Origin of the sequence: Micrococcus sp. KRD026, assembly GCF_017168445.1 — a bacterium.
GTDB classification, from domain to species: domain Bacteria; phylum Actinomycetota; class Actinomycetes; order Actinomycetales; family Micrococcaceae; genus Micrococcus; species Micrococcus luteus.
Window position 1 is genome coordinate 1 of the sequence record NZ_JABFBA010000005.1, and the last position, 46,752, is coordinate 46,752.

The window sequence follows — 46,752 nt, forward strand, 5'->3', positions numbered from 1 at the left end:
CGCCGTACTGGTTCCGCCACCGGTAGTACGTCTGCTCGGACACCCCGAGCTCCCGGCACACCGCCGCGACGTCCTGACCATCGGCGAGCATCCTGTCGGCCTGCCCGAGCTTACGGACGACCTGCTCGGGGGTGTGACGCTTCCTGCTGTTCGTCATGATCTGACCAGTCTCCCTGCCCGCGACCGCGGGCAACAGGACGACTCTCATAACGACTGGACCTACGAAACGGGGTCAGCCCAGTTGGGCGACAAATTGTCAGGGCGCGAATCCATGCGGGTATCTGCACCCCCGCCCACGATCCCTTCCAGGGCTTCGGGATGCAGCTGGTACCGCGATCCGGTCCGCCCCTCGCGTCCCGAACCGCCGTAGACGGCCTTGACCGAGATCAGCCCCAGCTGCTCGAGCTGGTCGATCTGGCGCTGGACCGACCGCACCGACTGTGCCGTCCCACGGGCCAGCAGCTCCTGGCTCGGGAAGCACGACCATGACTCGTCCGCATGGTCGCCCAAGAGCATCAGCACGAACGCCTGCCCCGTCTTCAGTACACCGGTCTCCGTGACCCGCCGCGCCCAGATGATTGCCTCGATGGTCATGCCTGCTTCTCCTCGGTTCCGAACGCCTCGGCGTGCGTCTCACGGGCATCGGCCAAGCGTCGGCGCCCGGTGCGCTCTGAGCACCCGAACTTCTCTGCGACCTCCGCTGCCGAGGGCGCCCGGCCCTCCTGCGCGCGGGCCACGATCCATGCAGTGATGTCCGCACCCGATGCCTTCTCCACCGTCTTCGTCTCTGCGGCGACCGGCTCTGACGACGCCACGGCCTCGACGACCTCGACCCCCTGGGCGACCTGCGGTTCCTCGACCACGGCCTGCTGAACCTCACGGTCCTCGCGCTCGGCCTGACGCTCCATCCGCTCCAGTTCCTGCCGGTGCCGAGCCTCGGCCACTTCGGCCTCCCGCTCGGCCTCGCGCCGCTGGGCCTCGATCTGCCGGCGGCTCGCCGCGAGTTCGGCCTCCAGCTCCGCGCGCTGACGATCCAGCTCCGCCTGAGCCTTCAGCTGCTCTGCCTCCTCCGACACCTGCGATGCGCGCTCGGCCCGCCGCGAGTCCGGGTTCTCCACCGCGACCCGCGCCAGCTGATCCGTGGCCACGAACACCGCCACCGGGACCATCACTGCGATGAGCGCACCCACCACGGACTGCCACACGCTCGCGTTCTCAGCACTCCACGCATGCGCCCCGTTGGCGATCATCGACAGCCCCGTGAACGCCCCCAGCGCCCACCACGACGCCCGCGCGGACTCCCCTCGGGACTCGTGCACCAGTACGGAGCCCGCGTAGACGAGGATCGCCAGGTCGATGAAGACCGGCACCGCCCAATGCATGAACGGCGGCAGGCCCAGCCACGCCGCGACCTCGTAGAGCGCCGCGAACGAGATGGAGAACGCCACCAGCCCGGCCACAGCGGTCCCGGCCACCACGGCCCTGATGAACCGACCGTCGTTCGGGTTCACCCGGCGCGGAAGCGACCGAATCCCACTGCCCGTGGGCCGCGCCCCGGTGCTATCCTTCGAGTGCTCGACCAGCGTGTTCTTTGGAATGTGCACCGTCTCGGATTGAGCGTTTTCGGAAGCCCCGACAGCCTGGCCGCTGCTCGGGGCTTCCGCCCTTTTCGGCCCAGACGTTCGGGCCTCCCACATCTGCTGCGCGCTCATCGCGTGCCCTCCTCGATCTTCTTCAGCACCTCGTCCAGGTCGTCCACCGCATCCCGCAGCGTCGACCGGATCTCCGCCTGGGACTCGCCGTCCACATGGCCCACGGACCGGATCACGTGCGCCAGCGTCCGCACGCACCGCACCGAGTCCCACACGACCCCGTGAAGGTCCTCGTCCTCGACCAGCGCCTTGCCCGTCGCGGGCGACACCAGCGAGGCCACCGGGGTAGCCGCCTTGATCAGCGCTGGCACCGCGGCCGCACCCGACCCGTTGAACGCAGTCAGCACCCGGCGTGCCCGGCCCTTCTGTTCCTCGTCGCGCCGGACCAAGTCCAGCGGCTCGATCCCGAACTCCTCGGCCGGCATGTCCAGCACCGAGTCCAGGCCCATCTGGCCCTCGAGCACCGCCTCTGGCCCTTCGGACGACGTCGCGGCTCGCTCGCGCACCGGCTGATAGGTCTTCCCGTCCGTGCCAGTCACCCGCCGAGCGTTTCCAGGTGTCCCATTTGGGACATCTCGACCCGCCGTCGCGTCGAGTTCCCGGTGCACGGTGCTCTTAGACAACTGAGTGGCGGTTGCGATGGCGCGTGCGCTCATGCCGGCCTCACGAAGTGAGAGGACCACGTCCTGCCGATATTCCAAGGGCGGACGGAGGTGGAGGTGTCCGAACTCACGGGTCACGTAGTCGTCCCAGCTGCGGTAGCCAAGAACGGCCCAGGCCCGTCCTCGATATGCCGAACGGATGAGGTGGTAGACCGACTCCATGCCAGTCTTAATCTGGTCCGTGAGGTCACGCGCTGCCGCAGCAGTCATGGACGCGCCGTGGTCAGGGTCAACCACTGTCGCCGTCACGGCTTCCCCTCCTCGGCCTCGAACACGAAGAGGTCTCGCATCGACAACCCAAGAAAGTCAGCGACGGTCTCGAGTTCCGTGAAGGTGAAATCGCGGTGCCCGTTCATACGTGCTGACACCGATGCGCGGCTTAGACCGAGGGCTTCGCCCAGGTCCCCCATGCTTTTGTCGGCCAGGGCCAACCTGGAGCGGATTTGCAGAGTTAACTGCTTCTGTCTCGTCATGGCCACCAGTGTTGTGCTACCCGCAACACTGGTCAAGCCGTATGTTGCTTATGTAGCAATTTTTTTTCGTATCCCATGACGACTGGCCTGCCCTTCGCTACGCTGGACACATGGATGAGTCAGAAATCAAGACCGCGCTCCTCGCGGAGATCCGCGCCTGGATGGGCCGCCGGCAGGTCAACCAGTCCGACATGGCCCGGCACATGGGCCTGACACGCAGCGCGGTCAGCCGGCGGATGAGCGGACAGCAGGACTTCACGTTCCCCGAACTGGCCTCGATCGCGGGGTGGCTCGACATCACGCTCGCTGAACTGTTCGGCCCGGTCGTCCTCCAGGCACGAAAAAGCCCCCACACCGACATGGTCGGTGCAGGGGCCTCTGCTCGGCTCCCCCGGTTGGATTCGAACCAACAACCCTTCGATTAACAGTCGAATGCTCTGCCGTTGAGCTACGGGGGAATGTGCCGCGAACCGCCGGAGCCGTTCGGACAACGGATGGAACTCTACCAGAGCCCCCGCCCGCGTGCCACCCGGCCGCGGGGCGCCGTCGTCGCCCTGCCCGCCCCCGGGGACCGGCGGCCCTTGCCAGGCACGGCTCCGGCAGGCCTACCGTGCGAGGACATCCCCAGAATCATCAGGAACGGACCCGAAGGAGAGACGTGTCCATGACCATCACGACCCTCACGCGTAAGACCGCCCTGACCGGCACGGGCGTGCTGGCCGCGCTCGCCCTCGCGGCTTGCGGCACCACGGCCGACAACGGCGACGACGGCTCCGTCTCGCCGGAGGTCGACGCCTCCTCGGCAGTGGCGAGCACCCCCGCCACGGACGACGCCTCGACCACGTCGGCCTCGGCGTCGTCGTCGGCCTCGTCGACGTCGGCGTCGTCGACGGCCGCCGCGGCCAGCAGCGGCTCGGGCACCGGCCAGGCCGACGACCCCGCCTACGCGGTGATCGACGCGGTCCTGGAGAAGCACGGCGACGGCATCATCGTCGAGGTGGACGCCAACGATGACGACACGACCTGGGAGGTCGACGTCGTGGTGGGCGAGGAGGTGAAGGAGCTGGACGTCACCGCCGACGGCGACATCACCGAGACCGACCGCGAGTCGGATCTCGAGGACGTCCAGAAGGCGAAGGACGCCGAGGTCACCGCCCAGCAGGCACTCGACACCGCCCGGGAGGGCCGTGACGGGGTGACCCTGGACGAGATGGACCTGGAGGACGACAACGGCACCCTCCAGTGGGAGGTCGGGTTCGATCGCGAGGACGGCTCCGACGGCCCCGAGGTCGAGATCGACGCCACGTCCGGCGAGGTGCTCACGGTCGACGAGCGCTGACGCCGCGCGGCCGACGGGCCGCCGTTTCCCGAACGAAAACGCGCCTGGAGCCGCCGTTTCCCGAACGAAAACGGGTGGGGGTCAGTCGTCGGCTCGGAGGGCCCGGCGGCGCGCCTCCAGTTCCATGAGCTCGCTGTTGAGGCGGGTGAACTCGGCGGGGTCGCCCTCGGGGCCGAGCCGCTGCAGGCGCCCGAGCAGCTCCTCCTTGCGGTGCACGATCTGCAGGGCGAACAGGCGGTTCATGATGTCCCGGCAGTACCGGTCCACATCCTCGGGAGTGCGGGCGGGCAGGTCGCGGACGGCCAGCTCGGAGACGACGCCGGCCACCTCCTGGGGCACGGCGTCCCGCACGGCGTCCACCCAGCGCTGCGGCGTCGCCCCCGCCGACCCGGCCATCTTCACGCCCTGGTGGACGGCGGCGTACTGCGGGACCGTGAAGCGGGCGGCGTACAGCGCGGTCCACTGCTCTGCGGAGAGCAGGGTCGGATGCTGCAGCACCACCTCGAGGGACTCCCGCTCCCGACGGGCGACGGGGTCGCGCGGATCCACCGGCACCACGATCCGCGGCGCCGGGGCGGCGGCCTCCCCGTGGCGGCCCGTGGGCCCGATCGCCTGCCCGTCGTCCGCCGGGGCCGGCCGTGCCTCGGGCTCGGGCCCCCGCCGCGGCGCGCGCCCGGCCGCGGCCACGGCGCGGTGCACGGCGTTCGGGTCCAGGCCGAGCCAGCCGGCCAGCTCCCGCTCGTAGCCGGGACGCAGGACGGCGTCCTTGATGCCCGCCACGATCGGCGCGGCGTGGCGCAGGGCGCCGGCGCGGCCCTCGACGGTGTTCAGGTCGTAGTCCTTCAGCCCCGCCCGGATCGCGAATTCGAAGAGCGGCCGCCGCGAGGCGATGAGCGCGCGCACGGCCTCGTCGCCCTTCTGCATGCGCAGGTCGCACGGGTCCATGCCGCTGGGCTCCACGGCCACGAACGTCTTGGCGAGGAAGCGGTGGTCCTCGTCGAACGCCTTGAGGGCGGCCTTCTGCCCGGCCTCGTCGCCGTCGAAGGTGAAGATCACCTCGCCGCCCGTGCCGTCGTCGGAGATCAGGCGGCGGGCCACCTTGATGTGGTCCGCGCCGAACGCGGTGCCGCACGTGGCCACGGCCGTGCCGACGCCGGCCAGGTGGGCCGCCATCACGTCCGTGTAGCCCTCGACGAGCACCAGCTGGCGTTCCTTGGCGATCGTGCGCTTGGCCAGGTCGATGCCGTAGAGCACCTGGGACTTCTTGTAGAGCGGCGTCTCGGGGGTGTTCAGGTACTTGGGGCCGGGATCGTCGTCGTAGAGCTTGCGGGCGCCGAAGCCGATGGTCGCGCCGGTCATGTCCCGGATGGGCCAGAGCAGGCGGCCGCGGAACCGGTCGTACAGGCCGCGCTGTCCCTCGGACACCAGCCCGGAGGCGCGCAGCTCCTCGTCCCGGAAGCCGCGCTGCCGGAGGTGGTCCAGCAGATGCGACCACCCCTGCGGGGCGTACCCGAGGCCGAACTGCACCGCGTGCTCCTGCGTGAACCCGCGCTGGGTGAGGAAGTCGCGGGCGGCCTGGGCCTCGGGCGAGCCGAGGGCCCGACGGAAGAACTCGTCCGCCACCTTGTTCGCCTCGAACAGGCGACGACGGCGCCCCGTCTCCGCCTTGTCCGGGCCGGTGCCGCCGTCGTCGTAGTGCAGCTCCACCCCCACGCGGGACGCCAGCCGCTCCACGGTCTCCGTGAACGTGGTGTGCTCGAGTTCCATGAGGAAGCTGATGACGTCCCCGTGCGCGCCGCAGCCGAAGCAGTGGTAGGTGCCCACGCCGGGGCGCACGTGGAACGACGGCGTCCGCTCGTCGTGGAACGGGCACAGCCCCTTGAATGAGCCCACGCCTGCCGAGCGCAGGGTGACGAACTCCTCCACGACGGCCTTCAGATCCGTGCGCTCGCGGACGAGGTCGATGTCCTTGCGCACGATCAGTCCAGCCATGCGGACCATTCTAGGGAGGGGGCGGAGCGGTCAGCCCCGAGCGGAACCGGCCTGCGTGGATGGCTCGGTCTCCGCTGCGGCCTGTGCAGGACCGGTCCCTGCCGCGCGGGACGCTTCGGTCCGCGCCGCGTCCACTCCCTCGGACGCGGGGCGCCCGGTGGCGGGGTCGATGACGGGCAGTGCGCCGGTGGCCGCCTCGACCAGCGGATGGAACAGCGCGGCCGACGCCAGGCCGCCGTGACGGCGGCGCGCCGAGGACACGAACGAGAGGCTCATGTCGCCCACCATAGCCACCCGGGACCGTGATTCCGGTCACGGTAAGGCAACATTCTGGGCGGTCAGGTCACGGTTCGACCCGCGCCCGCCCCCGCGGACTGCCCGTGCAGCGGCAGCAGCCGGGGCACCAGCCGGACGAGGCTCACCATCGCCCCGAGCTCCACGAGCGTCTGCGTCACCACCACGAGCGGGGCCGGGTCCAGGCTCGCCGGCAGGGCCAACGCCAGCGGCAGCACGACCAGGGAGTTCCGCGTCACGCCCGAGAACACGAGCGCCCGTCCTGCGGGCACGTCGAGACGCGCCCACCGCGCAGCCACCACGCCGAGGGCCACCATCACGGCGGCGAACGCCGCGAACAGGGGCACGACGGCGGCCAGTGCGGGCAACCGCTCCCCCACCCCGCGGATCTGGGAGGCGACCACCGTGAACAGCGTGACGACCATGAGCGGGACCATCGCCGCCGTGCACCCGCGCACCACCCCGGCTGCCGTGCGGCGCACCCCGCCGCGGCCGCGCGCCGTGCCCCACTGGAGCAGCGCCGCGAGCGCGAGCGGCGCCAGGATCAGCAGGACCAGCGCACGGACGAAGGGCCCGACGTCGACCGCGGCCACGGCAGCCTCGCCGGCGACGACGCGCAGCAGCACGGGCAGCACGACCAGCTGGACGAGCATGAGCAGCGGAGCCGCCGCCAGCAGCCGCTCGGCCGCCCCGCCCGCGAGCGCGGTGAACGCGATGACGTAGTCCACGCACGGGGCCAGCAGCACGAGGAGCACGCCCACGAGCAGCGCGGCGACCAGGGCGCGGCGGGGCGGGGAGGACGGCATGCCGCCAGCGTACGGAGCGATCCGGGCGGGGGCTGACCCCTACGCTGGGGGCCATGCCCACCGCCCCCGCACCGTCCGTGGCCGCTGCCACCCCGTTGCACGTGGCCGTGCGCACGCTCGACGCCGCGGCGCTCGCGGCGGCCGGACACACGGCGGCGACCGCCGTGGCGGCGGTCTACGCGCACGCCGTCGTGCGCGGGGCGGCGTCGTTCTGGCTGGACTCGGCCCTGCCGGACCCGGCCGAGGCCCGCTGGTCCGTGGCCGGAGACGGCCTGGACGTGCTCGGCGAGGAGCAGGGCCGCACGCCCTCCCCCGGCCCGCGGCTGGTCCGGCACGACGACCCTGCCGATCCGGACCGCGCGTGGGCCGACCTCGCGGCCGCGGCCGCGCCCCGGCCGGTGGTCGGCGGCGAGGGGCTGCCGCTGCGCGGCGGCCTGGTCGGCTGGCTCGGCTACGAGCTCGGCCTGGCGGATCTGGGGGTGACACCGCCCTCACCCCGACCCGGGGACCCCGCATCCCTGCCCGCGCAGTTCTGGGTGCGCCCGTCCCGCTACGTGGTGGCGGACCACGCGGCCGGGGTGCTGCACTGCTGCGTCGTCTCCCTCGCTCCGACCGCCGCGGAGACCGGGGCCGACCGCTGGGCGGCGGACGTGCGCCGCGCCCTCGCCGCGGCCCGCCGCGCTCTCGAGACGGCGTCGGGCGACGTCGTCGTGCCCCCGCCGCGGGACGCCGGCCCGGGACCACAGGCCGACGAGGAGGCGCCGGGCACGTGGCGCGAGGACCGGGCGGCGTACGCCGAACAGATCGCCCGCTGCCGCGCCGCGCTGCACGCCGGCGACTCCTACGAGCTGTGCCTGACCACCCGCTTCGACGCCGATCCCGGGCTGCGCGTGGACCCGCTGGTCCTCTTTCACGAGCTCGCCGCGCACCAGCCGGCCCCGTATGCGGCGCTGCTGGAGCACGGCACGGGCGCCCGCCGGTGGGCCGTGGTCTCGGCCTCACCGGAGCGGTTCCTCGCCGGGCGCGCGGGCCGGTACAGCACCAAGCCGATCAAGGGCACCGCCGCCCGCCTGGCCGACCCGGTCGCGGACGCCGAGGCCGCCCGCGCGCTCGCCGCCGACCCCAAGACGCGCGCCGAGAACCTCATGATCGTGGACCTGCTGCGCAACGACCTCTCGCGGGTGTGCGAGCCCGGCTCTGTCGAAGTCCCCTCCCTCATGGCGGTGGAGAGCTACGCGAGCGTCCACCAGCTCGTCTCCACGGTCACGGGCACGGCACGGGCCGGCGTCGAACCCGTGGATGTGGTGCGGTCGCTGTTCCCGGGCGGGTCGATGACGGGCGCGCCGAAGCGACGCAGCGTCGAGCTGCTGGCCGCGTGGGAGGCCTCCCCGCGCGGGGTCTACTCCGGGGCGCTGGGGATGTTGAGCGCGGACGGGACGACGTCGTTGTCCGTCGTGATCCGCACGGCCGTGCTTGCCGGGGGCCGCTGGTCCGTGGGGGCCGGCGGGGCGATCGTCGCGGACTCGGACCCGGCCGCCGAGCACGACGAGGTCCTCCTCAAGGCCCGCGGCCTGCGCCGGGCCCTCGCCCGCGCCGCCGGCACGGGCCTGCCGACGACGTCGCCCGACCTCACCTGACCCCACTCACGGGTTCGGGGGCGATATTCGGCGGTATTCCGACGGAATAACGCCGCAAACCGCCCCCAAACGAAGGGGGGCGACCACCCGTGCCGCCTGCCTAGGCTGGGGACATGGCCGATCCGCACCCCGTCCTCGCCGCCTCCGCCCCCGACCTCGACCCTGACGTGCTGGACGCCGTCCGCGCGCTCGTGGCCGCCGCCGAGCGTCCCGTGGTGCTCTCCGGGGCGGGGATGAGCGCCGAGTCCGGCATCCCCACGTTCCGCGACGCCCAGACCGGCCTGTGGGAGCGGTTCTCCGCGGAGGAGCTCGCCACGGAGGAGGCATTCCTCGCGGATCCCGCGCTCGTGTGGTCCTGGTACCGGTGGCGTGCCCGGATGGTGCGGGCCCGCCAACCGAATCCGGGGCACGACGCCGTCGCCGTCTGGCAGCGCCGCACGCCCGGCCTGGAGGTGGTCACCCAGAACGTGGACGACCTGCACGAGCGCGCCGGCGCCCGGGTCCTCGCGCACCTGCACGGGTCCCTGTTCGAGCACCGCTGCGCCGACTGCGGGGCCCCCGCCGACGTCGATCCGGGCGCGCCCGCGGACGAGGCGACGGCCGGCTCCGAGGCCGACCTCGAGGCGATGCTCCGCGAGGCACCGCCGGCCTGCACCGTGTGCGGGGACGGGCTGATCCGCCCGGGGATCGTGTGGTTCGGGGAGATGCTGCCGGCCGAGCCCTGGGACCGCGCCTTCGCCGCGCTCGAGGACTGCGACCTGTGCCTGGTGGTCGGCACCTCGGGCATCGTCCAGCCGGCGGCGTCCCTGCCGTTCGTGGCGCTGGGGGCCGGGGCCGCCGTCGTGGAGATCAACCCGGTGGAGACCGAGCTGAGCGGCGCGGTCACGCACGTCCTGCGGGGTCCCGCCGGCGCGGTGCTTCCCGCGCTGCTGGACCCGCCGGTCAGAGCCAGACGCGACGGAACTCCGCGCCCTGCACCAGGGTGTGATGCCACTCGACGGCGGTCGAATCGGTGAGCGAGGCGATCTGGTCGATCACCACGCGCCGCCGGGCGGCGTCGTCGGGGGCCTGCGCCCAGTCGAACGCGAACATCGGCTCGAGGTACCGGTCCCCCGTGGCCTCCAGCAGCGCCACGAGCTCCGCGAGCACCTCGCGCTGCCGCGCGTAGAGCGGCTGGCGCTGCTCGGCGGTCATCACGTAGGCCGCCGCGATGCCCTTCATCACGGCGATCTCGGTCTCCGTCTCCTCGGGCACCACGACGTCGGCCCCGTGGCGGGTGAGCGGCTCGTTGCCGAACACCTGGCGCGTGGCGTCGAAGGCGGCGCTGCAGAACCGGCCGATCAGCTGGCTCGTCATGTCCTTCATCGCCGCGAGCGCCCGCCGGGAGCCGTCCATCTCGGAGACCCACACGTTGGTGGCCTCGAGGCGGGCCAGGGCCGCGTCGACCTCGGCCGGGTCCGTGTGCGGCAGGTACCACTGGCGGGTGGTCTCCACGACGCGCTCCCGGTGCTCCGGGATGGCCAGCCACTTGAGCTGGAACACGGCGTTGACCACGCCGTCCTCGACGTCGTGCACGGAGTAGGAGATGTCGTCCGCGAGGTCCATGACCTGCGCCTCCATGGACGTGCGCGTGCCGGGCACCCCGGCGCGGAACCAGCGGAACACGGGCAGGTCGTCCTCGTAGACGCCGAACTTGCGCGAACGCGTGCCGTCGGGGCGCAGCGGGGCGTCCTCACGGGTCCACGGGTACTTGCACGCGGCGTCGAGGGCGGCGCGCGTGAGGTTCAGGCCCGCGGAGGAGCCGTCCGCGAAGAGCTTCTTCTGCTCGAGGCGGGCCAGCAGGCGCAGGGTCTGGGCGTTGCCCTCGAAGCCGCCGACGTCCTCGCTGAGCGCGTCGAGCGCCTTCTCCCCGTTGTGCCCGAAGGGCGGGTGGCCGAGGTCGTGGGACAGGCAGGCGGTGTCCACGAGGTCGGGGTCGCAGCCCAGCGACCGGCCGAGCTCACGCCCCACCTGGGCCACCTCGAGCGAGTGCGTCAGGCGGGTGCGGGCGAAGTCGTCCGCGTCCGGGGCGACCACCTGGGTCTTGGCCCCCAGCCGGCGCAGGCCCGCGGAGTGCAGCACGCGGGCACGGTCCCGCTCGAAGTCCGAACGGTAGGAGGACTTGGGCGGCTCGGGCAGCCACCGCTCCCGGTCCCACGGCGTGTAGCCGGGGGTCTGCACAGCGCGGCCGGCATACGGGGGCCGGCCCTCGGGGCCGAACAGCACCGGCTGGTGGGCGGCGCCGGTCCAGGGCGACGACGGCGCGGCGGGCGCTCCGGCGGCGGGCTCCGGCGTCGTGGGCTCAGCCACCGGAGACGTCCAGCTCGGCGGCCTGGATCATGGCCTGCTGCTCGGCATTGAGCTCGCGGGAGTCGAGCCAGCCGTCCGGCAGGTGCGGGCGCTTGGGGGCGCCGGCCCGGCCGCGCGGGCCCTCGGCGGCCTCGCCCGGATAGGGCTGGTCCCGGTCCACGCGGGCGAGGATCTCGCGCATCGTGGCGAGGTCCGGGACGGTGGACAGCGCGGTGCGGATCTCCGAGCCCACGGGGTAGCCCTTGAAGTACCAGGCCACGTGCTTGCGGATGTCCCGCAGCGCCTTGAGCTCGTCGCCGCCGAAGGTGTCCACGAGCAGCTCGGCGTGGCGGTACAGCGTGTCCGCGACCATGCCCAGGGTCGGGCGGAACCGGTCCTGGCGGCCCTCGAAGGCGGCCTGCAGGTCCCCGAACAGCCAGGGCCTTCCCTGGCAGCCGCGGCCGATCACGACGCCGTCCACGCCCGTGCGCTCGACCATCGCGATGGCGTCCTCCGCGGACCAGATGTCGCCGTTGCCGAGCACGGGGATGTCCGGCAGGGCCTCGCGCAGCCGGGCGATGTCGTCCCACACGGCGGTGCCCGAGTAGAACTGGCGCGTGGTGCGGCCGTGGAGGGCGACGGCGGCGACGCCGAGGTCGCGGGCCGTGCGGCCGGCGTCGAGGAAGGTCAGGTGGTCCTCGTCGATGCCGCGGCGCATCTTCACGGTCACCGGGATGTCCTTCTTCGAGGCCTCGGTGACGGCGGCCTTGACGATCGAGGCGAACAGCTCCGACTTCCATGGCAGGGCCGAGCCGCCGCCGCGCCGGGTCACCTTCGGCACGGGGCAGCCGAAGTTCATGTCGATGTGGTCGCAGCGGCCCTCCTCGACCAGCATCCGCACCGCCGCGCCGGTGGTGACCGGGTCCACGGAGTAGAGCTGCACGGAGCGGGGCACCTCGTCCGGGTCGTGCTGGATGATCCGCATCGACTCGGGCTTGCGCTCGACGAGCGCGCGGGCTGTGACCATCTCGTTGACGTAGAGGCCGCCGCCGTACTCGCGGCACAGGCGGCGGAACGCGGTGTTCGTGATGCCGGCCATCGGGGCGAGCACCACGGGGACGTCGATGGTCAGCGGCCCCAGCCGCAGCGGGGGCAGGGTCAGGCGGTCCGTCGTCGGGGCGGGGTGGCGGGCCTCGTGGAGCTGATCGTCGTCGGTGATGCGTCGACCCGCGCCGGCGGACTTGGCGTAGTGCGCGGCGTGGAGGTCGGCGACGTCGTCGGCGTCGGTCACCGCCGCGGCGGGGAGGGTGTGGGAAGAAGTCATGTCGGACCCCATTCTTCCATTCCGCCCGGCACCCACGTCACCGTGCCCCACGACGAGGCCCGCTGGGAGGCGATCGCCGAGGCGCCCCGCCGGGACGGGCAGACCGTCCTCCCGGCGGGTCAGGCCTCCGACGACGGCGCCGCGTCCCCGCCGTCGAGCACGGCCAGCAGGTCAGCACCGGCGAACATCTGAGCGGTCTGCCGGGCCGACGGCGTGCCCGCGTCCGGGTCCGCACCGGCGGCCAGGAGGTGGCGCATCGAGACGACATCCCGCTTGAACGTGGCGCAGGTCAGGGCGCGCTGGCCGCGATCGTTGGCGTGCTCGATCTCGGCGCCGGCCTCGATCAGCATCGCCACGGTGTCCGGGTGCTCGTGGTAGGCGGCGAGGGTGAGGAAGGAGTCGCCCGCGTGGTTGCGCAGGCGCGTGCTCACCCCGGCGTCCAGGTATGCCTTCAGCTGGGCCGTGTCCCCGTCCCGCGCCATGTCGAAGAGCCGGTTCGCCAGCTCGATGTCCTTCTCGCTCCACTGCTCGCTCATGCCCGCCAGTATGGCGGACGCCGCGGCGATCGACCGCTCCGCAGCGACATCTCCGCGGGTCTGCCCGCAGGTGATGTCGCCGGCCGGCGGTCAGACGAGCACCGGGAACAGCCCCGCCCGCCCCGCGGTTGCACCCGGCATGACCCGCAAGCACCTCGGCTTCCTCAACTTCGGCCACTGGATCCACCGGCCCGGCACCGCCCCGGACGCGCGGCAGGCCCTCGACGACGTCGTCGCGATGGCCGTGGCCGCCGAGGACGCCGGACTCGACGGCGCCTGGCTCCGCGCCCACCACTTCCAGCGGATGTTCTCCTCACCGTTCCCGATCCTCGCCGCGATGGCCGCCCGCACCGAGCGGATCAGCCTCGGCACCGGCGTGATCGACCTGCGGTAGCACATGTCGGGGTTGCAACACTCGTCCACGTAAGCTTGGTTGCATGGTCGAACTGGTAGCGCTGAGGAAGACGAACGAGGTGGCGGCCTACGTCCGCGCCTCCATGGACCGCAAAGGCGACCGCTGGACGGTCGATACACAACTGAGGAAGATCAGGGCATTGGCCGAGGCCAAGGACTGGAACGTGGTCGAGGTCTACGAGGACAACGCGGTGTCGGCGACGAAGAAGCGTCGAGCTGGCACCCGCTGGGCCGAGATGTTGGACGACGCCCGAGCAGGTCGATTCTCGATGGTCGTCGCCGTGGACATGGACCGACTGCTGCGGAGCACGAAGGACCTCAACACGCTGATCGACCTCGGCCTGCGCGTCGTCACAGTGGACGGCGAGATCGACCTCTCGACGGCCGACGGAGAGTTCCGAGCGACGATGCTCGCCGCTCTCGCCCGGTTCGAGGCTCGACGCAAGGCGGAGCGGCAGATCAGGTCGAACGAGCGCCGCCGCGCCGAAGGCATCCCGGCGTCCACCTGGAAGGCGTTCGGTTGGACGAGGGAGGGCGAGCTGATCGAGGAGGAGGCCGCCGCAGTTCGGCGGGCCTTCGATGCGTTCCTCGGTGAGCCGTCGCTGTCGATCCGTCGCATCCGGGAGGACTTGAACAGCGCTGGCCACCTCACCGCCCGCGGGTCGGAGTTCTCCGTCGATGCTGTGCGGTATCTGCTGGCGAACTCGCTCTACGCTGGCTTCATCCGCCACTACAAGACCGGCGAGCTGTACCCGGTGCAGGGCGAGGCGTTCCCGCCCATCGTCGGCGAGCAGACGTGGCGGGCCGCGGTGGCGAAGCTGGAGGACAACGTGCGGAGGTCGGCGAGGCAGGGCAATCAGCCGAAGTACCTCCTGTCCACGATCGGCCTCTGTGGGAAGTGCGGCGCGACGCTCGTCTCGGGGACGAACAGCCGCAAGCAGCCGACGTACCGTTGTGGCGAGCAGTTCCATCTCACCCGCCAGCGCGAGCCCGTCGATGCGATGGTCACCGAGGCGGTGCTCACGCGCCTGTCGTCCGTGGACGTGCACGACCTCGTGATGCCGCAGGAAGCCGCCGGGCCGGATCGCGAGGAACTGCTGACCGAACGGAACGCCCTGGTCGAGCGGGTGAAGGAGCTGAGCCCGCTGCTGCGCGACATCCATCAGCCGGTCCTGGAGATCACGGCGGCGATCAACGACGTGAAGGCTCGCATCGACGAGATCGACGCGGAGCTGCTCGACCGCTCGGTGTCGGTGGCGGCGAAGCTGCTGGCGGAGGTCGACGAGCCGGTCGGCACCGCGGAGCGCCGCGAGGTTGTCGAGTCGAAGTGGAAGGCGTTGGACATGGACCGTCGCCGGATGCTCGTGGACGAGCTGGTGACGGTGACCATCGAGCCCATCATGCCGGGTCACGTGAAGTTCGACCCCGATCTCGTGCGGATCGAGCCGAGACGCGACTGACTCATGACTCGACTCGTCATTGCACTGGTGAGTCGAGTCATGGAAGAATGGTTGCAGACAAGAAGATCCCACCGGGGCCGCGACTTAGAAGCGCGGGGTTCTGCTCCCGGATGAGTAGCCGGTCAAACAGCCCAATTACCGTGGCGGGGAACCGGAAGATACTCATGTCTGAGGACTTCCGATGTCTGTCGTTATCGACGTTCCCCGCGCATCCGCGCTCGTCCGCCCTGGCCTCGATCAGGGCTCCGCTCCTTCTCCGCAGGCAGACGGCCACGATCCCGTCATCGCCGCCGCCCGCGCCGCTGGCCGCCGAGCCGGTGAGCGCCTGGCACTCACTCCGCTGACCCCGCGCCAGCGCGCCGCCGTTGCCTCTGTGATGGGCGGTGGTCGCTGATGAGCGCGAACTCCGCCGCCTTCGATCACTTGACCGGCTTCCGCTGGCGTCAGGGCGACCCGTCCCTCGCCGACGCCGAGGCCCAGCTCTACGACCTCGGCGTGCTCCGCTCTGTGCTGGAGGAGGCCGTCGAGATCGCCGTCGCCGACGCCCGAGCCGATGGGGTGACCTGGGCCAGGATCGGCGACGCCCTCGGCGTCACGCATCAGGCTGTCATCAAGCGCTACGGCCGGGGCGGTGGTCGCTGATGTACGCCGACGCACGCAACCTCAGCACCGATCCCACCAACCTGACCCCGCCCGGAGGGCCTGGCCTGGCACCCGCCGAAGGCGGGCTGCCCGTCGTCGTGATGGCTGCCCGTAGCCGTGCTTCGCACTCCAAGAGTTACGAGACCCTCATTCGTTCCTACGGGCGCGGCAAGGGCTTGTCGATTGCCGCGCCTTGCAACAACATGCCTGGTCAGCGGCCTGTTCCGCCCTCGCTCCGTCGCGTGGTCCCGCGGGATCATTTGGGGTCTCATTTGGGGGTCAATAGGGGGTCATTTAGGCGCCGCACTCCCTCTGAGGCCCTCCGCGCCGCCCGCGGCGGGGGTGGTCGCCGTGGCTAAGCAGGAGAACAACCCGACGAGCATCGGGCTCACGCAGTACCTCGATCCGTCGTACTGGGCCTGGGCTGCCGAGGACCCGAACGGGGCCGCGCTGCTCCAGCAGGGTGCCGAGGCGATCCTCGCCTACGTGGTGCAGCGGCTCGAGGCCACCGGCTGCCAGGTCGTCGAGGCCTACGGCATCGTGCACGACAGGGACGAGCGCGAGGTCTGGAGTGACACGGAGAAGGCCCTGGTGGTCGAACCGAAGCCCGAGCACCTGCACGCCGTGATCAAGTTCGCCAGCCGTGCGAAGAGTGCGCCGCTGGATCGGCTCGCGTTCGGCATCGGCGTCGAGCCCCAGTACGTCGAGAAGCCTGGCCGCGGGCGGTACGCCTTCGACAACATGCTGTCGTATCTGACGCACGTGAAGTACGCGGACAAGCACCAGTACGCGCCTTCGGAGGTCGCCACGGTGCGTGGGCCTGACTACCTCGGGATCGACGCCCAGCGCCGGGAGACGTGGCTGAAGGGCCGCGCCCACGTGAAGAAGAAGATCGTCGCCGAGAACTTCGAGGACATGCGGGAGCGCGTTCTCCAAGGTGAGATCACGCGGGATCAGATCATGCTCACGGACGAGCTGTTCGATATCTACTCGCGGCATCAGCGGGAGATCGACGACGCGCTGTCGGCCTACGGCCAGCGTCGCGCATACCGGGCGGCGGCGAAGCTGCGCGCCGGTGAGTTCTCGACGCACGTGGTGTTCGTCCATGGGGATGCCGGGATCGGCAAGACCCGGTTCGCCACGGACTTCATTACCGAGGCGATCAACGCGGCGAACGCGCACGGCGAGCGGTGGCAGGTCTACCGGGCCGCGACGGGGAACCCGCTTGATGACTGGCGGGGCGAGGAAGTGCTGCTGCTGGACGATCTGCGGGCCTCGGCGATGGATGCGAACGACTGGCTGCTGCTGCTCGATCCGTACAACGCCTCGCCTGCGAAGGCCCGCTACAAGAACAAGGGCGAGGTCGCCCCGCGCCTCATCGTCATCACGGCGACGATCGAGCCCGTCGAGTTCTTCTACTACGCCCGCCAGAAGGGCAACGTGGACGAGGCGCTGGACCAGTTCATCCGCCGGCTGGCCTCGGTCGTGAAGGTCTATCGTGCCGACGACATCAATCGTTACCTCGTGCAGCACATCGGGAAGATCGAGCCCTACGAGTGGCACCAGTGCAGCGTTCCGACCGCCGCGCACACGCCCGGTATGTACGGCAACGCGTACCACCAGAACGTCGGGTCGCGGGAACTGACCTACGGCCCGGAGACCTCGGCCGAACATGATGCGGAGGGCGCGGTTGCTGAGCTGCTGGGTGGGCTCGCGGTGCGGAGCCCTGACGTGCCGCTGGCGCTGATCGGAGGTGCCGCATGAGCACCGAACGCGATGCGCTCTTCCAGGGGGTCGAGGGGGCCGGAGGCCCCTCGCAAGCAGCCGGGGAGGACATGAGCGCCAGCGAAACGTCCGACACGGCTACTGCTTGCCACTCTGGCGTACAGGTGGAGCAGCAGACCGACTCCCAGGTGAACACCGGTCGGGCTGATGCGGAGGCTGTGCGCCAGAGTCACGGCGGCGCGAAGCGTCGTCGTGGGGGCGGCGGGAGGCTCGACACCCGCTTCGATGACGCCACGCTCGCGGCGCTTCGCACTCGTGCGAAGCGGCTCGGGCTGGCTCCGAGCACGTGGGTGCGGACCGTCGTGCGCGATGCCCTGCACGCCTCTCGGAGCGAGGAGCTGGATGCCGCCGTGGCCGCGCAGCTGCTCGGGGTCGAGGAGCGCGTGCAGGCGTCTGCTGATGCTCGGGAGCTGGCCGCCCAGGTGCGCCCGCTCGCGATCAACGTCAACGACCTGGACCGCCGTGCTCGCGCGGGTGAGCCGGTGGCGCTGTCGGCGGAGGTGCCCGAGCTGATCGAGCTGCTGCACGAGGTCCGCGCGCTGCTCGGGGATCGGGCGGCCTCATGAGCACGACGCATTACAGTCCGAGCGCCAACGCCGCCGACACCGAGCGCTACATCCGGGGCAAGGAGGACGAGCGCGGCGTCGCGATCACGGGCGACGTGCCGGGAGGCCCCGGCGCGTTCTCGGCGCGCGCCCGCGCGCTCACCCAGAACACGAAGCGTGACGTCGAGGCGCTGCACTACAGGCAGTCGTTCAGCGACGACGAGTTCGACCCAAAGAATCCTGAGGACGTGCAGCGGGTGAACGATCTGGGTTACCAGCTCGCGAAGAAGATGCACCCCAACGCGGACTGCCTCGTGGTGAGCCATGTGGACGGACGCGGGAAGAAGCCGCACAACCACATCTTGGTCATCAACCACAGCAATCGGACGGGGAAGGCGCTCTCGGACTATCGCACGTTCCACGACCGCAAGGCCGGGAACCAGCGGGGCGTTCAGTCAGCGAACGACGAGCTCATGCGCGAGCACGGTCTCTCGGTCGTGAAGCGTCTGGAGCACGCGCCGAAGGACTGGGAGCTGCGCCGCGAGGACTTCGCCGAGGGCGGGCTCGACCGCGAGATGGGCGACCGGATGAGCGCCGCCCTGGCTGATCCCCGTGCGGTGGACAAGGCCGGTCTCGAAGCGGTGATCGAGGAGCAGAACCAGCAGCTCGGCGATGACGGGGAGCGGGTGCCGCGGATGCGGTTGCACAGCCCCGTCAGCAAGAAGGGCAAGCGCGCCGGGCAGGAGACCTGGACGCTCTACATCGAGGACCGCCGCGGCGAGTCCGGACGCGCCGAGCGCCGCAAGCGCGCGAGCGCACTCTCGGCGGACTTCACCCCGGAGGGCGCGCAGGCGTTCTTCGACTATCACCAGCAGCAGGAGGAGCAGGAACATGAGCGCAGCGCTCGACAGGCTGAAGCAGCAGAACGCGCAGAGCGGATCGCAGCAGCAGCTCGACAGTCCGGAGACGATGGAGGCGTTGACCTCGATCCTCGCCGCCGTCGAGGCGCAGAACGCGAGGCTCGACCGGCTGGCCGAGCAGCAGAAGAAGCTCGCAGGGTTCGTGAAGGTCATGGACGAGGAGACGACGAGGCGGCTGGAGCGGATCACGGCCTCGGCGTCGACCTCCTCGCCCTCCAGCGACGCGTCCGCGAGGATCGCGAGTATCGAGAGCAGGCTGAACGAGATCGCGAGCACGCTCGGCGAGTTCGCGCAGAGTCTCAACGGCGAGAGCTTGAACGCCGCGTCGCAGAGCTTGGTCGCGGAGGCGCAGAGGAATCACGCGGCTACGGCATCGGCGATTGAGGGGCTCAAGGCGCAGGCCGCGGCGAACCAGAAGCTCGTCAGCCAGGTCGGCGGCGCGGTGCAGCGGATCGAAAAGCGCACCGAGGAGCGAGTCGTGAAGGCCGTCGAACAGGTCGCCGGGGAGGCGTCTGCCACGATCGCGGCAAACCTCGACGCATCGAACGAGCGCGCCGAGCGGATCATCGCTGCCACGGCGAAGCTGGAGGCCCGTCAGCTCTGGTCGGCCGCCGCCGCGATGTGCCTCGCACTCCTGCCGGTGGTGGTGGTCGTCGCCGGGCTCTGGATGGGCATCGCTGGGCTCATCACAGGCGCTCAGTGGGCGCTGGACGTGGACGGTAGCGTGTGGCTCGGGATCGGGCGCTGGCTCGTGATCGCCGCGGGCCTCGCGGCGGCCGGCTACGGGGTCTTCGCGTCCGTCCGCTGGGTTGCTGGCCTCGTGGAGACCTGGAAGGGTCGCGGGATGCCGACGTGGCCGAACTGGCGACGATGACTGGAGCCACTCGAACTACTGACCCCGGTCAGTAGTCGAACGATTGCCGCAGCAGCCGGTCGAGCGACGTCGGTGCCGCCGCAGTCGCCGGAGGACGATCGCCGCTGTGACGGCCACCCCGACTGCGATCCCGGCACCGATGAGCCAAGGGTTGCCGAGGAAACCTCCGATACCTGCGAGGGCTCCGCCCGCGGCGAGGAGAGGCAGGCCGCAGCAGATCAGCAGCGGAAGCGCGCAGCATGCCAACAGGAGCAAGCCCGTCCCAGCACCGACAAGCACGCCCGCGCGATGCGAGTCGTGGTCCTCATCGCCGCTCATCGTCTGTTCCTCTCCCAGCTGAGCGTTCCCCCCGATTGTCTGCGTGCGCGTTCACGCGCAGCACGACAGGAGCGACGGATCGGTGGTGAAGGCCTTGGCGGCGATCCGGATGCCCTCGGCCATGGTCAGGTAGGGGGCCCAGGCGTCGGCGACCTCGGCGACCGTCTTGCCGAGCACGTGGACCCCGGCGGCGGCGAGCTCGCCGGCGTCCTTGGCGACGGCGGTGATGCCGAGAATCTTCCCGGTGTCGGCGTCCACGACGATCTTGACGAAGCCGCGGGTGTCGCGGTTGACCAGTGCGCGGGGCACGTGGTGCAGCGGCAGGACGCGGCAGTCGCAGCGGATCCCGGCGGCGACGACGTCCTTCTCGGTCATCCCGACCGCGCCGATCGCCGGGCCGGTGAACGTCACCCTCGGCAGTCGGGCGTAGTCCACGGCCCGGTCGGCGTCGGCGAACGCGTTCTCGGCGACGAGGGTGCCGTGGTGGGCGGCGACGTAGACGAACTCGGGGTGGCCGGTCACGTCGCCCGCGGCCCAGATCCGCGGGTGGGAGGACTGCATCCGGTCGGAGACGACCACCTCGCCGAGGTCCCCGGTCTCGACCCCGACCCTGTCGAGGCCGAGCCCGTCGGTGACCGGTCGTCGTCCGAGGGCGACGAGCACCTGGTCGGCGCGGAACTCCTCCCGCCCCCCGGCGACGTCCGCGGTGACGACGGCCTGCCCGGTCGCGGCGTCGCGGGACACCCGCGTCGGCAGCGCGCGGCGGACCACCCGGATGCCCTCGTCGGCGAACACCTCCTCCAGCGTCCTGGACACCTCCGGCTCCTCCTTCGACGCGAGCCGGGACCGGACCAGCACGGTGACCTGGGAGCCGAGCCGGGCGAACAGCTGCGCCTGCTCCAGGGCGACGTAGCCGCCGCCGAGCACGAGCAGGGACTCAGGGAGTTCGGTCAGCTCCATCGCCGTGGTCGAGGTCAGGTACCCGGTCTCGTCCAGGCCGTCGATCGGCGGGGCCCACGGCCGAGAGCCGGTCGCCACCAGGAAGTGCCCGGCCTCGATCGTCTCGGTGCTGCCGTCGTCCCCGGCGACCTGGAGGACCGGAGCGTCGGGGGTGCCGGCGAACGCGGCGTCGCCGCGGCGGACGGCCCACCCGTAGCAGTCGGCGACGTCGGCGTACTTCTCGCCCCGCAGCGACTCGACCAGCGCCTGCTTCCCGGCGATCAGGGCGGGCATGTCCACCGGCCCCGCCGTCGTCGCGATCCCCGGGAACCGGTCGGCGGCGTCGGCCGCGGAGTGCCGTGCGTCGGCCGCGGCGATCAGGGCCTTCGACGGCACGCAGCCGGTGTTCACGCAGGTGCCGCCCAGCGTCCCGCGCTCGATCATCACCACCGACTTGCCGAGCGTGGTCGCGCGGATCGCGGCGGCGAACGCACCACCGCCCGATCCGATGATGGCGAGGTCGTACTTCGTGGGCATCGCAGCTCCTGTCAACACTTGGTCTTCCGGTCTGTCTCAGCCATACTGGACCTTCCAGTGCAGGGGAAGGTCAAGAGGACTTCTGCCGAAAGAAGAGGGGGCCTGCGATGCGCATCGGGGAACTCGCCGAGCGGGCGGGAACGACGGCGAAGACGCTGCGGTTCTACGAGGAGCAGGGCCTGCTGCCGCCGGCCGAGCGCACGCCGTCCGGATACCGCGACTACGCGCCCGAGACGGCCGCCCGGATCGACTTCGTCCACCGCGGCCAGGCCGCGGGCCTCACCCTCGCCCAGATCCGCCAGATCCTCGACATCCGCGACGACGGCGCTGCTCCCTGCGAGCACGTGCGCGACCTCCTCGACGCACGCCTCGCCGAGATCGAGCAGCAGATCGCCCAGCTCGCCGCGCTGCGCGACACCATCACCGAGCTCAGACGCGACGCCGCGCAGCCCGACCCCGACTCGTGCAGCGCGGACCAGGTCTGCCGGTACCTGTAAACGGCAGAGCCGGTCGCACCAACGCCACAAGCCCGACATGCGGTATGAGAACCCCCTGTACATGGCCGAGGCCGCGGCCACCACGGACCTCATCTCCGGCGGCCGGCTCGAGCTCGGCGTCTCCCGCGGCTCACCCGAGGCCGCCCTCGACGGCCAGGCGCAGTTCGGCTACGCCCTCGACGAGGGGCAGACCTGGGCCGACGTGACCCGAGAGCGCGGACGCCGGTTCCTCTCGGCCGTGCGCGGCGAGGGCATCGCGACGCCGGACCTCACCTCCGGCTGGGCGCACAGCTCGCAGCCGCTGCGGATCGAGCCGCACTCCCCCGGGCTCGCGGACCGCATCTGGTGGGGGTCCGGCTCCGTGGGCTCGGTGGCCGGCGCCGCCACGGACGGCTACAACATGCTCTCCTCCACCCTGCTCCTGCAGGACGACGGCCGCCCCTTCCACGTCCAGCAGGCCGACCAGATCGCGCGCTACCGGGAGGCCTTCGCCGCGGCCGGCCACGCCGGTCCGGGCCGCACGGCGGTCACGCGCTCCGCGTTCGTCATCCAGGACCGGGAGGACGAGCTGTACTTCGGCCGGGAGCGGGCCTCGCGCGACTCCTCCGGCATGCTCGAGGGCGGCGCCGCCCGCTCCGGCCCGACCTATGCCGGGTCCGCCGAGGAGGTCGCGGAGAAGCTCGCCGCCGACGACGCCGTCGCCGCCGCCGACTGGGTCCTGTTCGCCAACCCCAACCAGCTCGGGGTCGAGTACAACGCGAAGATCTTCGCCGGCTGGGCGGAGGTCTGGCGCCTGCTCGGCTGGGATGCATGAGCGAGGCCCCGCCTCACCTCCCGGCCGCCGACGACGGCGTCGCCCGAGCCCGTCGCGCGCGCTGGGCCGTCACCGCCGCCTTCGCGACGAACGGCGCCCTGCTCGGCGCGCTCATCCCGCACTACCCGGAGGCCAAGGCCGCGTTCGGCCTGGACCCGGCCGCGTTCGGCCTGCTCGTCATCGCGCTCGCCGTGGGCGGCACGCTCGCCGGGCCCCTGCCCGCGCCGATCCTGCGCCGGTTCGGCGCCCGCCGCGTCATGCTCGCCGGCAGCGTGGCCATCGCCCTGCTCACGACGGCGGCCGGTCTCGTCCTCGACGTCGCCGGGGCGGGCGCGGGGGCCGGGCACGGTGCGGGCACGGCCGCGGCCTGGCTGCTGTGGGTCTTCGCGGGCCTCGTCCTGGCCTCGGGGGTGCTCGACGCCGTCGTGGACACCGCCCAGAACGCGCAGGGCCTGCAGGTGCAGACCCGGCTGGCCCGGCCCGTGCTCACGACCATGCACGCCGGCTGGAGTCTCGGGGCGGCGGCCGGTGCCGGGCTCGGTGCGGTGGTCATCACCGTGGGCGGCCCCGCGGCCCTGCACCTGGGGCTCAACGGCGGCGCGTGCGTCGCGGTGCTGCTGGGGGTCCGGCGCATGTTCCTGGCGGAGGCGCCCGCGGACTCGGCGTCCGCCCGCGGCGCCGCGGAGAAGTCACCCGCGCCGTCGGAGACGTCCACGCCGCCTGCACCGCCCGCACCGGCCCTGCCCCGCCGCGCCGCCGTGGCCGCGCTCCTCCCCGCCGTGGTGATCGGGATGGCCGGCTTCGGCGTGGAGGAGTTCGGCAACGCGTGGGCCACCCTGTTCCTGATCACCGAGCGCGGCCTGGACCCCGCCGCGGCGGTGCTCGGCGCGTCGACGCTGCTGGGTGCGCAGTTCGTCGGACGCCTCGCGGGCGACCGCACCCTCGCCGCCCTGGGACGCCGCGGGGCGCTGACGGCGGGGCTGGGCGCCGTCGTCGTGGGGCTGGGGCTGGCCCTGGCGCCGCTGCCCGAGCCGGTGGCCGTGCCCGCCGCGTTCGCGGGGCTGATGCTGGCGGGGCTCGGCTGCGCCGTGGTGGTGCCCGTGGCCTATGCGCTCGGCGACGAGGCGCCCGGGCTCCGGCCGCAGACCGGGCTGGCGGTGACGAGCTGGTGCATGCGGCTGGCCGGGGTCGGGCTCAGCCCGGCGGTCGGGGCACTGGCCGGCGCCGTCGGTCTGGCACCGGCGCTGACGGTGTTCCTGGGCCTGGCCGCCGTCGGGGCGGTGCTCGCCGCCCGGCTGCCCGCCGCCCCGTAGGAACCGCTCAGTCGTCGTCGACCTCGCCGGCGAGGGCCTGGGCCGCCAGGTGCTCCTCGGTCGCAGCCTCCCAGATCTCCTTGGCGGCGGAGCCGTTGAGCAGCACGAGAAGCACGCCCACGATGATGTCCGCCCAGCCCGACGCCGTCAGCACCGTGATCCCGGACAGGGCGATCAGCACGACGCCGGCCACGAGGTCGTTGCGCGCCGCGAGCCACGCCGCCCGGGTGAGGGAGCCGCCGTCGGTGCGGACGCGGGCCAGCAGGGCCACGCACACGAGGTTCACGAGGATCGAGCCGACGGCCACCCCGAGCAGCACGCCCGCGGCGGGCGGCTCGGGGTCGCCGACCTTCGTGGCCGCCATGACGAGCGCCGCCACGGCCGGTAGCACGATGATCCCGGCCATGACCTTGCCGATGACCGCCTGCCGGGCCGCCGTCCACCCGAGCGCCACGAAGATCAGCAGGTTGACGGCGAAGTCCTCGAAGAAGTCGACGGAGTCCGCCACGAGGGCCACCGAGCCGATCCCCACCGCCAGGATGATCTCGACCACCAGGTAGGCGCCGTTGAGCAGGGCCACCGCCAGGACGGTGCCCCGCAGGGTGCGGGTGCGCCGGCGGTCCGCTACGGCCGCCCGGTTCACGCGCCCGGCGCGTCGTCCACGAACACGTACGTGTCCACCAGGGTCCGCGCGGCGTTGCCGCCGATGAGCCCGTCCACGATCCGCTCCAGCGGGGCCATGGCCTCGTCCACCTCGATCTGCACGGGGTACTGGGCCACGAGCAGGGCGAGCAGGTCGGCCACGGCCTGCAGCGCGTCCGTCTCCCCCAGCTCCGGATCCCAGCCCACGAGCACGTCGGCCGGCGCGTCCTGACGCTCCGGGGTGTAGGACACCGCGAACGCGCGGATGCGCCCGCCCTCGGTCTTCGGCGCGTCGCGGAGCACGGCGGCGCCCGCGGCCCCGGTGGCCGGGCCCAGCAGCAGCTGCTGGGCGGCCCCGACGCTCAGGGTCGACGGGTCCCAGGCGTGCACGGCGTCGTAGAACGCGGTGACCGCCTGCGTCAGCTCGACGGAGCCGGTCGAGGCTTCCTCGAGGACCACGCCGTCCGGGTGCTCCTCGCCGCGCACGTCCGGCAGGCCGATGGCCCCCGGGGCGATCGCGACGCGGCGGGAGCGCTGCACGGGGGTGAAGCCCTCGGCCACGAGGAACGCCTCGGTGCCGGCGGCCAGTGCGGCGGTCTGGGAGCGCACGGCGTCCGTGTCCACGGGCGGGCGGCCGGTCGCACCGTCGGCCTCGGTCTGCGGGTCGGCGCCGGTCACGCCGGGCACCAGGGCGTCCTTGGCGAACCGGGCCTTCAGGGCCGTCGTCGGGATGGCGCCGGCGGCGTGCGCCTCCGCGGCGAGCCCCCGCAGGGCCGCCACGAGCGCCCGGCCGATGCCCCGGCGCCGCTCGGCGGCCGCGGTCTCGACGTACAGCCACAGCCGCCGCGGGTGCACGGACGAGGCATAGACGACGCCGGCCGCCACCGGCACGCCGGCGTCCTCGGCCACGAGCGCGCGGCGCCAGGGCCGTTCCGCGTCCTCGGCGAGCATCGCCCGGTCCTGGTGCTGCTGCGCGTTGGCCGGGTCACCCCACACCTCGAGCAGGGCCAGGTCGTCCCCGGGCCGCCAGGGACGCAGCACGATCTCCCCGCCGACGACCGCGGCGGAGTCGAACAGCGCGCCGCCGTCGTCGTGCCCCGCGGCCCCGGCCGCTCCCGTCACGTCCCCGCTCACTTGACCAGGCGCTCCAGCAGGTAGGACTTCACCTGGGACAGCGCCACGCGCTCCTGGGCCATGGTGTCCCGCTCGCGGATGGTCACGGCCTGGTCCTCGAGGGTGTCGAAGTCCACGGTGATGCAGAACGGGGTGCCGATCTCGTCCTGGCGGCGGTAGCGACGGCCGATCGCGCCGGAGTCGTCCGTCTCGATGTTCCAGAGGGTCCGCAGCTCCGCCGCGAGGGACTGGGTGGCCGGCTGCAGCTCGGGCTTCTTCGACAGCGGGAGCACGGCGGCCTTGACCGGGGCCAGGCGCGGGTCCAGCTTGAGCACGGTGCGCACGTCCACCCCGCCCTTGGCGTTCGGGGCCTCGTCCTCGGCATAGGCGTCCACGAGGAACGCCATCATGGCGCGGGTCAGGCCGAAGGACGGCTCGATCACGTACGGGGTGTAGTGCTCGTTGTTGGCCTGGTCGAAGTACTGCATCTTGGTGCCCGAGTGCTCGGTGTGCCGGCCCAGGTCGTAGTCGGTGCGGTTCGCGATGCCCATCAGCTCGCCCCAGCCGTCGCCGCCGGTGAAGCCGAAGTCGTACTCGAGGTCGATCGTGGCGTCCGAGTAGTGCGCCCGCTCGTCCGCGGGGACGTCGAACTTGCGCAGGTGCGCGGGATCGATGCCGAGGTCGATGAACCAGTCCCAGCAGTCCTCGACCCAGCGGTCGAAGTGCTGGCCCGCCTCGGCCGGCGGCACGAAGTACTCGATCTCCATCTGCTCGAACTCACGGGTGCGGAAGATGAAGTTGCCCGGGGTGATCTCGTTGCGGAACGCCTTGCCGATCTGGCCGATGCCGAACGGCGGCTTCTTTCGGGCCGCGCCCAGCACGTTGAGGAAGTTCACGAAGATGCCCTGCGCCGTCTCCGGGCGCATGTAGTGCAGGCCCTCCTCGTTGTCCACGGGGCCGAGGTAGGTCTTGACCAGGCCCGAGAACAGCTGCGGCTCGGTCCAGGCGCCCTGGGTGCCGCAGTCCGGGCACACGATCTCGGCCATGCCCTCGGCCGGCCGGCCCTTCTTGGCCTCGAACGCCTCGAGCAGGTGGTCCTGGCGGTGGCGCCTGTGGCACTGGGTGCACTCCACGAGCGGGTCGGTGAAGGTCTCGACGTGGCCGGAGGCCTCCCACACCGCGCGCGGCAGGATGATGGAGGAGTCCAGGCCCACCATGTCCTCACGGGAGCGCACGAAAGTCTTCCACCACTCGGCCTTGATGTTCTCCTTCAGCTCCACACCCAGGGGCCCGTAGTCCCACGCGGAGCGCGAACCGCCGTAGATCTCACCGGCCTGGAACACGAAGCCTCGACGCTTGGCGAGGTTGATGACGTTGTCCAGCGGGGACTTGGCAGCCATGGGGGCATCACTTCCGTACTCATCGGCGGGGCGGGAGGGGATCACGACGACGACGGCACCCGGCCGCCTCCGACGCGGCGGGCCCGTTCCGGCGCGGCGCGCCGGTCGATCCCGTCCAGCCTACCGGCCATGATGGACACCATGACCGAGACGAACGCACCCGACGCCCAGCCCCTGCCCATCCGTGATGAGTCCATCCGCCTCGGCCAGGCGCTCAAGCTCGCCTCCCTCGTGGAGGACGGGGCCATGGCCCGCGACGTCGTCACCGACGGGCTCGTCACCGTCAACGGCGCGGTGGAGACGCGCCGCGGCGCCCAGCTGCACGACGGGGACGTCGTGGAGTTCGCCGGCGAGGCGTTCGTCGTCCAGGCCGGGCAGGCCTGAGCCGACGCCGCGGCGGGCGGCCGCGGCGCCGTCGTCGAGCAGGCCCGGTGCGTCAGCCGCGGGGCGGCACCATGTGTGCGAGGTACTCCTTCACGTGGCCCAGCTCCTGCTCGTTGATCGCGTGGCCGAGCCCGGCGTAGACGATCTTCATGAGGTCCACGTGGGCGTTCAGCCAGGCATGGGTCTCCTCGACCCGGGGCTCGGAGATGATCGGGTCCTCCTGGCCGCGGCCCCAGAAGACCTTCGGTCGGACGCGGGCGACGTCGTCGTCGCGGGTGAACAGCTCGCGCAGCCGCGGCTCGGTGAGCTCCGGGTCCACCACGAAGCCGGACAGCGCCACGGTGCACGCGTAGGCCTCCGGGTCCAGGCGCAGCAGCGACGTGGCCATGGCCATGCCCTGTGAGAAGCCGAGCAGGGAGACGGTGCGGAAGTCCCCGCGCACGGCCTGCACCCAGGCGTGCAGGGCCTTGACGGCCTCGCGGACCGGCTCGGCGGTGGAGCCCAGCTCCCCCGTGACCGGGTCCTGGGAGAGCGGGAACCAGGCGTGGGAGCCCGGCTGCAGGGGCAGGGGCGCGCGCACGGCGGCCACCGTGACGTGCTCGGGCAGGTGCGGGACGAGGCCGAACAGGTCGTCCTCGTTCGCGCCGTAGCCGTGCAGGACGATCAGCAGGTCCTCGGTGCGCTCGCCCTCGGGGCGGGACCAGCGGACGACGGGCTCGACGGCGGGGGTGGGGTTCGCGTTCACGTCCGCCAGCCTAGCGAGCGGCACGGTCGGCCCCTCCCGGAGGTTGACCCCTCCCGCGCGACGTGGGCAGAATCCTACCCGTGGGTAACCCATCCTCCTCCCAGCCTCCGCACGCCTCCGACGCGACCCCGGTCGACGACCCCGCCGCCCATCCGTGGCGCCGCTACGTCGCCATCGGGGACTCGTTCTCCGAGGGCATCGGCGACCCGGACCCGGACCGTCCCGGCTACCACCGCGGCTGGGCCGACCGCCTGGCCGAGGAGCTCTCCCGCCTGACGCCGCCCGGCGAGGACCTGGCCTACGCCAACCTGGCGGTCCGCGGGAAGCTGCTGGACCAGATCGCCGAGGACCAGGTGGAGCCGGCGCTCGCCCTGCGGCCGGACCTCATCAGCGTCTGCGCGGGCGGCAACGACATCCTGCGCGGCGCGGACCCGGACGAGATCGCGGTCCGGTTGGACGCCGTCGTCGAGCGTCTGGCCTCCGACGGCGCCACCGTGCTGCTGTTCAACGCGACCGACGTGAAGGGCACGCCCGTCATCGGCCGCATCCGCGGCACCGTGGCGATCTACAACGAGAACGTGCGCACCATCGCGCTGCGGCACGACGCGCTGGTGCCGGACATGTGGTCGCTCAAGGACCTCGCCCGGCGGGAGATGTGGGCCGAGGACCGCCTGCACTTCTCTGCGCTCGGCCACCACACGATCGCCGCGATGGTGCTGGACACCCTCGGCGTGGAGCACGGCCTCGAGCACCTGCGCCTCTCCCCGCCGGCGCCGCGCACGTGGCGCGCGGCCCGCGCGTCGGACGCCGCATGGGTGCGCACGCACCTGGCGCCGTGGGTGGTCCGCCGCCTCCGCGGCGTCTCCTCCGGCGACGGCGTCACGGCCAAGCGCCCCGTCCCCGAGCCGCTCTTCGGCGCGCCGATGCCGCAGGGCTCGGACCACACCGAGCCGCTGGACATCGTCGAGCCCTGAGCCCGGCCGGCGGGGACCGGTGGCCGTTTCCCGAACGACAGTGCCGCGACACGCCGCCGTTTCCCGAACGAAAGTTCAGAGGGCGAGGGTGCGCTTCAGCGTGTCGGCCACCTGGCCGTATTCGGTGAGGAACCCGTCGTGGCCGATGGGCGAGGCGATCGTGTGCACCGGCGGCCGCGCGGGCAGCGCCGCCGCGAGCGCCTCGGACTCGGCCGGCAGGTAGAGCCGGTCCGAGTCGACGGCGGCCACGAACGCCCGGCCCCGGTAGTCCGCGAGCGCCGCCGCCACGCCGCCGCGCCCGCGCCCGACGTCGTGGCCCATGAGGGCCTCGGTGACCACGAGGTAGGAGTTCGCGTCGAACCGGTCGGTGAGCTTGGCCGCCTGGTGGTCCAGGTAGGACTCCACGGCGTAGCGCCCGCGCCCGCCCGGCACCCCGACGACGGCGCCGAACGGGTCCTCGACGCCCTGCGGTTCCCGGCCGAACCGCTGGCCGAGCTCGCCCGCCGTGCGGTAGGTGGTGTGGGCGATGCGCCGGGCGATGCCCAGGCCGGCCACGGGGCCGGGGCCGGGGTAGTAGTCGCCGCCCTGGAAGTCCGGGTCGAGGCGGATGGCCGCGGTCTGCGCCTGGCCCCACGCGATCTGGTCGGCGGAGGAGGCCGCGGTGGCGGCCAGCACGCCCACCCCGGCGACGCGCGCGGGGTGGGTCGCGGCCCACTCGAGGGCGCGGGCCCCGCCCATCGATCCGCCGATCACGGCACGCCAGGCGCCGATCCCGAGGTGGTCGGCCAGGCGCCGCTCGGCCTCGACCGCGTCCCGCAGCGTGAGGAACGGGAACCGGGAGCCCCAGGGCCGCCCGTCGGGCGCGGGCGTCGAGGGCCCGGTGGAGCCGTGGCAGCCGCCGATCATGGCGGGGGCGACCACGAACCACCGGTCCGTGTCCACGGCGCGGCCCGGGCCGACGAGGGCGTCCCACCAGCCCGGCGTCGGGTCCTCCTCGTGCGCGGCCACGTGCGCGTCGCCGGTGAGGGCGTGCAGCACGAGCACGGCGTTGGAGCCGTCGGCGGCGAGGGTGCCCCAGGTCTCGTAGGTCAGCTCGACGTCGGGCAGCAGCCCGCCGGTCTCGGTGCGCAGCTCGCCGACCCGCAGACGGTGGCGGCCGCCGCGGGGCAGCGCGGTGCGCGACGGACGCGTGGCGACGGCGGTCATGCCCGCTCCCCCGCGTCGTCGTCGCCGCGGCGAGCGGCGGCCGCGAAGCCGCGCTCGAGGTCGGCGAGGATGTCCTCGATGTCCTCCACGCCGAGCGAGAGCCGCACCAGGCCGGGGGTGACGCCGGCGGCGCGCTGCTCGTCGTCGGTGAGCTGGGAGTGGGTGGTCGAGGCCGGGTGCACCACGAGCGAGCGGACGTCGCCGATGTTGGCCACGTGGTGGTGCAGGGTGAGCCCGTCCACGAACGCGGCCCCGGCCTCGCGGCCGCCCGCGATCTCGAAGGAGACGAACGCGCCCGCGCCCTTCGGCAGGTAGCGCTGGGCGCGCTCGTGCCACGGGCTGGACTCCAGGCCGGCGTAGACCACGTGCTCGACGTCGTCGCGGCCCTCGAGCCAGCGCGCGACGGCGGCCGCGTTGGCCACCTGCCGCTCCATGCGCAGGGACAGGGTCTCCAGGCCGAGGTTCACCAGGAACGCGTTGAACGGGGAGATGGCCGAGCCGTAGTCGCGCAGCAGTTGCACGCGCGCCTTGAGGATGAAGGCCAGGTTGGCGCCGAGCGGCGAGCCCACCCCGAGGTCCCGCGCGTAGACGAGGCCGTGGTACGACTCGTCCGGCTCGTTGAAGCCGGGGTACCGCTCGGCGTGCTGCGCGTAGTCGAACGTGCCGGCGTCGACGATCACGCCCGCGATGGCCGCGGCGTGCCCGCCGAGGTACTTCGTGGCGGAGTGGGTGACGACGTCGGCGCCGTGCTCGATCGGTCGCAGCAGGTACGGGGTGGCCAGCGTGTTGTCGACGATCAGCGGCACGCCGGCCTCGTGGGCGGTGTCGGCGACGGCGCGCACGTCCAGGACGTCGCCGCGCGGGTTGCCGAGGGTCTCGCCGAAGAACGCCTTGGTGTTCGGCCGGACGGCGGCGCGCCAGGACTCGATGTCGTCCGGGTCGGTCACGAACGTCGTCTCGACGCCGACCTTGGCGAGGGTGTGCTTGAACAGGTTCTGCGTGCCGCCGTAGAGGCTGGCCGAGGCGACCACGTGGTCGCCGGCGCCGGCGAGGTTGAGGATCGCGAACGTCGTCGCCGCCTGACCGGAGGCCAGCAGCAGCGCGCCCACACCGCCCTCGAGCGCGGCGATCTTCTCCTCCACCGGGCCCTGCGTCGGGTTGCCGATGCGGGTGTAGAGCGGGTCGAGGTCCTTGAGCGCGAACCGGTCCGCGGCCACCTGGGCGGACGGGAAGTCGTACGAGGTGGTCTGGAAGATCGGCAGGGCGGTCGCACCGAAGGCGTGCTGGCCGACGGCGACGCCCGCGTGGACCTGCGCGGTGGAGAAGCCCCAGGCGTCGGGGGTCGGGGTGGTCTGGTCGGTCATGGCGGACCCTCCTGAGGGGTTCAGGGGCCGGACCCGGCCGCCCCGCCCGCCGGCCGACGTGCCGATCCGCGGACCGGCGTCGTCGAGGTGCCGGAGATGACCCGGCGCCGTCGAGAGGGGCCGTGGGATCGGCCCGCGCTTGCCGGCGTCCGTTGTGGGGCCGGCCTGGTCGTCACCCGGGGCACCCCACCGCGGAAGGAGGGTTGCCGGTCAGCATGCCGGGGCCTGTTGCTGACTCTCGTGACCGTGCCTCCGAGTGTAGCCCGCCGCCCCGCCACGATTTCGTCACGCGTGTCACACGCGGATACGCTCTCCGCACGGGGCGCCCGACCCGTCAAGGGCTCGACGCCCCCCGACTCGCACCAGGTCAATCCCCGGGGCAGCCCGGGAACGGAGAGGAACAGCGCAGTGCACACCTGTCGCATGGACCACGTGTCCTACGCCGCCGGCCCCGAGGGCCTGGACGCCACGGTCGCCCGCATCGCCGAGACGCTGGGCATCGAGCGCATCAAGGGCGGTGTCCACCCCCGTTTCGGCACCCAGAACGCGCTCTTCCCCATGACGGAGGGGCAGTATCTGGAGGTCGTCGAGGCCCTGGACCACCCGGCCTCCCTCAGCGCGCCGTTCGGCCAGCTCGTGCGCGCCCGCACCGAGCAGGGCGGGGGCTGGATGAGCTGGGCCGTGGCCACCCCGGACATCGGCCGGTTCGAGCGCCGCCTCGGCCGCGAGGCCGTCCCCGGCAACCGTCGCTTCCCGGACGGCCGCGAGCTGTCCTGGCGGCAGATCGGCATCAAGGGCACCCTCGCGGACCCGCAGCTGCCGTACATCCTGCGCTGGGCCGACGGTCAGGAGGACATGCACCCCTCGCAGGCGGCCGAGGCGCAGGCCTCGATCGAGCGGCTGAGCATCGCCGGCTCCCCGGAGCGCCTGCTCGAGTGGCTGGGCGAGGAGGGCGAGGAGTCCGCGGTCGCGGACGTCAACGTGGAGTACGTGGCGCCGTCGGGCACCCCCGGCATCGTCTCGGTGACCTTCCAGACCCCGCGGGGCGACGTCACCCTCTGACCCGCCCCGCCGCCGCCGTGGGGGCGGTGACTCAGCCGAGCAGGCCCGCCCGGGCCAGCAGCGGATAGCCCACGAACCCGACGGCGTCGAGCAGGAAGTGCGCCACCACCAGCGGCATCACCCGGCGCACCCGCAGGAACACGAGCACGAACACCACGCCCATCAGCGCGTTGCCCACGCCCGGCCCGACCCCCTGGTACAGGTGGTAGGCCCCGCGCAGCAGCGCGAGGGCGAGCACGACGGCGGCCACGCGGGTCGGCAGGAACAGGCCCTCGGCGCTCGCCCACGACGACGGCACGGCCGGCGCCGGATCGCGGTGCAGGCCCGCGGCCCTCAGCCGCTGCAGGTAGCCGAGCCGGTCGACCAGCCAGGCCCCCACGATGACCTCCTCGAGCAGGGAGTGGCGCACGGCCGAGAGCAGCAGGACCGGGACCTGGTACCAGCTCTCGTCCATCGCGTTGGCGACGATCGCCGTCGTGATCCCGAGGGCCCGGCCGGCGGCGTAGACGCCGAGGGTGCCGAGCCCGATCACCGCGAACAGGCCCGCGCCCCAGGCCAGGTCCCGGCCGGGGCGGCGCAGGTCGAGGCCGAGGGTCCGGAACGGGTTCCGGCCGCGCAGCCACGTCAGGTGCAGCACCAGCAGCACGGGGACGAGGGCGAAGCCGATGTCCAGCAGCTGGTAGGTCAGGTCGAAGCCCCACCGCGGGCTGAGCGCGGGGTTCAGCACCGTGGTCTGCTCCCCCAGCGGGGCACGGGTGGCCTTGTCGATCAGCTGCACCACCGCGTAGACCGCGGAGCGGCCGAGGGAGAGCCCGAGCACGATCGCGATCTCCCAGCGGACCGTCCGGGCGGACGGGGCGGGCAGGTCGGAACGGAGGTCGGGGCGGCCGATCATGCGGGCCAGTATCCCCCGCGCGCCCGGACGCTAGCGTGGGGACATGACCTCCTCCCCCGTCGCGTCCGAGCTCGAGCTGGCGGCCGAGGCCCTGACCCGGCTGCTCCCGGACGTGCCCGCCGCGCTCGCGGACCGGCTGCGCGCCGCCGCGTGGTCGGCCGGGCACGTGGTGGAGTCCGGCCAGTTCCACCGCGTGCTGGTGCTCGACGGCCTGGCCGTGCTGCGCATGGCCCGGGTCAGCGAGGCCGGCGCCCCGGTCGGCGCGGCCTGGGCGCCCGAGGACTCCCCCGCCGCCCACCTGCCGCGCCGCGTGGGGCTGGTGACGGCCCTCGCGGACGCGGGCCTGCCCTTCGCGGTGCCGCGTCCGCTGTCGGCGGTGCTCCGCCGGGACGACGACGCCGGCCGCCCCCTCGCCGCGGCCGTCCTCCAGGCGTTCGTGCCGGGGCAGCCGCACCCGCCCCACGAGGGCGACCCGACCGTCCTGCGGGGAATCGTGGACGCCCTCGACACCGTGGACGTGACCGACCCGGCCGTCGCGGCGGGACTCGGCCCGGCGTTCGCGTTCCGGGGTCCGTGGACCGCGGAGCGCGTGGCGCGCGTGGGGCGGCTGGGCGCGTCCCTGCCGACAGAGCACGCCGGAGCGCTACCGGCGGACTGGGCCGGCCTCGTCGCGAGGATCGCGGGGGCGGTGACGGCGTGGGCCGCCGCGCCCCCGGACGGGCCCGCGCTGGTGCACGGGGACCTGGCCGGGCACAACATGCACTGGGTGCCCGCCCCGGACGGGGACGACGTGCGGTGGGAGCTCTCCGGGATCCTGGACTGGGACCTCGCCCACGCCGGCGACGGAGCCCGCAACGTGGCCTACCTGGGGATCTGGCACGGCGAGGAGCGGATCGAGGACATCGCCCGCACGCCCGCGGAGGCCCGCCGGGCCCGCGTGTGGCTGGGCGCCGCCGGCCTGGACTCCCTCGACGACGCCGCAGCCCGCCAGGAGCTCACCGGCCGCGCCCCCCGCTGGGGGCGGCTGCTGCGCAAGGTGGTGCCGCGCATCGAGCGGGCGTCCTGCGCCCTCGCGGGGCGCTGATAGGCCGCCCGTCAGTCTGCACGTCCCGCTCAGGACCCTCTCTCCGACGACCATGCCGTCGTTGCGCCTCCGGGGGCAGGCGACTGAGACGGCCCGACCACCAGGGTGTCCTGCAGCCTCCGGGGACACGGCGATCCGACGAAGTCCGGAGCGACGGGCGCCGCCGGGCTCAGTTGATCGCGATCCATCCGCCGGTGGACGGGGAGTTGGAGACCACCAGACCGGTGTACCCGTTGGCCGTGGTGAAGGTGCCGTAGCTGCCGGCGGTGCGGCCGAGGGCCGCGGCGGTGCCCCCGGAGTAGTAGTTGGAGAGGTAGTAGGCGGTATCCACAGCGCAGTAGCTCGTGTTGACCGCCCAGCTGCCGGTGAGGGCGGTGCCCGCCCAGCTGGTGGGACGGGTTCCTGAGGCGGTCCGATCCTGTGTCGTGGACTGAGAGCGGTTGCCGAGCCAGGTGAACGTGAACACGTCGTAGGTCTGCGTGATGCCGTCGGGGCTCGTCAGAGTGGCCGTGCGGCGGGTCGGCGCGCTCCAGTTGGCACCGGTGCCGTTGGTGAAGGTGAACGGCTGCGCAACGTTCGCGACCATCCCACTGGGGTACGCGACTACGAGCTGCACGGGGTTGGCCAGTGTGGCCGTGGTCCGCGGCGAGAGGCCGGATCCGTCGGTGCGGGGCATCTCCACGATGGAGAACCCCAGGGGCGAGGTCCCGATGGGCACCTGGTTGGACAGCGAGAGGCTGGAGAGCCGCAACCCGGAGCGACCGTACGTGGTGTTCCTGCAGCCGACGCCGTTGTTGACCAGGGAGGTGTAGATCGACCCACGGAATCGATAGGCCAGCGTCTGCGAGGGGCTGACGGCGAAGGCGGGGGCGGCAGCGGCGGCGGCGATGGCCGGGGCGGTCCACGCCAGCCCCTGCGCGACGCGACGACGAGTCAACTGGGTCATGAGGGTGCTCCTGGGGTGAGAGTCGAGGTGACGGCAGAGGTGAGAGTCGAGGTGACGGCAGAGGTGAGAGTCGAGGTGACGGCAGAGGTGAGAGTCGAGGTGGCGGCAGAGGCGTGTGTCGCACCCTCGGGTCCACTTTGTTCCGGATCTCAGTTTTGCCACCTCAAACTTTACCTCAAGTAATCACCGCACATGACGTTCCGATGGCGGGGAGGGGGAGCACTGCGGCCCCTCGCAGCGTTCGCACAGCAGAACGGGGCGGACCGTCGGATTCGACGCCCCGCCCCGTTGCCTGTTCCCGTCATGCCGGTACGGTCACGGCCCCACTGCGGAGCCGCTACCACCCTCTTCGCGCGAGAGGCACGACACGATGTACACCGGGTACCAGCACCCGTTGAGGCAGGTCCACTGGGAGGCCGACTCGATCCGCTCGTCCTCACACTGCTGGTGGGTCGTGGACTCCACCAGTGCGATCCACGGTACAGGCGGTACGAGTAGGTGTAACGGACTCGCACGGGCTCGCCGCCGTACATGCCGGTGCCCACGTACTCGCGGCGGTAGTAGTCGTAGGTGACCCGGGTGATCACGAGCTGGCGGTACGTGGTGGAGCCGGTGGCCGCCGAGGCGGCGGGGGCGATCAGCGCGGCGCCGACGGCGCCGAGGCCGGCTCCCAGCAGAGTGCGTCGACATGTCATGGGAGGGACCCCTTCTCTCGGATGGAAGCTACACTTCGGAGGCGCGCCGCCCACCCTGTGCCGTCAGGGGGCCGGGAGAGGACGACCTGTCAGAAGTGTGGCCATCATCTACTACACGGTCGCCGGACACCAGGGGTCTCACATCCTCCTGGGCGATCAAGTGGCGACCGCCCGTCGCGCGCCGCGCGTGAGCCCATCGGTCGGCTGCTCAGCCCACCCCGACCCGCTCCAGCACGATCTCCCGCACCCGGCCGGCGTCGGCTTGGCCGCGCGTCGCCTTCATGACCGGGCCGATCAGCGCGCCGACCGCCTGCAGCTTGCCGCCCTGGATCTTGGCGACGACGTCCGGGTTCTCCGCGATCGCGGCGTCGACGGCCTCGGTGAGCGCGCCGTCGTCGGACACCACGGCCAGGCCCTTCGCCGCGACGACCTCCTTCGGGGCGCCCTCGCCGTCGGCCACCAGACCGAGCACCTGCTTGGCGATCTTGTCGTTGATCGTCTTCGCGGCGATCAGCTCCTCGACCTCCACCACGTGCGCCGGGGTGATCCCCAGCTCGGCGACGGCGACCTCGCGGACGTTCGCCAGGCGGGCGATCTCGCCCATCCACCACTTGCGGGCGGCCGCCGCGGAGGCGCCGGCCTCCACGGTCGCGACGATCTCGTCCAGGACGCCGGCGTTGACGACGTCGCGGAACTCCTCGTCCGAGAAGCCCCACTCGGCCTTGAGCCGCTTGTTCCGCACGGCCGGCAGCTCGGGCATGGCCGCGCGCACGCGCTCGACCCACGCGGCGTCCACGTGCACGGGCACGAGGTCCGGCTCGGGGAAGTACCGGTAGTCGTCCGCGTCCGACTTCGGGCGGCCCGAGGTGGTGCTGCGGGTGTCCTCGTGCCAGTGGCGGGTCTCCTGCGTCACGGTGCCGCCCGCGGCCAGCACCGCGGCCTGGCGCTGGATCTCGTGGGTGACCGCGTGCTGCACGGCGCGCGTGGAGTTCACGTTCTTCGTCTCGGTGCGGGTGCCGAACTCGGTGGCGCCCTTGGGCATCAGCGAGACGTTCGCGTCGCAGCGGACGTTGCCGCGCTCCATCCGCGCGTCGGAGATGTCGATGGCCTGCACGATGTCCCGGATCGCGGTGACGTAGGCGCGGGCCAGCTCGGGGGCCCGCGCACCGGCGCCGACGATCGGCTTGGTGACGATCTCGATGAGCGGCACGCCCGCACGGTTGTAGTCGACGAGGGACGCGGAGGCGCCCTGGATCCGCCCGGAGCCGCCCACGTGGGTGAGCTTGCCGGCGTCGTCCTCGAGGTGCGCGCGCTCGATCTCCACGCGGAAGACCTCGCCGTCCTCCAACTCGACGTCCAGGTGGCCGTCGAAGACGATCGGCTCGTCGTACTGGGAGGTCTGGAAGTTCTTCGGCGTGTCCGGGTAGAAGTAGTTCTTCCGCGCGAACCGGCAGGTCTCGGCGACCTGCGCGTCCAGGGCCACGCCCAGGCGGATCGCGTACTCCACGACCTTGCGGTTGAGCACCGGCAGGGTGCCCGGCAGGCCGAGGTCGAGCGGGGTCACGTTCGTGTTCGGCTCGTCGCCGAACGCGTTGGGCGCCGAGGAGAAGATCTTCGTGGCGGTGTTCAGCTCCACGTGCACCTCGAAGCCCAGCACGGGGTCGAAGCGCTCCATCGCCTCCGCGAAGTCCATGGTCTGCTCTGCGTGGCTCATGCCCGGCCTCCTGCCGTGGTCGCGGTGGTGGCGCGCTGCGCGCCCTTCTCCAGCTCGGGGGCCTCGGCCCACACCGGCCCGCCCCGGCGCTGGGCCACGAGGCGTTCGAGCGCGGCGCCGGCCTCGTACAGGCGCGCGTCCTCGCGCGCCGGTGCCATCAGCTGCAGGCCGTAGGGCAGCCCGTCGACGACGCCACCCGGCACGGACATGCCCGGGATGCCGGCGAGGTTGGCCGGGATGGTTGCGAGGTCGTTGACGTACATGGTCATCGGGTCGTCCGTCTTCGCGCCCAGCTCGAACGCCGGGGTCGGCGCGGTGGGCGTGAGGATGACGTCCACCTGCTCGAAGGCGCGGGCGAAGTCCTCCTGCACGAGCGTGCGGACCTTCTGCGCGGAGCCGTAGTAGGCGTCGTAGTAGCCGGCGGACAGCGCATAGGTGCCCAGGATGATGCGCCGCTTGACCTCGGCGCCGAAGCCGGCGGCGCGGGTGGCGCCCATGACCTGCTCGATCGTGCCGCCGCCGTCGGGCACCACGCGGTGGCCGTAGCGGACGCCGTCGAAGCGGGCCAGGTTGGAGGAGGCCTCCGAGGGCATGATCAGGTAGTACGCGCCGAGGGCGGCGTCGAAGCTGGGGCAGGAGACCTCCACGATCTCCGCGCCGGCCTCCCGCAGGGCGGCGACGTGCTCGTCGAAGCCGGCCCGGATGCCCGGGTGGAACGCGTCCGCCGGCAGGTCCGTCACGACGCCGACGCGCAGCCCCGCCAGGTCGCGGCCGCGGGCCGCGGCGGTCAGGTCCGCCGGCGCGTCGGCCAGGGACGTGGAGTCCTGCGGGTCGTGGCCGCCGATGACCTGCTGCAGCGCCGCGGCGTCGGCCACGGTGCGGGCGGCGGGGCCGATCTGGTCCAGCGAGGAGGCCATGGCGATGAGGCCGTAGCGCGAGACGGCGCCATAGGTGGGCTTCACGCCGACCGTGCCGGTGAACGCGGCGGGCTCACGCACGGAGCCGCCGGTGTCCGAGCCGAGGGCGAAGGGGGCCAGGAACGCGGCCACGGCGGCCGCCGAGCCGCCGCCCGAGCCGCCGGGCACGCGGTCCCCGTCCCACGGGTTGCGGGTGATGCCGAACGCAGAGTGCTCGGTGGAGCCGCCCATGGCGAACTCGTCGAGGTTGGTCTTGCCGAGGATCGGCAGGCGGGCCTCGCGGAGGCGGGCCACCACCGTGGCGTCGTACGGGCTGAGCCAGCCCTCGAGCATGCGGGAGGCGGCCGTGGTCGGCTGGCCGCGCGTGACGATGTTGTCCTTCACGGCCACGGGCACGCCGGCCAGCGGGTGCAGGGCGTCGGCCTCGGGGCCGCCGGCGGCGCGGATCGCGTCCACCTCGGCGGCGACGGCGAGGGCCTCGTCCGTGTTCACGTGGAGGTAGGCGCGCACGCCGCGGTCGCCGGCGGCGTCGGCGCGCACGTCGCCGTCGTGGGCGGCGATGCGGTCCAGGTGGGCCTGGACGAGCTCCACGGAGGTGGTGGTGCCGGCGCGCAGGCGCTCGGCCATCTGCAGCGCGGTGAGCCGGACGAGCTCGTCGGCGCCGAGGGTCGCGTTCACGTCGAACGTCTCGGTCATGGGGGTGATCACTCTCCGTCCAGGATGGCGGGGACCTTGAACTGGCCGTCCTCGGAGTCCGGCGCCTGGTCGAGGGCCTCCTCCTGCGTGAGCATGCCGGCCGGCACGTCCTCGCGGAACACGTTCTCCAACGCGATGGGGTGGGACGTCGGCGTCACGTCGTCGCCCGCGGCGGCCTGGACCGCGGAGACGTGCTCCAGGATCTTCTCCAGGTCGCCGGACATCGTGTCCAGCTCCTCGTCGGTCATCCGGATGTGGGCCAGGCGAGCCAGATGCTCCACCTGATCCCGGGTGATCTCAGGCATGGATCTCCTCGTGTGACGGGTCGGGGCGGGGTGGACGACGCCGGCGCGGCGGCGGCCACATCGGAATCGAGTCTAGTGCCGGGGCCTGCCCGGCCGCCGCCACCGCTTCGAGGCGGGAGATCCACCCCACCGCGGCGCTCCGGGCCCGCATGACAGGGATTTCCCGCCCCGAATGGGGTCCCGGTGCCGATGTCCCGCCCGGGGTCAGTCCAGCGCGAGCCGGTAGACGAGGAACGGGCCGGTCTCGTCGGCCGGGTCGAGGTCCGGCACCACGTCCGCGAGGAACCAGTCCCGCTCCGGGACGCGCACGAAGCCGGCGCGCTCGTACATCCGGTGGGCGTCGGTCATGGAGGGCATGGTGGTCAGCACGACGGCGTCCACGCCCTTCTCGGCGCGGGCCCGCGCCACGATCTCGGCCAGCAGGGCGCCGCCCACCCCGCGGCGGTGGAACCGCGGGTGCACGGCGAGCATGCGGAACTCGTACTCCCCGTCGCCGGAGGTCTCGGCCAGGGGCGAGCCGGGCGGGGTGAGCACCACTGACCCGGCCACCTCGCCGTCGACCTCGGCCACGAGCACCTCCGCGCGGCCGGCCCGGTCGGCCACGTCCATGAGGGTCTTCACGTAGGCGTCGTCGGGGGCGATGTGGCCGCCGTCGACATAGGACGCCAGGGTGAGCTCGGCGACCGCCTCGTGGTCCTCGGGGCGCAGCGGGCGGACGAGGGCGCTCATGCGTCGCCTCCGGCGTGCTGGCGCAGCGTGTCCTTCAGGCGGGCGCGGGTCGCGTCCGTGGCCACGACGTAGTCGCGCCGGCGCAGCCAGGCGGTGGGCACGGCCTGGTGGGGGTGGCCGTCGCGCGCCTCGTGCAGCCCTTCGAGGAACGTCGCGGCCGCCGGCTCCTGCCAGATGTTCACCCAGTAGGCGCGCTCCCGCTCCTGCGCCGTCAGTTCCGTGACCAGCCGCCTCGTGAACGAACAGCCCGGCCGCCAGAACACGACGACGCCGCCGCGCTCGACGTGCGCCTGCGCGCCGGCGAACGGCCGCGAGCGGACCCGGACCGCCCACCGGTACGTGACCGCGTAGCCGGCCAGGACGAGCCCGGCCACGATCATGCCGACCTGCTGCAGGCGCGTCCCCGCGATCATGAACGTCAGTCCGCCGGCCACGAACAGGACCGGGTAGAACCACGGGTCTCCGACGATCCGCCTCATGCCCTCTCCCCCGTCACGGCGGCCAGGGCGGCCGCGTCCACGTCGCCGGCCACCATCCAGTCGGGATGTGCCGTGCCGTCCGCCGAGGCGGGCCGCGTCACCGCGACGCCGGCCTCCTCCGCCACCAACGCGCCGGCGGCCCAGTCGTACTCCTGCGTGCCGAACTCGGCGTACGCGTCCAGGGTGCCGTCGGCGACCATGCACAGGTCCAGCGCCGCCGAGCCGATCCGTCGCACGTCCCCGAACGCGGGCAGCAGGGCCGCGAGCGCCCGCACCTGCAGGGCCCGGCGGGCGGGGTCGTAGCCGAAGCCGGTGGCGAGCAGTCGCCCCGAGCGTCCGGGCAGGGGACCGGTGAGCCGCACGGGGGCGGCATCGCGGTCGGGCAGGTCCACGCCCGCCGTCGTCGCGTCCGCGGTGCTGAAGGCGCCCCGGCCCGCGCTCGCGAACCAGGTGCGCCCCAGCGCGGGTGCCGCCACGACGCCGGCCAGCCAGCGTTCGGTGCCCTCGGCCACCCCCAGCAGATCGGCGGTCTCGGCGTCCACCGGGCCGGTGACGGCCACCGAGGTGCAGAACTGCGGCAGGCCGCGCACGAAGTTGGTGGTGCCGTCCAGCGGGTCGATGGACCAGCGGTACCCGGACGGCTCGGCCGGGAGGGTGGCGCCGTACTCCTCGCCGGTGATCTCGTCCGAGGGACGGTAGCCGGCGATGACCTCCCGGACGGCCTGCTCGGCGCGGCGGTCGTAGTCGGTGACCCAGTCGGAGCCGGAGGACTTCGTCTCCGCGCCGATCTCCTCGATGCCCAGCGGGACGGCCGGATGGTGACCGGTCCAGCGCCGGGCCAGGACGTCCGCGCCGGCGCGCGCGGCGGCCTTGGCGACCACGAGCAGGCCCGGGACCGTGGTGCGCGCGCTCATGCCGAGGCCTCCCCATCTGCGGCGCCGTCGGTGGCGTCGTCCGTGTCCGCCGGGCGCACCGCGTCCGGGCCGCCGGCCAGCAGCGCCGTGAACCCGGCCTCGTCCAGCACGGGCACACCGAGGGACTGCGCCTTGTCCAGCTTGGAGCCGGCGGCCTCGCCGGCCACCAGGAAGTCGGTCTTCTTGGACACGGACCCGGAGGCCTTGCCGCCGCGCACGAGGATCGCCTCCTTCGCGGAGTCGCGGGAGAAGCCCTCGAGCGAGCCGGTGACCACCACGGTCAGGCCCTCGAGCGTGCGCGGGGTGGACTCGTCCTGCTCGTCCTCCATGACCACGCCCGCCGCGGCCCACCGGTCCACGATCTCCCGGTGCCAGTCCTCGGCGAACCACTCGATGAGCGCATCCGCGATGATCGGGCCGACGCCGTCGATCTCGGCCAGCCGGTCCCGGTCGCCGGCCTCGGCCGCCGCGCGCAGCGCCGCCATCGAGCCGAACGCCGTGGCCAGCGAGCGGGCCGCCGTCGGGCCCACGTGCCGGATGGACAGCGCCACGAGGGTGCGCCACAGCGGCTGGGACTTGGCCTTCTCGAGCTCGTCGAACAGGCGCAGCGTGTTGGCCGTGGGCGCGGACGGCCTCTTCGCGGTGCCGGCGGTGAAGAAGTACGGCTTGAGCGTGAACACGCCCGAGGGCACCATGCGGCCGTCCACCTTCGTGCGGCCCTCGCGCCACACGCGCACCGCGCCGAGGGAGCGCTGCAGGTCCGTCAGTCCGTCCTCGCCGCGCGGGCCCGTGATCTCCTCCGGCGTGCCGGAGGCGAGGTCGAAGATCTGCGCCTCCGCCGTGATGGGGCCCGGGCCCTCGGGCCGCACGTGTCCCTCGTGCTCGGCCGGGTCCTCGCCGGGGCCCTGGACGAGCCAGCGGGCGGCCTCCTCGCCGAGCGCCTCCACGTCGAACGCGCCGCGGCTGGCCAGGTGCTCGACGCGGCCGGCCAGCTGGGCCGGGCAGGAGCGGGCGTTGGGGCAGCGCAGGTCCACGTCCCCCTCCTTGGCCGGGGCCAGCGGCGTGCCGCACGAGGGGCAGTGCGCGGGCATGACGAACTCGCGCAGCTCCCGGCCCGCCTCGATCGCCTTCTCGCGCAGCGGCAGCACGGGGCCCACGACCTCGGGGATCACGTCCCCGGCCTTGCGCACCACCACGGTGTCCCCGATCAGCACGCCCTTGGCCTTGACCACGTCCTGGTTGTGCAGGGTGGCCAGAGAGACGGTGGACCCGGCCACGGTGACCGGCTCCAACACCGCGAACGGGGTCACCCGACCGGTGCGGCCCACCGAGACCGCGATGTCCCGCAGCAGCGTGTGCACCTCCTCCGGCGGGTACTTGTACGCCGCCGCCCAGCGGGGCACGCGGGAGGTGTGGCCGAGGTAGCGCTGGTCCGCGAACGCGTCCGCCTTCACCACGATGCCGTCGATCTCGTGGATCAGCTCGTGCCGGCGCCGGCCGTACTCCTCGATCACCGCGACGACGGCGGCCAACGCCTCCTCGTCCGCACCCTCCACCACGCGGGTGTAGGGGCTCACGGGCAGGCCCCAGCCCGCGAGCGCGTCGTACACCTCGTGCTGGGACTCCAGTCCGAACGCCTCGACCGAGCCGATGCCGTGCACGAACATGGCCAGCGGGCGCTGCGCGGTGACGGCCGGGTCCTTCTGACGCAGGGCGCCGGCGGCGGCGTTGCGCGGGTTCGCGAACGGCGTCTGACCCTCCTCGGCACGACGCGCGTTGAGCTCGGCGAAGGCGGCGGAGGACATGAACACCTCGCCGCGCACCTCGAACTCGGCGGGCCAGCCCTCGCCGGAGAGCTCGTGCGGGATGTCCCCGATGGTGCGCACGTTGGCGGTGACGTCCTCGCCCGTGACGCCGTCGCCGCGGGTGGCGGCCTGCACGAGCCGCCCGTCCCGGTAGCGCAGGGCGACGGCGAGCCCGTCGATCTTCACCTCCACGAGCCAGCGGGGCGCCACGCCCGGTCGCACCTGCGTCAGGGCCTGCGCCGCGCGGCGGAACCAGACCTCGAGCTCCTCGATGGAGAACAGGTCCTCGAGCGAGTACATGCGGGCCCCGTGCCGGACGGGGGCGAACGCCTCCGAGACCTCGCCGCCGACCTCCTGGGTGGGCGAGTCGTTGGCCACGAGCTCGGGGTGCAGGGCCTCGAGGTCCTCGAGGCGGCGGTACAGCGCGTCGTACTCGGCGTCCGAGATCTCCGGGGCGTCCCGCTGGTAGTAGGCGGTCCGGGCGGCGCGGACCCGCTCCACGAGGTCCTCGTACTCCTCCCGCAGGTCCGCGGCGGGGATGTCCTGCGGATCGGGCTGGGCGGCGGATTCCTTGGGGGTGCTCACCCGGCCCAGCGTAGTCGGCGTCCCGGACGGCGCACCCGGGTCAGGGGATGCGCACGAGCACCGCCGTGACGTTGTCCCGGCCGCCGCGCCACAGGGCGGCGCCGATGAGCTTCTCGAGGGCGTCCTCGAGGGTGTCGGCGTCGTCGATCAGCGCGCGGATCTCCTCGTCCAGCAGCTCGCCGGTCAGGCCGTCGCTGCACAGCAGGACGAGGTCCCCGGAGGCGAGGGGGACCTCGGCCACGTCCACCGTGAGCGCCTCGCGCGAGCCGAGCGCGCGGGTGATGACGTTGCGGCGCGGGTGGACGCGGGCTTCGGCGGGGGTGAGCTCCCCCGCGTCGACGAGCATCTGCACCGCCGAGTGGTCCACCGTGAGCTGCTGGAGCACCGGCGAGCCGACGGGCCGCAGGTACACCCGGGAGTCGCCGACGTTCGCCACGGCCCAGCGGCCGCGCTCCGTGTCCAGGCAGGCCAGGACGGTCAGGGTGGTGCCGGAGCGCCCCAGCCCGGCCTCGACGACGGCGGCGTCCGCCTCGTGGATCAGGTGGCCGAGCTCCTGGGGCGTGTGGGCCGTGCCCGGGGCGAGCACCTCGGGGGCGCGGCGGCGCAGGGTCTCGATCGCGGCGGCCGAGGCCACCTCGCCGGCCTCGTGCCCGCCCATGCCGTCGGCCACGGCGGCGAGCACCAGCGGCTCCCCGACGAGGGTCCACGCGTCCTCGTTCAGGTCGCGGACGGCGCCCACGTGGGTGGCGCCGGCGGCCTGGGGCCGCGGCGCGGACGGGGTCTCGGGGCGGGGGTCCACGGGGTCCTCGATCAGTCGGCGAGCAGGGTCTGGGCCGACCCGTCCATGAGCAGGGAGGGGCGGACCTCTCCGAACCCGCGGACGATCCTGGGCGGCTGCGGGACGAGCACGAAGCGCTCGTCCCGGGACAGGGCCGCAGCGGTCATGGCGTCCACGAGCACGGTACCCGGATCGGCCAGGGACGTCAGCCGCGCGGCGAGGTTCACGGTGGGCCCGTAGATGTCCCCCATGCGGGAGAGCACCCGTCCCCATGTCAGGGCGACGCGCGCCGAGGGCAGCTCCTCGTCCGCGGCGATGGTCTCGGCCAGGGAGAGCGCGATCGCGGCGCCGGCCTCGGGGGTCTCGGCGTTGAACATGACCTCGTCGCCGATGGTCTTCACGAGCCAGCCGCCGCCGGCCGAGATGGTCTCCGCGGCGAGGGACTCGAAGCGCAGCACCATGCGGGCCAGCGTCCGGTCGTCCATGGTCCGGGAGAGCGTCGTGTAGGAGACCATGTCCGCGAAGCCGACGGCGCGGGCCAGCGGCAGCGGCGCATCCGACTCGGAGCCGTCGCGGCCCTGGGCGCTGGCCGCCAGCCCGGCCTCCACGCGCACGGTCAGGCGCTGGACGGCGCGGTTGAGCTGGCGCCGATAGACGATCCGCATGGCCTTCTCGAGCGGTCCGACCATGTCCGGGAGCATGTCGACGACGGCCCGCCGTGCCTCCGGGTCCGTCAGGCCCTCGGAGGCGATCTTGTCCTCCACGAGCGCCTCGATCTGCCACACCACCATGCGGTCCGTCATCTGCCCGATCGAGCGGGCCAGCGAGATGGCGGTGTCCTCGTTCAGCGTCCCCGAGCGTACGAGCGTGAGCACGGACTCGAACGCCTCGATGTCCGCCTCGGTGAAGGCCTTGTGCCCCTCCGGCGACGTCGGATAGCCCAGCGCACGCCAGATCTTCCGGGCGGAGGCCATCGAGACGCCGAGGCGCTGCGCCACCTCCCGTGAGGTGTAGGCGCGCGGGCCCACCACCAGGCCGGCGTCGAGCGTGCGCATCGCGCTCGTCCAGCCGGCGGGCTGGGCGGAGCGCTCCTCGACGTCGCGGGCGGTCTCGTCCTCAGCCGACGGGACGATCGGCAGCGGTGCGGTGTCCGGTGTCTCCGGACGGCTCATCGGAGGTCTCCTGTCGGGACGGGGGCGGGCCAGGTTGGGGTGCGGGC

The 46,752-nt window shown here is 72.8% G+C and carries 48 protein-coding genes, 1 tRNA gene and 1 riboswitch; of the genes, 19 read left to right on the forward strand and 30 right to left on the reverse strand.

All coding sequences use genetic code 11. From position 1 onward, the window contains the following. The 5 genes from J1M40_RS01380 to J1M40_RS01400 form a co-directional block, all read right to left on the reverse strand. Positions 1 to 157: transposase (locus tag J1M40_RS01380; protein WP_152744053.1), on the reverse strand; the 157-nt coding region annotated here is incomplete at its 3' end. A 62-nt stretch (positions 158 to 219) separates the two neighbouring features. Continuing rightward, positions 220 to 594 carry a helix-turn-helix domain-containing protein gene (locus J1M40_RS01385; protein ID WP_206450389.1) on the reverse strand — a complete coding sequence of 125 codons (375 nt, stop codon included), beginning with the start codon at positions 592 to 594 and terminating at the stop codon, positions 220 to 222. Next, the gene (locus tag J1M40_RS01390; protein WP_206450390.1) at positions 591 to 1,712 is read right to left on the reverse strand and encodes a DUF2637 domain-containing protein; all 1,122 of its coding nucleotides are present in this window, start codon (positions 1,710 to 1,712) and stop codon (positions 591 to 593) included. The genes J1M40_RS01385 and J1M40_RS01390 overlap by 4 nt, the downstream gene beginning before the upstream one ends. Continuing rightward, complete coding sequence (locus J1M40_RS01395) at positions 1,709 to 2,476, reverse strand: helix-turn-helix domain-containing protein (protein WP_241251974.1); 768 nt, start codon at positions 2,474 to 2,476, stop codon at positions 1,709 to 1,711. The genes J1M40_RS01390 and J1M40_RS01395 overlap by 4 nt, the downstream gene beginning before the upstream one ends. An 83-nt stretch (positions 2,477 to 2,559) precedes the next feature. Continuing rightward, the gene (locus J1M40_RS01400) at positions 2,560 to 2,787 is read right to left on the reverse strand and encodes a helix-turn-helix transcriptional regulator (RefSeq protein WP_060974140.1); all 228 of its coding nucleotides are present in this window, start codon (positions 2,785 to 2,787) and stop codon (positions 2,560 to 2,562) included. Between the two features lie 110 nt (positions 2,788 to 2,897). Between J1M40_RS01400 and J1M40_RS13010 the strand changes: the two genes are divergently transcribed. After that, on the forward strand, positions 2,898 to 3,212 hold the full coding sequence (locus J1M40_RS13010) for a helix-turn-helix transcriptional regulator (protein WP_206450425.1): 315 nt from the start codon (positions 2,898 to 2,900) through the stop codon (positions 3,210 to 3,212). Here the strand turns inward: J1M40_RS13010 and J1M40_RS01410 are convergent. Further along, positions 3,174 to 3,245, reverse strand: a tRNA-Asn gene (locus J1M40_RS01410). The genes J1M40_RS13010 and J1M40_RS01410 overlap by 39 nt on opposite strands. Before the next feature lie 206 nt (positions 3,246 to 3,451). Here J1M40_RS01410 and J1M40_RS01415 point away from each other — a divergent pair. Then, on the forward strand, positions 3,452 to 4,126 hold the full coding sequence (locus J1M40_RS01415) for a PepSY domain-containing protein (protein WP_081339288.1): 675 nt from the start codon (positions 3,452 to 3,454) through the stop codon (positions 4,124 to 4,126). Between the two features lie 81 nt (positions 4,127 to 4,207). On the opposite strand, the gene dnaG is transcribed toward J1M40_RS01415, so the two are convergent. The 3 genes from dnaG to J1M40_RS01430 all read right to left on the reverse strand — a co-directional run bounded on the left by dnaG (position 4,208) and on the right by J1M40_RS01430 (position 7,218). Then, a complete protein-coding gene (dnaG, locus tag J1M40_RS01420; RefSeq protein WP_206450391.1) occupies positions 4,208 to 6,118 on the reverse strand; it encodes a DNA primase in 1,911 nt (636 codons plus the stop codon). A gap of 30 nt (positions 6,119 to 6,148) precedes the next feature. Then, the gene (locus J1M40_RS01425) at positions 6,149 to 6,394 is read right to left on the reverse strand and encodes a hypothetical protein (RefSeq protein ID WP_069942019.1); all 246 of its coding nucleotides are present in this window, start codon (positions 6,392 to 6,394) and stop codon (positions 6,149 to 6,151) included. Between the two features lie 62 nt (positions 6,395 to 6,456). Beyond that, positions 6,457 to 7,218 (reverse strand): bile acid:sodium symporter, encoded by a 762-nt coding sequence (locus tag J1M40_RS01430; RefSeq protein ID WP_223247518.1) that lies wholly within the window; start codon positions 7,216 to 7,218, stop codon positions 6,457 to 6,459. Between the two features lie 53 nt (positions 7,219 to 7,271). Between J1M40_RS01430 and J1M40_RS01435 the strand changes: the two genes are divergently transcribed. Both J1M40_RS01435 and J1M40_RS01440 read left to right on the forward strand, forming a co-directional pair. Further along, positions 7,272 to 8,855, forward strand: a complete 1,584-nt coding sequence (locus J1M40_RS01435; RefSeq protein ID WP_206450392.1) for an anthranilate synthase component I family protein — start codon at positions 7,272 to 7,274, stop codon at positions 8,853 to 8,855. Between the two features lie 113 nt (positions 8,856 to 8,968). Then, complete coding sequence (locus J1M40_RS01440; protein WP_134416448.1) at positions 8,969 to 9,871, forward strand: NAD-dependent deacylase; 903 nt, start codon at positions 8,969 to 8,971, stop codon at positions 9,869 to 9,871. On the opposite strand, the gene J1M40_RS01445 is transcribed toward J1M40_RS01440, so the two are convergent. The 3 genes from J1M40_RS01445 to J1M40_RS01455 all read right to left on the reverse strand — a co-directional run bounded on the left by J1M40_RS01445 (position 9,798) and on the right by J1M40_RS01455 (position 13,043). Continuing rightward, positions 9,798 to 11,075: a deoxyguanosinetriphosphate triphosphohydrolase gene (locus tag J1M40_RS01445; RefSeq protein WP_251393477.1), complete on the reverse strand. Its 1,278-nt coding sequence runs from the start codon at positions 11,073 to 11,075 to the stop codon at positions 9,798 to 9,800. The two genes, J1M40_RS01440 and J1M40_RS01445, sit on opposite strands and share 74 nt — an antisense overlap. A 121-nt stretch (positions 11,076 to 11,196) precedes the next feature. Next, positions 11,197 to 12,507, reverse strand: coding sequence for a tRNA dihydrouridine synthase DusB (gene dusB, locus J1M40_RS01450; RefSeq protein WP_241251975.1), 1,311 nt, complete (start codon positions 12,505 to 12,507; stop codon positions 11,197 to 11,199). Between the two features lie 119 nt (positions 12,508 to 12,626). Further along, positions 12,627 to 13,043, reverse strand: a complete 417-nt coding sequence (locus tag J1M40_RS01455; RefSeq protein WP_129866890.1) for an ankyrin repeat domain-containing protein — start codon at positions 13,041 to 13,043, stop codon at positions 12,627 to 12,629. Positions 13,044 to 13,182: 139 nt separating this feature from the next. Here J1M40_RS01455 and J1M40_RS01460 point away from each other — a divergent pair, with 139 nt between their 5' ends. The 8 genes from J1M40_RS01460 to J1M40_RS01490 all read left to right on the forward strand — a co-directional run bounded on the left by J1M40_RS01460 (position 13,183) and on the right by J1M40_RS01490 (position 19,683). Continuing rightward, positions 13,183 to 13,437 (forward strand): LLM class flavin-dependent oxidoreductase, encoded by a 255-nt coding sequence (locus J1M40_RS01460; protein WP_070708914.1) that lies wholly within the window; start codon positions 13,183 to 13,185, stop codon positions 13,435 to 13,437. Between the two features lie 43 nt (positions 13,438 to 13,480). Further along, a complete protein-coding gene (locus J1M40_RS01465) occupies positions 13,481 to 14,917 on the forward strand; it encodes a recombinase family protein (RefSeq protein ID WP_070708917.1) in 1,437 nt (478 codons plus the stop codon). Between the two features lie 181 nt (positions 14,918 to 15,098). Next, positions 15,099 to 15,311 carry a hypothetical protein gene (locus J1M40_RS12930; protein WP_080555871.1) on the forward strand — a complete coding sequence of 71 codons (213 nt, stop codon included), beginning with the start codon at positions 15,099 to 15,101 and terminating at the stop codon, positions 15,309 to 15,311. Beyond that, on the forward strand, positions 15,311 to 15,559 hold the full coding sequence (locus J1M40_RS01470) for a hypothetical protein (protein WP_007321353.1): 249 nt from the start codon (positions 15,311 to 15,313) through the stop codon (positions 15,557 to 15,559). The genes J1M40_RS12930 and J1M40_RS01470 overlap by 1 nt, the downstream gene beginning before the upstream one ends. A 342-nt stretch (positions 15,560 to 15,901) precedes the next feature. Next, positions 15,902 to 17,323 (forward strand): Rep family protein, encoded by a 1,422-nt coding sequence (locus J1M40_RS01475; RefSeq protein ID WP_170079787.1) that lies wholly within the window; start codon positions 15,902 to 15,904, stop codon positions 17,321 to 17,323. Continuing rightward, positions 17,320 to 17,910, forward strand: coding sequence for a hypothetical protein (locus tag J1M40_RS01480; protein WP_010079211.1), 591 nt, complete (start codon positions 17,320 to 17,322; stop codon positions 17,908 to 17,910). The genes J1M40_RS01475 and J1M40_RS01480 overlap by 4 nt, the downstream gene beginning before the upstream one ends. After that, the gene (locus J1M40_RS01485; RefSeq protein WP_024034594.1) at positions 17,907 to 19,193 is read left to right on the forward strand and encodes a relaxase/mobilization nuclease domain-containing protein; all 1,287 of its coding nucleotides are present in this window, start codon (positions 17,907 to 17,909) and stop codon (positions 19,191 to 19,193) included. Before J1M40_RS01480 ends, J1M40_RS01485 begins: the two co-directional genes overlap by 4 nt. Next, positions 19,144 to 19,683 carry a hypothetical protein gene (locus J1M40_RS01490; RefSeq protein WP_080555874.1) on the forward strand — a complete coding sequence of 180 codons (540 nt, stop codon included), beginning with the start codon at positions 19,144 to 19,146 and terminating at the stop codon, positions 19,681 to 19,683. Before J1M40_RS01485 ends, J1M40_RS01490 begins: the two co-directional genes overlap by 50 nt. A 369-nt stretch (positions 19,684 to 20,052) precedes the next feature. Here the strand turns inward: J1M40_RS01490 and merA are convergent, their stop codons facing one another. Next, positions 20,053 to 21,477 carry a mercury(II) reductase gene (gene merA, locus J1M40_RS01495; protein ID WP_206450393.1) on the reverse strand — a complete coding sequence of 475 codons (1,425 nt, stop codon included), beginning with the start codon at positions 21,475 to 21,477 and terminating at the stop codon, positions 20,053 to 20,055. A 107-nt stretch (positions 21,478 to 21,584) separates the two neighbouring features. Here merA and J1M40_RS01500 point away from each other — a divergent pair, with 107 nt between their 5' ends. From J1M40_RS01500 to J1M40_RS01510, 3 genes are read left to right on the forward strand one after another with little or no spacing between them, the layout of a single operon-like run. After that, positions 21,585 to 21,974, forward strand: coding sequence for a heavy metal-responsive transcriptional regulator (locus J1M40_RS01500; protein ID WP_010079214.1), 390 nt, complete (start codon positions 21,585 to 21,587; stop codon positions 21,972 to 21,974). A gap of 37 nt (positions 21,975 to 22,011) precedes the next feature. Beyond that, positions 22,012 to 22,788: an LLM class flavin-dependent oxidoreductase gene (locus tag J1M40_RS01505; protein WP_119217456.1), complete on the forward strand. Its 777-nt coding sequence runs from the start codon at positions 22,012 to 22,014 to the stop codon at positions 22,786 to 22,788. Next, a complete protein-coding gene (locus tag J1M40_RS01510; RefSeq protein ID WP_119217457.1) occupies positions 22,785 to 24,101 on the forward strand; it encodes an MFS transporter in 1,317 nt (438 codons plus the stop codon). The genes J1M40_RS01505 and J1M40_RS01510 overlap by 4 nt, the downstream gene beginning before the upstream one ends. Positions 24,102 to 24,108: 7 nt before the next feature. On the opposite strand, the gene J1M40_RS01515 is transcribed toward J1M40_RS01510, so the two are convergent. From J1M40_RS01515 to J1M40_RS01525, 3 genes are read right to left on the reverse strand one after another with little or no spacing between them, the layout of a single operon-like run. Next, positions 24,109 to 24,744, reverse strand: a complete 636-nt coding sequence (locus tag J1M40_RS01515) for a cation transporter (protein WP_119217458.1) — start codon at positions 24,742 to 24,744, stop codon at positions 24,109 to 24,111. Next, positions 24,741 to 25,877: a GNAT family N-acetyltransferase gene (locus J1M40_RS01520; RefSeq protein ID WP_119217459.1), complete on the reverse strand. Its 1,137-nt coding sequence runs from the start codon at positions 25,875 to 25,877 to the stop codon at positions 24,741 to 24,743. Before J1M40_RS01520 ends, J1M40_RS01515 begins: the two co-directional genes overlap by 4 nt. Then, positions 25,874 to 27,256, reverse strand: coding sequence for a glycine--tRNA ligase (locus J1M40_RS01525; RefSeq protein ID WP_115165255.1), 1,383 nt, complete (start codon positions 27,254 to 27,256; stop codon positions 25,874 to 25,876). The genes J1M40_RS01520 and J1M40_RS01525 overlap by 4 nt, the downstream gene beginning before the upstream one ends. Before the next feature lie 141 nt (positions 27,257 to 27,397). Between J1M40_RS01525 and J1M40_RS01530 the strand changes: the two genes are divergently transcribed. Further along, positions 27,398 to 27,640, forward strand: coding sequence for an RNA-binding S4 domain-containing protein (locus J1M40_RS01530; RefSeq protein ID WP_036317588.1), 243 nt, complete (start codon positions 27,398 to 27,400; stop codon positions 27,638 to 27,640). Between the two features lie 52 nt (positions 27,641 to 27,692). Here the strand turns inward: J1M40_RS01530 and J1M40_RS01535 are convergent, their stop codons facing one another. After that, positions 27,693 to 28,385 carry an alpha/beta hydrolase gene (locus tag J1M40_RS01535; RefSeq protein ID WP_206450394.1) on the reverse strand — a complete coding sequence of 231 codons (693 nt, stop codon included), beginning with the start codon at positions 28,383 to 28,385 and terminating at the stop codon, positions 27,693 to 27,695. Positions 28,386 to 28,465: 80 nt separating this feature from the next. Between J1M40_RS01535 and J1M40_RS01540 the strand changes: the two genes are divergently transcribed. Beyond that, positions 28,466 to 29,359, forward strand: a complete 894-nt coding sequence (locus tag J1M40_RS01540; protein ID WP_041103533.1) for an SGNH/GDSL hydrolase family protein — start codon at positions 28,466 to 28,468, stop codon at positions 29,357 to 29,359. 75 nt (positions 29,360 to 29,434) lie between these two features. Here J1M40_RS01540 and J1M40_RS01545 read toward each other — a convergent pair whose 3' ends face one another. Next, positions 29,435 to 30,565: a homoserine O-acetyltransferase gene (locus J1M40_RS01545; protein WP_010079225.1), complete on the reverse strand. Its 1,131-nt coding sequence runs from the start codon at positions 30,563 to 30,565 to the stop codon at positions 29,435 to 29,437. Further along, a complete protein-coding gene (locus tag J1M40_RS01550) occupies positions 30,562 to 31,929 on the reverse strand; it encodes a bifunctional o-acetylhomoserine/o-acetylserine sulfhydrylase (protein WP_144819139.1) in 1,368 nt (455 codons plus the stop codon). Before J1M40_RS01550 ends, J1M40_RS01545 begins: the two co-directional genes overlap by 4 nt. Before the next feature lie 130 nt (positions 31,930 to 32,059). After that, positions 32,060 to 32,175, reverse strand: a riboswitch (SAM riboswitch). A gap of 177 nt (positions 32,176 to 32,352) precedes the next feature. Here J1M40_RS01550 and J1M40_RS01555 point away from each other — a divergent pair. Continuing rightward, positions 32,353 to 32,991 carry a VOC family protein gene (locus J1M40_RS01555; RefSeq protein WP_206450395.1) on the forward strand — a complete coding sequence of 213 codons (639 nt, stop codon included), beginning with the start codon at positions 32,353 to 32,355 and terminating at the stop codon, positions 32,989 to 32,991. A gap of 31 nt (positions 32,992 to 33,022) precedes the next feature. Here the strand turns inward: J1M40_RS01555 and J1M40_RS01560 are convergent, their stop codons facing one another. Next, on the reverse strand, positions 33,023 to 33,886 hold the full coding sequence (locus J1M40_RS01560) for a CPBP family glutamic-type intramembrane protease (RefSeq protein ID WP_206450396.1): 864 nt from the start codon (positions 33,884 to 33,886) through the stop codon (positions 33,023 to 33,025). Between the two features lie 43 nt (positions 33,887 to 33,929). Here J1M40_RS01560 and J1M40_RS01565 point away from each other — a divergent pair, with 43 nt between their 5' ends. Further along, entirely contained in the window at positions 33,930 to 34,970 is a 1,041-nt protein-coding gene (locus tag J1M40_RS01565) for a phosphotransferase family protein (RefSeq protein ID WP_073115838.1), read from the forward strand. A 169-nt stretch (positions 34,971 to 35,139) separates the two neighbouring features. Here J1M40_RS01565 and J1M40_RS01570 read toward each other — a convergent pair whose 3' ends face one another. The 10 genes from J1M40_RS01570 to J1M40_RS01615 all read right to left on the reverse strand — a co-directional run bounded on the left by J1M40_RS01570 (position 35,140) and on the right by J1M40_RS01615 (position 46,705). Further along, a complete protein-coding gene (locus tag J1M40_RS01570) occupies positions 35,140 to 35,916 on the reverse strand; it encodes a hypothetical protein (RefSeq protein WP_144819143.1) in 777 nt (258 codons plus the stop codon). A gap of 903 nt (positions 35,917 to 36,819) precedes the next feature. Then, positions 36,820 to 38,325, reverse strand: coding sequence for an Asp-tRNA(Asn)/Glu-tRNA(Gln) amidotransferase subunit GatB (gatB, locus tag J1M40_RS01575; RefSeq protein ID WP_073115842.1), 1,506 nt, complete (start codon positions 38,323 to 38,325; stop codon positions 36,820 to 36,822). Beyond that, on the reverse strand, positions 38,322 to 39,938 hold the full coding sequence (gene gatA, locus J1M40_RS01580; RefSeq protein ID WP_206450397.1) for an Asp-tRNA(Asn)/Glu-tRNA(Gln) amidotransferase subunit GatA: 1,617 nt from the start codon (positions 39,936 to 39,938) through the stop codon (positions 38,322 to 38,324). The genes gatB and gatA overlap by 4 nt, the downstream gene beginning before the upstream one ends. A gap of 8 nt (positions 39,939 to 39,946) precedes the next feature. Continuing rightward, the gene (gene gatC, locus J1M40_RS01585; RefSeq protein WP_002854348.1) at positions 39,947 to 40,243 is read right to left on the reverse strand and encodes an Asp-tRNA(Asn)/Glu-tRNA(Gln) amidotransferase subunit GatC; all 297 of its coding nucleotides are present in this window, start codon (positions 40,241 to 40,243) and stop codon (positions 39,947 to 39,949) included. Between the two features lie 204 nt (positions 40,244 to 40,447). Next, complete coding sequence (locus tag J1M40_RS01590; RefSeq protein WP_070709921.1) at positions 40,448 to 40,972, reverse strand: GNAT family N-acetyltransferase; 525 nt, start codon at positions 40,970 to 40,972, stop codon at positions 40,448 to 40,450. Continuing rightward, on the reverse strand, positions 40,969 to 41,451 hold the full coding sequence (locus tag J1M40_RS01595; RefSeq protein ID WP_070709919.1) for a hypothetical protein: 483 nt from the start codon (positions 41,449 to 41,451) through the stop codon (positions 40,969 to 40,971). The genes J1M40_RS01590 and J1M40_RS01595 overlap by 4 nt, the downstream gene beginning before the upstream one ends. Continuing rightward, entirely contained in the window at positions 41,448 to 42,365 is a 918-nt protein-coding gene (locus J1M40_RS01600; RefSeq protein WP_144859992.1) for an inositol monophosphatase family protein, read from the reverse strand. The genes J1M40_RS01595 and J1M40_RS01600 overlap by 4 nt, the downstream gene beginning before the upstream one ends. Next, positions 42,362 to 44,755 (reverse strand): NAD-dependent DNA ligase LigA, encoded by a 2,394-nt coding sequence (gene ligA / locus J1M40_RS01605; RefSeq protein WP_161788077.1) that lies wholly within the window; start codon positions 44,753 to 44,755, stop codon positions 42,362 to 42,364. The genes J1M40_RS01600 and ligA overlap by 4 nt, the downstream gene beginning before the upstream one ends. A gap of 40 nt (positions 44,756 to 44,795) precedes the next feature. Next, positions 44,796 to 45,554, reverse strand: a complete 759-nt coding sequence (locus J1M40_RS01610; RefSeq protein WP_102708163.1) for a PP2C family serine/threonine-protein phosphatase — start codon at positions 45,552 to 45,554, stop codon at positions 44,796 to 44,798. Between the two features lie 11 nt (positions 45,555 to 45,565). Next, complete coding sequence (locus tag J1M40_RS01615; protein WP_206450398.1) at positions 45,566 to 46,705, reverse strand: adenylate/guanylate cyclase domain-containing protein; 1,140 nt, start codon at positions 46,703 to 46,705, stop codon at positions 45,566 to 45,568. Positions 46,706 to 46,752: the final 47 nt, after the last annotated feature.

Coding starts and splice junctions, on each gene's coding strand:
- J1M40_RS01385 (WP_206450389.1), bottom strand. CDS start 594: ATGACCATCGAGGCAATCATCTGGGCGCGGCGGGTCACGGAGACCGGT.
- J1M40_RS01390 (WP_206450390.1), bottom strand. CDS start 1,712: ATGAGCGCGCAGCAGATGTGGGAGGCCCGAACGTCTGGGCCGAAAAGG.
- J1M40_RS01395 (WP_241251974.1), bottom strand. CDS start 2,476: ATGGAGTCGGTCTACCACCTCATCCGTTCGGCATATCGAGGACGGGCC.
- J1M40_RS01400 (WP_060974140.1), bottom strand. CDS start 2,787: ATGACGAGACAGAAGCAGTTAACTCTGCAAATCCGCTCCAGGTTGGCC.
- J1M40_RS13010 (WP_206450425.1), top strand. CDS start 2,898: ATGGATGAGTCAGAAATCAAGACCGCGCTCCTCGCGGAGATCCGCGCC.
- J1M40_RS01415 (WP_081339288.1), top strand. CDS start 3,452: ATGACCATCACGACCCTCACGCGTAAGACCGCCCTGACCGGCACGGGC.
- dnaG (WP_206450391.1), bottom strand. CDS start 6,118: ATGGCTGGACTGATCGTGCGCAAGGACATCGACCTCGTCCGCGAGCGC.
- J1M40_RS01425 (WP_069942019.1), bottom strand. CDS start 6,394: ATGAGCCTCTCGTTCGTGTCCTCGGCGCGCCGCCGTCACGGCGGCCTG.
- J1M40_RS01430 (WP_223247518.1), bottom strand. CDS start 7,218: ATGCCGTCCTCCCCGCCCCGCCGCGCCCTGGTCGCCGCGCTGCTCGTG.
- J1M40_RS01435 (WP_206450392.1), top strand. CDS start 7,272: ATGCCCACCGCCCCCGCACCGTCCGTGGCCGCTGCCACCCCGTTGCAC.
- J1M40_RS01440 (WP_134416448.1), top strand. CDS start 8,969: ATGGCCGATCCGCACCCCGTCCTCGCCGCCTCCGCCCCCGACCTCGAC.
- dusB (WP_241251975.1), bottom strand. CDS start 12,507: ATGACTTCTTCCCACACCCTCCCCGCCGCGGCGGTGACCGACGCCGAC.
- J1M40_RS01455 (WP_129866890.1), bottom strand. CDS start 13,043: ATGAGCGAGCAGTGGAGCGAGAAGGACATCGAGCTGGCGAACCGGCTC.
- J1M40_RS01460 (WP_070708914.1), top strand. CDS start 13,183: ATGACCCGCAAGCACCTCGGCTTCCTCAACTTCGGCCACTGGATCCAC.
- J1M40_RS01465 (WP_070708917.1), top strand. CDS start 13,481: ATGGTCGAACTGGTAGCGCTGAGGAAGACGAACGAGGTGGCGGCCTAC.
- J1M40_RS12930 (WP_080555871.1), top strand. CDS start 15,099: ATGTCTGTCGTTATCGACGTTCCCCGCGCATCCGCGCTCGTCCGCCCT.
- J1M40_RS01470 (WP_007321353.1), top strand. CDS start 15,311: ATGAGCGCGAACTCCGCCGCCTTCGATCACTTGACCGGCTTCCGCTGG.
- J1M40_RS01480 (WP_010079211.1), top strand. CDS start 17,320: ATGAGCACCGAACGCGATGCGCTCTTCCAGGGGGTCGAGGGGGCCGGA.
- J1M40_RS01485 (WP_024034594.1), top strand. CDS start 17,907: ATGAGCACGACGCATTACAGTCCGAGCGCCAACGCCGCCGACACCGAG.
- merA (WP_206450393.1), bottom strand. CDS start 21,477: ATGCCCACGAAGTACGACCTCGCCATCATCGGATCGGGCGGTGGTGCG.
- J1M40_RS01500 (WP_010079214.1), top strand. CDS start 21,585: ATGCGCATCGGGGAACTCGCCGAGCGGGCGGGAACGACGGCGAAGACG.
- J1M40_RS01505 (WP_119217456.1), top strand. CDS start 22,012: ATGCGGTATGAGAACCCCCTGTACATGGCCGAGGCCGCGGCCACCACG.
- J1M40_RS01510 (WP_119217457.1), top strand. CDS start 22,785: ATGAGCGAGGCCCCGCCTCACCTCCCGGCCGCCGACGACGGCGTCGCC.
- J1M40_RS01525 (WP_115165255.1), bottom strand. CDS start 27,256: ATGGCTGCCAAGTCCCCGCTGGACAACGTCATCAACCTCGCCAAGCGT.
- J1M40_RS01530 (WP_036317588.1), top strand. CDS start 27,398: ATGACCGAGACGAACGCACCCGACGCCCAGCCCCTGCCCATCCGTGAT.
- J1M40_RS01545 (WP_010079225.1), bottom strand. CDS start 30,565: ATGACCGCCGTCGCCACGCGTCCGTCGCGCACCGCGCTGCCCCGCGGC.
- J1M40_RS01550 (WP_144819139.1), bottom strand. CDS start 31,929: ATGACCGACCAGACCACCCCGACCCCCGACGCCTGGGGCTTCTCCACC.
- J1M40_RS01555 (WP_206450395.1), top strand. CDS start 32,353: ATGGACCACGTGTCCTACGCCGCCGGCCCCGAGGGCCTGGACGCCACG.
- J1M40_RS01560 (WP_206450396.1), bottom strand. CDS start 33,886: ATGATCGGCCGCCCCGACCTCCGTTCCGACCTGCCCGCCCCGTCCGCC.
- J1M40_RS01565 (WP_073115838.1), top strand. CDS start 33,930: ATGACCTCCTCCCCCGTCGCGTCCGAGCTCGAGCTGGCGGCCGAGGCC.
- J1M40_RS01570 (WP_144819143.1), bottom strand. CDS start 35,916: ATGACCCAGTTGACTCGTCGTCGCGTCGCGCAGGGGCTGGCGTGGACC.
- gatB (WP_073115842.1), bottom strand. CDS start 38,325: ATGAGCCACGCAGAGCAGACCATGGACTTCGCGGAGGCGATGGAGCGC.
- gatA (WP_206450397.1), bottom strand. CDS start 39,938: ATGACCGAGACGTTCGACGTGAACGCGACCCTCGGCGCCGACGAGCTC.
- gatC (WP_002854348.1), bottom strand. CDS start 40,243: ATGCCTGAGATCACCCGGGATCAGGTGGAGCATCTGGCTCGCCTGGCC.
- J1M40_RS01590 (WP_070709921.1), bottom strand. CDS start 40,972: ATGAGCGCCCTCGTCCGCCCGCTGCGCCCCGAGGACCACGAGGCGGTC.
- J1M40_RS01595 (WP_070709919.1), bottom strand. CDS start 41,451: ATGAGGCGGATCGTCGGAGACCCGTGGTTCTACCCGGTCCTGTTCGTG.
- J1M40_RS01600 (WP_144859992.1), bottom strand. CDS start 42,365: ATGAGCGCGCGCACCACGGTCCCGGGCCTGCTCGTGGTCGCCAAGGCC.
- J1M40_RS01615 (WP_206450398.1), bottom strand. CDS start 46,705: ATGAGCCGTCCGGAGACACCGGACACCGCACCGCTGCCGATCGTCCCG.